Here is a 55,676-nt window from a genome sequence, read left to right as displayed (position 1 = left end):
GCACACAAGGTCACGACACCCCGGAAAGGAACCGACCGATGCGCATACGCCGCCGCGCCGCCACCCACTCCACGGCTCTCGATCACCTCGACTTCTCAGCCGTCGAGCTCGCACAACTCCATGCCTACATCCAGCGGATGACCGTATTCCCACGCCCCGAAGACACCCCGCGCGTCGCCTGACCCAACCCACAAGCCAATACATCGCCGGGACAACGCGTTCGGCAGAAGGAGCTACCCATGACAGGCACCAACACATCCGGGGTAAGTGCCGTCGCGGCGGCCGCACTCGCCATCACCGCCGCGGCCATCACCACCCCCGCCGCAGCGAACGCCGCTGACGTCTACTCGCTCAACCACTCCCGCACCACCGTCGTCTACCTCACCCACGCCGAGACCGTCACCGCCGCCCAGATCGGTGCCGGCAACGTCATCAACGCGGTCCTGGGTGACGATCACTGGTCAGTCACCCTCGAATCGGACTCCCGCTACGCCAACCGCTGGTACTACCGCCCCGACAAGCGCCGCGTCTGGAACAACATCACCGGCCAACAACTCGTCGCCGAAGCAGCCGCCCACCCCGGCGGTCGCGTCGCCCTGGGCTACACACCGAGCACCCCGGGCCATCCGCTGTGGGTCGAGCAGACCTGGTGAGCACCACAGACCAGAACGATGGCGACGAAACCGCGCCGTGGACTCCCCAAGTCGGTGAGGGGGTCGTCGCCTACCCCGGGACCGATCGACACATCAGTGGCCGGATCGTCGACGACTTCGGCGACTTCACTGCCCATGGTGTCGAGGTCAACGACACCACCATCGCCGCCCCCGCGCGCCGCTGGGCCGTCCTGACCGCCGACGACCGCCTGGTGTTCGTCGACACTGACCACCTCACGCCCGCTGCAGCGCAACCCATCGCATCACCAGACACAGCCGAACACGGAGACCGATCATGACGCTCACCCGACCAATGACCGCGGACGCGGCCTTGTTGTGCGCGGTGGCCGCCGGTACCGCCACCGCCCACGCCGCCCCCGCACTGAAGGCGCAGCCGGACACCTTCGCCGACCGCTCGGTCACCCGCACCACTGACGACGGATGGCGGGTTACCGCCACGAAGTCCCGCGAGAACATCCGCTCGGTGCCACCGCTCAACGCCTCCCCGTGGACCCGCGAAGGGTTCCTGTCTCTTCGGTCGGCGGGCACCATCACCGGGGCAGGATCGTCGCCGATCAACTCGGGCACCGTGACTGGCGGTTTCCAAATCGGCTGCAACACCGACGTCACCTCCGGGGCGACCGTCGGCATCGCCGGCGGACCCAACGCCACCCTCAACATCTCCTATCCGCCCGCGCTCGGCGTCGGTGCCAGCATTCAACCCAGCATCTCCTCGACGCTCAAACCCGGCACCATCACCGACATCCCACTCGGATCCAAAAAGCTGGCCGCCGACCGCGGCGCCATCACCGCGACCGGAGTGCACATCAAAATCGACGGCTGCCTCGGACCGGTCACCCTGCGCTCCTATGTCAACGTCGCCATCTCCACCCCCCTCAACGACGACACCGTCAACGTCTACGGCCAACGCCACCACCTCTAGGAATAGAGGATCCCAAGGAGACAACCACCGTGATCGTTCAACGAATTCGAACCACCACCGCCGCAGCGCTCATCGCCGCGGGTCTGGGCACAGCCGCCCTCACAACCGGCGCCGGAACCGCCGCAGCCGCCGACGTGCACTCCACCCCCACCGGCGGGGTCCAGGTGTGGCTCACCCACACCGAAACCGTCGCCGCAGCCCACAGCGGCCTCGCCAATTACCTCCAGGCTTCCGGCATCTCCAACCGGGTCGCGGTCTACTTACGCAACGACTCCCGCTACATCTCCACCCGCCACACCATCCCCGGTCGCCCCGGCCTATTCGTCGACACCCGCTACCAGCAAGTCGTCACCGAAACTGCCAACCACCCCGACGGACGCATCGGAATCAACATCACCCCAGCACGACCCAACCTCCCCGTCGTCATCGCCCAGTACTGGCGCTAAGACCCACCCGCACAACACAGCTCAAGGAAGACCACACCATGGCTTCGACAACACGACGCATCGGCGCAGGACTGGCAGCTACCGCAGCCGCAGCCGCAGCCGCCCTCACCGCGGGAGGCCCGGCCACGGCAAGTCCGGGCCCGCAGATCAGCTGCGCCGGAGCGCGCTGCACCAACACCGGCGACACCGTTGGTATCGGGTTCGGCACCTACACCTGCCCCAACGGCATCGGATACCCGTCGGTCGCAATCGTGTTCCCCCACAGAACCGCACCGGTGTATCCCGCCAACTGCACCCCCACCACATTCCCCGGCTACAACCACTAGCCACTGCCCGCTTGCTTGAGGAGATTTTCATGGTGTCCCGTTTGAAGACCGTCGCCGCTACCACCGCCATCACCGCCTCAATCGCGGTCGGCGGAGCACTCGGTGCTGCTGCCCCGGCATCGGCGGCGCAGTACGTGCCGACCTCGACCGGGGTCAACGTGTGGTTGACCCACGCCGAGACCGTCGCCGCGGCCCGCAGCGGACTGGCGTCTTACCTCGACTCCTCCGGAATCACCCAACACATCGGGGTCTACGTCCGCCCCGACTCCCGCTACAACTCCACCCCACACCGCATCCCCGGCCGGGCCGGCGTCTACGTCAACGTGCGCGTACAAAAACTCGTGGCAGAAACCGCCGCGCACCCCACCGGGCGCATCGGGCTGTTCATCGACCCGACCGACCCCAACGCCGTACTCCGCGTAGTCGAGTACTGGAAAAACTGACCCCTCCCCCAGCCCACTTAGGACACGTCGATGACCACACCCACCGCCTCCTCACCACGACGAACCCCCCTCGACGACACCCCGACCGAGCAGTTCGCCACCACCGACCTCCCCCGAGCCGACGCCGCGCGCAGTGGTGACAGTGCTGGTGGAGTGTCGTGGCCCGTGGTGTGGCGGTGGGTCAGCTTCATCATCGGGACCATCGTGCTGGTGGTGTGCGCATGGGCTTTGGGATCGAAAGTCCCGCAATGGACCCGCGACCACGGCACCACCATCGTGTTCCTGTGCTTCTTCCTCGTCATGTCGATCGCCGGACGCTGGTTCTGGATGGGGATCGACGCCGCCCTCAACCGCGTCATCGGCGGGCGCTGATGACCCACCCGGCCACACCCGAAAAACCCCACCCGCGAACCGGCCATCGCCCTGCCTCGGGCGTGCGGTACACGGTGCGTGTCATGGCCGCGGTCCTCGCGACCATCACCACCCTCGCACTGGCGTGGTTCATCATTGCCGCCACAGCCGCACCCGCACACGCCGACGCGTTGTGTGACGCGATGCGAGCGCGGTTCGGCCCCGGCTACCCCTGTATCTCAGTACCCACCAACACCTTCACCCATACCGCACCAGCCGCACCCACCACCACCAACCCTGGCCAGCAGTCCTCGGGTGGCCCGCAAGTCGGTATTGACGTCGGCCCCGGACCCGGCATAGGCAATGGAACCCCCATCGTCCCGGTACCCGGCGCACCCACGGCCGCGCCCGGCACCACCCGAGCACCGGCGGCCACACCCACCACACCCCAGGTACCTGCACGCCCAACACAACCAGGGCAACAGACCGCACAACCCGCGCCGCAGGCCACCCAGCCGCCGCCCTCCACTTCCTCCCGGCCGACTGCACCGACCACCACCCCGGCACCAGCACCGGCAGGAACTAGCGCGCCCACCCAGAAAGCGTCAATCCCGACCACCGACGACAACACCTCGGACCAGACCACCCAGATGTTGTGGCTCCTGGGCGGTGCCGCTGCGATCGTCGCCGGCGCCACCAGCACCCGCTCCGGTGGGATCGGCCGCTACCGTGCCACCGCCACCGCCAACGGCTACCCCACCGTGGGCTCCGCGTTGCGGTCCTGGTTACCCGGCGGCGGATCCGAACGCGCCCGGATCGGCAACTCGCAATACGTGTTGATCAACGACCCCACCAGCCCCCGCAGCTACGTTTTCCACGAAAACGTTCCACCCGGCGGACACATGTCGGTCAACCCCGACGGCACCGCCACCATCTACAACAAAGATGGCCAACCCGTCGGCACCATCGCCGAACCCTGGGCATACGACAGCCTTGGACACCCGCAAAAAACCTGGTACACCGTCGACAACAACGGCAACCTCGTCCAACACATCGACCCAGAACCCAACGCCCTCTACCCGATTTTGGCCGACCCACCCGACCCCAGCGCCAGGCTGAAACAAGCCCAGCAGCAACAAGCTGCTGCCGCCCAAGGCCATCCCGCCCACCAACCCGGCACCGGCACACCACTCAACAAATCCCCCAAAGCCAACCCACCACCGCCACCGCCTGCGACCCCGCCGCCAGCGAACAAGCCCGACTACAGCGGCGACCCCCACAGCCAAGCCGGAACACACTCCGGGCTACCCGCCCAAGACACCGCCAGCGGACCCGACGTCGCCCAGCAGACACCTGAGCCATCCACGACGCCCAGGGACAACACTGGATTGCGGAACGCACTCACTGCGCCAATTCGTGACCAACCCCAAGAACCCTCGTCACGTTCCTCATTGCAGGGCGCTACCCCAGAGCCCAACCAGCGATTCACCTACGACGACTGGCTGAAAAACAACTACCTGGGTCAGAGTGTGTCCGACGGTCCGGATCAATTCAGCGACGATTCGGGTGCGACGTGGCGACGAGATGGGGAAACCGGTCTCGGTGGCGGCCAAGTCTGGCGCAACATCGACGCACCCAACACAACTATCACCGTCATCAGAAATTCAGATGGATCAACGACGTATATTTCGAACGCTGGGGATATCACCCGAGTCGGACGGGACGGTGGGATTACGCAAAACGTCCATCTGGACGACGGGAAGGCTATCGCGGGCAGCGACGTCAGTGACGCCGTTCTCACTCTTGTGCCTGGGGTCGGGTTGGTAAGGAGCGGACGTCTAATTCTTTCGCTAGTCCGTTCGGGGATGCCGTCGCGTGGCGGCCGGGGGACGGCGAACGACGGAGACACTTCTCCGGTATTCATCAGCAGAGAGGCCGACAACGGCAAGGGAGTTATCTACCAGCTAGAGAAAGACGTCGGCAACGGTAATGGAAATACAGGTTCGGTAAGAATTATGCAGCCAACAAAACGGTATCCAAACGGGTATGCCCGCTTCTATAATGATCAGGGACAGCCAATGAACGAACTCGGCAAGCCCGGCTCAAAGCCTGATTCACACTTTCGAATCGAACCGGATGGAACCTTTAAACTTCCTCAAGGATGGTAATGACAACTGCAATTGCGATTATAGGCAGCGTAGTGACTGATGTATCTGACGGGTTCAGCGTCAGAATATCGACAAGCGATGGCCATACCGTAACCATAGAGAACAACTTCGAGGTGAAGGGTGGCACCAATCCGTTTTCAGTGGCTGCTTCCGCGTCAGGCGAGTTTTCGCTGGAGTCTTCGATTTTCAAAGGCGCAAAGATCACCGACGCGCAGTATGACGAGAGCGGCTCACTGTCGATCTCGCTCGACAACGGAAGTGAAATATCGGTGGCGCCAGATGAGGTATACGAATCGTGGCAAGTCGCGGGTCCGAGTGGATCTTTGATCGTTTGTATGCCGAGCGGCGATATCGCGATATGGAGTTGATTTTACGGTCCTTCTTCGGCACATGAGCTCTTAACCGGTCGGCGAAGGTCGGTGGCAATTTTCCTACCGCCAGCTCAGTTGGCGAGCGTCGATCTTTCCCCCCGCCTGACGCGGTCGTCAAGGTGACAAATAGCCGCGAGGGGTTGCTGTGACTCTCTGCAACGCACTTACGAGACCTTGCATGCCCCGGCAGCAATCTGCACGCAGGCTGCATGCAGATTTGCACGCACGTCCAGGCTATAACCGCTGTGCGCCCGGACGCCAGATACACCGGTTGACCGGCATGCTCGATTCGCCACTTACTGCCCGGTGCATGGGAGAAGCGGAACTGCACCCTGTCCGATTGCGGCTCAGTAACCTCCAGCGATCCGGTGATCGACACAGCTTCGGCGGCGGCATTGCGACCAGCAAGTTCCACCCACGTCGGCGTCGTCATGGAGACATCGTAGAAGGGGGAGGAAGCGCCACAGGGTTTATCGCGGGCTGGCCCCGCCAGCGGATGTGAGTCTTCTAGGTCGGTCCGCCGGCCTTGCTGTCCGCTACTCCATACTCGGTAGGTCTTTTACACACTCTTTGCTATCGAGCACCGGCGTGGACATCTGGAGTGACGATGCGCAGATCTGAGAAGAACCGAAGATGGATAGCCCGGCACAGGTCCTCACTGAAGCTGGTGACCGTAGCGCTGGCTTTGGTGATCGGTGCTGTTTCCGTGACACAGTGCTCCACCGGATCCCCCTCGGCCCTACCCGGTTCCGTCAAGAAAGTGTCCAAACACTCCCCGCTCACCAAGGAGCAGGCCTCCTCTGTTCGTGAAGCCGGCCGGGCGCTGGCACTGGACTTCGTCCGCCTCCTCCCCGCATCGGAAAAGAAACATCGACGAGGAGCAATCCACGGAACGATGGAGCGACTGCACTGCCCGGCAGAAGGGATTCTCTTTCCATCCCACGCTCAACGGCATCCAGTACTCCGCGAGGATGTGGCTCAACGGTCGGTCGATGCCCACCGAACTGGCGCAGGCCAGGGTCAAGAGCACAGACACGGAGTGGGACTCCGAGGATGGACAGACGGGCAAGAGCGGAGTGTTCATTGTGGACTTCAAGACCGAGAAAGCTCCAGTCCTGATCAAGGCCACCAGCCCCTGCTACTACTTCGCCGATGTGGACGGCGTGCCTCCCGATGACAAGAAGGCCCTCACCGGATTCGTCTCCCGCTTCTGGAACGAAGACGATGACTGAAACAGCCTCCAGCGCGGCAACTCCGACACACGGCGAACTCGATGTTTCACGCGGTGTAGGGGCGTGTGCACTGAAGCACAATCTTGAACAGGGCACGGATCAGACCGTTGCCGGCGGAACGCATCACGCCCACGAATCGAGCCGGTCATGCGCCTTTCTCATAAGACATGGCGTGACAGTAGCCCGACTCGACACACCGGTGGTGAAAATTCTATCTTCGATCGGTGGAACGATCGAAAGCGTGAACAAACGCGCTGGCCCCGGGTCGACGACAGCTCGCTCTCGCACCGTTCGCACTCAGTTGATGGTGACCACGGTCTTCATGATCGTGTCAACCAGTTGCAGTTTGGTTTCAGATGGGACCGAGTCGTACCGGCCCCCGGCTGCAGACATTGTCCCATTGGCGGACTGCACCCTGCCAGACATCGTTCATCTACTGCAGTACGGCGAGAACAACTCCGGGGACAACATCCCAAAGGAGGGTTCCCTACCGTCCGGCTTCACGCCGTCGAGCGTCGTGCTGTGTGAGCTGACGCAGGGAGACGGTACATCGGGGACAGTCGACGCGGTATCGCTCGGCGGCGATGTCGGGGCATTCGCCGACGCAGTCAACCGCCCGTCGCAACGGGCGGACGAGAACACCAGCTACAGCTGCGCGTACCGAGTGGAAGCGCCTGCGGCGGTGTATCTCGTCTCCCCCTCCGGCGCGGTGCGCATGACGTGGCCCGGCGTCATCTGCGGATATCGCGACGATCCACTCGGTCCGCTCGAGGCGCTTGTCGAAACGGGCCGCACCCGCGCAGAGGACCTCGGCTACTTGGTTCCGAATCAGTGCACGCAATCATTCAATGTCTCACTCTCGTCCGACCCGGGACCCGACACCGCGTCACCTCCGGTGAAGCGCCCTACTCTGCGGTTGCCCGATCGGGAGGTTATGGGCCTCACCGCCTGCACGTACCGCGTAGCGAAGTCGTCAGCCGGCGACGCCGATACCGCCCTGACCAGACGCACCAGATTGTCCGGCGACGCGAGCACGCGGCTGATGCGCGAGGTGATCGCGGCACCGGCAGCGCGCCCCTGCGATGTCGACGCCTCCGAGATCGTCAGCCTCGACCTATACAGGCCTGATGGATCAGGTGGCGGCGAGCTGCAGGTCGAGACCGACGGTTGTCGTCGCCTAGTGGTCCGAGACCTGATCGGCTACCGCCAGGCGTCCGATGACATCATCGCCTTGGTCCGCTCAGGGGTTGGCCTCGAATAGCGCGACCTACCCGGGCATTCTGCTGAAGCGCATCTCGCTTCACCGCTGACCACAGGTTCGCGGTTGGGGCGATGCCACGCGCGTTACGAACCGTTCTAGCCGATCACGTTCAGTATACGGTATAGCGTTGTGCAGCAACAAGATATAGCAGCTCCAGCTTGCAACTAGGACCTCCGATCGTAACCTAGAAGCAGAACGTACCGGGCGACCGAAACATGTTGACGACGATGACAACCCCCACCACGATGGTGATCAGGGATGCGATCACCGAGGCCACCGACGTGCGCCGGACGGCAACAGCAAGGAACGGTGCGGCCCAGACGCAGACGGTTGCGATGACCAGCCAGCCGCCGTCCATGTCGACTCGAGGTGGCTGACCGTTGCACCGGCTGTCCGCAGCGGTGAACAACGCCACGGCGAGAACAACGCTCGCACCCCACGTCCACAGTGCCGCAACGCATGACACCAGTACACCGGTCATCACCCTGGCCTTGCCGACGCGCGAAACACTCATCTGTCCACCATGGACCGCACCGGCACGAGCCGAATCGGTAGTTCTACTCACCGGTTGGCCGTACCCACGAGTTCCGCTGGGCGACCGGCGAACGCATCGAGGTCTCGAGCGGGGTGTTGCTGTGAACCAAGAACTCCCCACTACAGCCGACAGATCGCTGAAGGAGCGTCACTCATCGGTCGTCGAGGCGAAAGACCGCACAGCGACCGGCCAAGGCCGCGAAGGCATCCGGGCTGATCTCGTCGACGACGCCTGCGTTCATCATTATCTTCGGACCATCCGTTCCGGACTTGTCGGGCCACGCGCGCAACACCGGCACGGCCGACTCGGCGTCGAGTTCGGTGAGTTGCACTGGCTGCGTGACTCGTCCGGTCACGAGGTCGGCCGATCCGCCTGCTGCCCGCACGTTTCGCGCCCAGTCCGCGCCGGGAAACCCCTCGAGTAGATACCGGTGACCGTCGAGGGTCACAACGGTCAACGGTGTCCGGCGCGTTTTACCGCTACGCCGTCCCGCCACGAGCAGCACCGGCAACTCCTGCAGCCCGCCGACGGCACGGATGGCGAGCAGAAGCCGGTTGAGGGATTTGATCCATCGAGGTGGTCTGACGGACGAAGTCGGTGTGGGTGCCATGTCCGGGCTCCTGGTTCGTTGGCGGTGGTCGACGATTGCGACGTTTCAAACCCCGACAGCTGTACGGTGTACGGAGTAGTAAAGACTGTACGCCATACGGAGTTGAAAACGGCTCCAGAACCGAGAGAGGCGCACACATGTCAGCCGACGACGAAGCGAGGGCTGTCGTTCGACTGCTGTGGCGCGCACACGTAGCCGCGGAGACCCGGCGCGGACCGCGCCAACGACTCAGCGTCGACGACGTGGTGGCAGTCGCGGTCGCGATGGCTGATCGCGATGGGTTGGCCGGCCTCTCGGTACGAACGGTCAGTGCGTCCCTCGGCGTGAAGCCGATGAGCTTCTACACCTACGTGCCGAGCAAGGACGCCCTCGTCGCGCTGATGGTCGACGCGGTTGCGGCCGAGGATGAGCCATTTGACAGCGGTGAACCATTTCGGGCACGTCTGACGTGGATAGCCGAGTCGGTTCGTGACGAACTCATGCGCCACCCCTGGCTACTCGAGGCGTCCAGTTGGAGACAGGTCACCGGTCCGAACCGACTTCGACGCTACGAACGACAGCTCGAGCAACTCGTCGACACGGGACTGTCCGACATCGGCAGCGACCGCGTCATCTCCACACTCACCGCCTTCGCGGTGGGCAACGCGCGCGAGACCCTCGACGCCCGGCGGACACCGACCGAATCAACGCTCAGCGACTCGCAGTGGTGGGACATCGTCGGACCAGCTCTGTCGGATGTCATGCCGCAGGACGACTTTCCCCTTGCGGGGCGCGTCGGGGCCCATGTCGGCGAACTGTTCCAAGCACCTGGCGATCCGATTGGGACATTCGCTTTCGGCCTTGAACGGCTTCTCGACGGTATCGAAGCGCACGCTACTCGGTAGTCGAGCACCGACCAGGCGAAAAGCGTCAGTTCGTGCCGGCTCGCATCAACGCGCGGGTACGCAACAGGCTGATCGCGTCGGCGTCCGCCGTACCTGCCTGTGCGTGGTACACGATCAATTGTTGTCCCGGGGCGGAACGCACGTCGAACCCGAGCATCGTCAGCGTCAACGGCCCGACCTCGGGATGGATCAGGCGTTTGGTCTCGATCCGCTTGCCCGCGGCCCGATTCTGCGCGTAGATCTCGACAAAGTCACTGCTGCGGGCGTGCAGCCCTTCACGTACCTCGCGAATTCGGGGATGGTCGGGGGCCTGGGCCTCGAGGAGTCGGAACCCGGCGACGGTGTTCTCTGCTGCGGTCTGCCAGTCCGCGTAGAAGGACCGAGCGGCGGGGTCCAGGAACACCAATTCCGCCAGATTCCGCGTCACGGGGAAGTGCGAGAACAGTTCTTCACCGAGGTGATTGCCCGCCAGGACGTCGTAGGCACAGCCCAGAACGATGGCCGGATTGTCCGGCCACGCGTCGAGCAGACGCCGCAGCTCCGGGTCGACCCGCTCCGACCCGGCCGCCGACGGCCGTGGCCCCAGTCCGGCGAGGCGGTGGAGGTGTTCGCGCCCATCGTGGTCGAGGTGCAGCGCCCGGGACAGCGCGTCGATCATCTGCGGCGAGGGACTGCGCTCACGGCCCTGTTCGAGGCGCGTGTAGTAATCGACACTCATGTCGGCGAGCATCGCCACCTCCTCGCGACGCAGTCCCGGAACTCGGCGTCCGCCGGAGTCGCGCAGCCCGACATCGGTGGGCGATGTCGCGGCGCGACGTGCCCGGAGGTACTCGGCCAAGGGGTGCGAGGTCACCCGCCGATCGTAAGACGATCCCGGCCCGCACGCCTGGGTGCGGTGCACCCAGGCGGATCGCGGCCTGTTGCGTGGGCACATCGGCTCTGACACTCGAATCATGACAACTTCTGAGAAAATCATCCTCGTCTCCGGAGCGAGTAGCGGCATCGGTGCGGCCGTCGCCTCCCGGCTCGCCCGCGACGGGCACCACGTCGTTCTCGCCGCGCGCCGTGCTGACCGTCTCACTGCGCTCGTGACCGACCTGGCGGCCACGGGCGGATCGGCCGAGGCCCGCGACCTCGACGTCACCGACCGAGACACCTTCGCGCGGTTGCTCGACGAGATCGTCGCAGCACACGGCAGGATCGACGTGATCATCAACAACGCGGGAGTGATGCCGCTGTCCCGCCTGGACGCGCTGCTCGTCGACGAATGGGACGCGATGATCGACGTCAACATCAAAGGTCTGCTCCACGGCATAGCTGCCGCACTCCCCCACTTCCTGCGCCAGGACGGCGGGCATTTCATCACCACCGCATCGGTCGGCGCCCACGAGGTGGTGCCGACCAGCGCCGTCTACTTCGGAACCAAATTCGCGGCATGGGCGATCACCGAGGGGTTACGACGCGAACTCGATCCGTCCATTCGGGTCACCACCGTCTCCCCCGGTGTCGTCGACAGTGAACTGGCCGATCACATCACCGATCCCGTTGCGCGCGAGGCGATGCAGAGCTATCGGAGTTCCGCCCTGCCGGCCGAGGCAATCGCCTCCACGGTCGCGTGGGTGATCGACCAGCCGGCGGACGTCGACGTGAACGAGATCATTCGGCCCGCGGGGCAACGCGCCTGAACCGAAAGCCACGTCACCGTCGCTGTGCTCCGGTTCGATGCCGGGGCTTGGCGGGCCGAGCCGATGCCCACAGGTCACTCGATCCGGAACGTCCCGACCGCCCGATAGTTCGAGTCCACCAGATCGTGAGACACGCTCTGATCCAATGGCAGTTGCGCGGCGGCACCGGCCCAGTAGCGCAGGATCCTGCCCACCTCCGTGGCCGGATCACCGTCGAGGGCATCGAGATCCACGTCGAGAATCAGTCGCATACCGCGCAGCCTAGTCAGGTCGCGCAACACCAGGCGTACTGAGCAATCACTCGCCTCGCACGGCCGCGTCGATCATCGCGCCGACCGCCGCAGCACCTACTGGCGTCATGACCGTCCCGGCATGATCCAGGCCCGCCATCGGGCTGATGGCTGTCAGGTCGAGCGCTTCGACGTCCTGCGCCGAGTACATCGGCTCGGAATTCGCCCCAACACTCCACTGTGCGTGGAGAAATCGAACCGGCATCGTCAGTTCCCGGAACCGCGAGTCGCCGAAGAACACGTCCGTGGCGTCCGCGACAACCGCCTCGGACGACAGCCGGGGCGATCCGTCAGCCAAGTCATGCTCGGCGTACTTCCGCAGCAGCGGGTCGGTCCGGTCGAGTAGCGGCATCGACGTCAACACCAGGAACTCGACGTAGTCGTCCACGTCGTTCCACCGCCGCTGTGATTGCGCAACCTTGTCGGCGAACACAGCCGCCACGTTGTCGCGGGTGAGGCCGTCGGGCGGTCCTACCGGCACGCCCCCGTCGACGAGGACGAGGCTCTTCACCCTCGACGGATACCGGGCCGCGAACTCCACCGACACGAATGCACCCATCGACATTCCGCACACATGCACGGCGTCGAGCCCCAGCGCATCGAGAACGGCGTCGAGATCCTGCGCGTGCTGGGTCAGCGATGAGGGGCCCGTGACGTCCACACTGTCACCCCGCCCGCGTAGATCCGGCGCGACAAGGGTCAAGTGTGGCGCCTGCGCGTGCAGCCATCCCCACAGCTTGCGCTGGCTGGAGACCCCGTGAACCACGAGAATGGGCTCGGACGTCCCGGTGTTGGTCTCGACGGCGATGCTTCCGCCTGGTACCGGAATTCGATCGATTGTCATGTTCGCCAATGGTATTCGAAGCCTCGTCCGAGAGGAATGGATGTGCTGCCCACTACGCGACCCGAGTCACGGACTGCATCCACACCGAGGTGAGCACTCAGCCGCGACGGCCGACCACCGGGTTGAGGTCGGAGGCCGCCAGGCCGCCGGGCTCGACGCCGGGGAGGAATTCGCGCCAGGTGCCGCTGATGAGTGTCGGCGACTCCACCACCCGCGCCCCGTCGGCGAAGTAGGTGGTGGCCAACGCCCGACGCGGCTGCGTGGTCAGGTTGGGACCCGCGGTGTGGAAGCACAGCGCCGAGTGGAACGACACGTCGCCCACCGCGAACGGCCCTGACTCCACCGCGACGTCACGCTCGACGAATCGCTTGGTGACGGCCTCGTCGTAGGACGTCCCGATCTTGTCGAACTCCAGGTCCGACACCTCCCCCAGCACCTCGCGGCCACGGGCGAACGAGAGCGGCCCCATCCGTCCGGGGATCGCCGACATCGGCATCCACGCCGTGACCGCCTGAACGGTCTGCAGCGGGAAGTGCTCGGCGTCGTGGTGCCAGGGCGTGCGGCCGCAGCCGGGTTCCTTCGACAGCGCGTTGTCGTGATAGAGCCGAACACCGGGCTCGTCGAGCAGAGCCGCCGCCAGACCACCGATCCTGGGCGACAACGCGACCGAGCGCATCAGGTCGTCGTGCAACCACATCTGCTCCAGCGCGGTGAAACGCCCGGCGACATCGTCGCCGTGTTCGGCCCTCAGCAGCTCTTCGAGACGTTCGGCGAGGCGTCGTACGACGGCCGGCGACAGCACGGCGGGAAGTCGGACGAACGCCTCGCGCGCGAAGGCCTCGATCGCGGCCGGGTCGAGATCGTAGGGCTCGGCCAGTTCGCGTTCGACCTGCTCATCGGAGGCCGCGTCGACCTCGGGCAACCCCGGGCCGTCGACCAGTTCGGTCGGCACGTTCTCGTTCGCCGCGAGGGTGACGTACCAGTCCCACCAGTCCTGGTCGTTGCCCGCCCAGTCCTGCTCGATACCGCCGTCCCGGTTCTGTTCCGGCAGAAAGTCGTTGGTCGTCGCGTTGCTCAGAGCCACAGTAGGGCCGCCTCGTGGGAGAAGGTGTAGGAACCGGACGCGTCGCGGCACGAGGCCAGGTAGTCGCCCAGCACGGGCGCTGCCTCCATCTCGTCCAGCGACACGGAGTCGTCGAAGGCGCATCGCTGCAGGAAGCCTTCGGCGACACCGCGATCGGACGTGCCGGTGGTGTAGGTGACGCGCTGATCACGGACGTCGGCGCCGGCCCGCGTCAGCGCATCGCGCACCTGCTCGGCCGTCGTGTACGGCGTTGCCTCGCGCACGCCGGCACGGAAGGCGTCGTAGAAGGCGAGGTAGTGCGAGGCCGCGGTCGCCTGTGCGACGAGGCCCAGGCCACCGGGTGCCAGTGCGGCGACGAACCGCTCGGCCGCAGCGTCGAGCTCGTCGGGCGGTAGGGCGTAGAGCGCGTGGGTGGCCCAGACGATGTCGTAGCCGGTGTGGTCGGCGGGGAGGTCCTGCAGCGTCATCACCAGGTCGTGCCGGGCCGCGAACGGCGCACCCAGCGCACCGCGGGCCTCGGCCACGGAGAACGCCGACGGGTCGAGCAGGTCGTAGGCCAGCTCGGGCACCGCGGAGAGGTCGGTGTGACGGCGCAGCGCGGTGGGGAACTTTCCGCTGCCACAGGCCACGTCGAGCAACGACCAGCCGTCGTGTGCACGGTCGGCCAGAAGAGCCGGCCAGTCGGCGGCCAGCGCGAGTTGGCGGTAGTCCTCGGTGGCCAGGGCGTAGAACGCCTCCATGCCCGTACGACCGGCCTCGCTCCAGTGCTCGAGACTCCGCTCGGCTGTGTCTTTGCTGCTCACGCCACTCCCCGTCTGCTCTTTCGAACAACCGCGGTAACCGGAAGGAACCGTCGTGGTTGACTCGATCTAATGACGAGCCTAGTCCCGACCCCGACGAGCACCGCCGCCGCTGATCTTCTCGACGATCTGCGCGCCCTACGGCAGGATGTTGCCGCTCTACCCGCTCTGGAGCCGGACTCGTACGCCCGAGACCACGCCGCGTTCGAGCTGCTCTCCGACCAACGCGGCCTGATCGCCGACCACCTCGCCGGCCGGATGACCGCTCTGGGGGACGGACCGGTCTCGGTGCTCTCGGTGGGATGCGGCGATGGTTCGCTCGACGTCCGGCTCGCCGAGGGACTCGTGCGGGCGGTGCCAGGTCGGCCCGTGCGCTACGTCGGCATTGAACCCTGGTCCGGGAGTGCGGCGCTCTTCACCGCCGAGATGGCCGCCCTGGAGGCCCGGGAACTCACCGTCGAGGTGCACGTCGCGTCGTTCGCCGACGCCCCGGTGGACGAGATCTTCGACGTCGTGGTTTTCGTGCACTCGATGTATTACGTCGCCGATGTGGGCGACACGCTGCGTGCCGCTCTCGATTTCCTGCGACCCGGCGGCGAACTGTGGGTCCTCAACGCTCCGCGAGCCGCCCTCAACGAGCTCGTCGACGTGCTCGCCCCGTCCCTGGAGGATCACCGACAGTGGTTCAGCGCCGACGTCGAGGACGCCTTCGTCGATGCCGGGATCACGACCGACGTCGTCGTCACGCTCGACGCGCTCGTCGACCTCGCCTCGTCGAGCGACGAGGTGCTCGACTTCGCGGTGCAGGCCCGTCTCACCCCCGAGCTACGCGGTCCGGTGCGGGCCTACCTCGCGGCGGTCTCGGTACCCGGCAGAGACGGCGCCCCCCGGGTACCGCACCCGGTCAACGTGTTCAGCACGACCCGCGTCTGACCCACCCGGGTCTGCAGCGCAGGGCTACTTGGCGCCCAGGATGAGGTCGGCGGCCTTCTCGCCGATGACCACGCTCGGCGCGTGGGTGTGCCCGCGGATGATCGTCGGCATGATCGACGCGTCGGCGACGCGCAACCTGTCCACGCCGCGCACCCGCAACTGCGGGTCGACGACACTGGTTGCGTCGCTGCCCATCCGGCATGTGCTGACCGGGTGGTACAGCGTGTGGGCGTTGCGTTCGAGGGCTTCGGTGAGGAGGTCCTCGGTGGAGATGTCGGCGTCGACCTTCGGCCGGACGATGTCACCGAGGAACTCCTTGAGCGCCGGCTGCGTCGCGATGTTCATGCACGCGCGCAGGCCCTCGATCATGGCGCGACGATCCACGCCACCGGCGTCGGACAGGTAGCGCGGATCGACGATGGGTTTGGCCGTCGGGTCGGCCGATCGCAGCGTGACCTCTCCCCGACTCTCGGGCTTGAGCAGCACCGCACCGATCACCGCGGCGTGCGCGTCAGGCGCGATGAGACCTTCGTCGAAGAAGGGTGCGGGGGCGTAGATGAGTTCCACATCGGGGAACGGGACCTCGTCACGGGTCTTGATGAAGCCGTAGGCCTCGGCGACGTTCGAGGTCAGCATGCCGCGACGACGGGTCAGATAGTTCACCAGCTCAGGGATCTTCTCGGCGTGGAACAGGGAATCCGACTCGGTCTGCCAGCCGATCAGGGAGCACAGGTGATCCATCAGGTTCTTGCCGACCTCGGGGGCGTGATGCTGCACCGCGATCCCGTGCTCGGCCAGTTCGGTCTGGTCGCCGATGCCCGAGAGCATCAGCAGCTGTGGCGAATTGACCGCTCCACCGGCGAGGATCACCTCGGTGCCTGCGCGCACGGTGTGCAGCGTGCCGTCTTTCAGATACTCGACGCCGACGGCCACCGAGCCCTCGAAGACGACCCGGGTCGCGTGGGCCTCGGTGACGATCGTGAGGTTGGAACGCTTGCGCACGGGCTTGAGGTAGGCATCGGCCGTACTCCACCGCGCACCACGCTTCTGGTTGACCATGGTCTGCGAGAAGCCTTTCGGCTCAGCCAGGTTCGCCTGCTCCACTGGATAGCCGGCCTCGCGAACGGCCTCGAGGAACGACGCGGTGAGCCGGCGTGGGCTGCGCTGGTTCGAGACCACCAGGGGCCCCTCGGTCCCGGCGTCGAGCGCGGTGGTCTCCTCGATGCTCTCGATCTTCTGGAAGTACGGGACCACGTTGGCGAACGACCAGGTCGAGTCCGACAGCGATGCCCACTCGTCGTAGTCGGCCGCGAACCCGCGGACCCACATCATCGCGTTCATCGACGACGAGCCGCCGAGCATCTTCCCGCGCGGCCAGAAGATGGTGCGGTCGCGCAACTCGGGCTGTGCCTCGGTGTCGTAGTTCCAGTCGACGTCGCTGCGGAACAGCTTGGAGAACGCCGCCGGAATGTGGGCGAATTTGTTCTTGTCCTCCGGGCCTGCCTCGAGCACGACGACGGAGTTGGTGGGATCCGCACTGAGCCGGTTGGCGAGAACGGCGCCCGAGGAGCCGGCGCCGACGACGACGTAATCAGCGGACAGGGTGTTCGGCATGGGTTTCCTTGTCTATCCGCGCAGGGCGGAGGCGAAGATGGCGGGCAGCTTGGTCCAGGACGGCCTGGCGGCGAACGCCGTGAGCAGCCGCCCGGTGGTGGCTGCGGTCCGATTGGTGACGAACCACGGCGGCTTGGGCGAGATGGCCCATTCACGGTTGATGATCGACCGCGGCGACGGGCGGAACGGGCCGCGGACCACGGTGCGCTCGGCGTCGTCGATGAGCAACGCGTTGTGCACGATGCCCATCCCGCTCTGGATGTCGTCGATGGTGTGGCCGGGGAACGCGCCCCAGGTGGCGCCCGCGGTCAGGAATCCAACGCCGGTCCACGCGTTGACGGCGACCGTTCCGTAGTTCAACTCGGCCACCAACTCGTCGAACCTCGAACCCAACCCGCGGATGGTCTTCGGGTGGGCCACGATGTTGATGCCGAGGGTTCCCACGAAGTCCGAGTTGACTGTCCGCACGGCCTCTGCAGCGAACTGGTCTGCGCCGTAGGGCAACTCGATGACACCCAACACGGGCGCGAAGTACTCCGTCTGCAGCAGGTCGATCTCCTTGCCCGGGTCGATGTCGTGGATCAGCACCCGCCCGCCCGTCAGTACATCGGCGGCGGGGTAGCTCGCCACGGCCGACCCGACGCGGTTGTCGCTGCCCGGGTAGTACGGGGCGCGGCCGGGGGCTGTGTCGAGGGCGGTCCGCAGGGCGGCGAGGAATTGGTCGCGTTGCTTCCACTCCGACGACAGCACCACGACCTGCGACGCGACACAGTTGTAACCACCGTTGTGAAGTCGTTGTGTGGCAACGTGTTCGGCCTGGTACTTGATGTCCGCGGCGCTCCACTCCCCCGGGAAGACGATCGTGGGCGAGACGCCACCGAGCTCGCTCGTCATGGGCTTGTCCAGCAGCGGTTCGTTCGCGGCGCGCCGGGCCGCCCCCTTCTCGCCGGGTCCGAAGACGATGGTGTCGTGGGTGATCGAGCTGCCGGTCATGTGCACATGGTCGACCGACTGGTGATTGACGAGGTAGGTCCCCAGTTCTGCGCCGCCGGTCAGCAGTCGCACGGCACCGACATCGATGAGCGGTGCCAGGACCTTGGCCAGTACCGGGAGCATGGGGTCGGTGATCGGGTTCAGCTTGAGGGCGACGACACGGTTGTGGGCGAAGAGTTCGTAGAGCGTGTCCAGCGGGGCGATCGACATGATGTTGCCCGCGCCCAGGACCACACCGATGCCGTGGGTGTGGGCGGGATCGAGTTGGGCGAGTCCGGCGGCCTGCTTGGCGTGTGCGGCGTCGACGCCCGGCTGCAGCCACACGTCGGCGCTGAACCCGTTGAGGAGCAAGGCATCGAAGATGCCGAGCGGGAGGACGCGGACCGTGGTGCGACCGCCCGGCGCGGATCCGAAGGTGGCACCGGCGATGGGGCTGTCACCGGCGCCGAGTGCTGCCAGGCTGTGCACCAGCGTGGCTGCCCCACCTGCGAATGCGTAGGGACCCGAGATCCACTCTTCGCCGACGAGCGGCGACGTGGGATCGAGCTTCTTGATCTCGACCGCCGCGGCGACCCACTCCTCGGCGTGACGTGCGGTGAGGTCACGGACCTTCTCGAGTAGGGCGCGCCGGTCGGAAAGGGTCAGCGATCCCCAGGTCTTCTCACCGACGCTCAGGTCCTCGAGGGCCCGGTCGACGGCGTCGTGACCGGTGGAGTCGGGGCTGTTCGCGACGCGCACGTCGGAACCGGTTGTCTCTGACACTGCGATCACTCGTCTCTGACTCGATGATGGGACTCTGTGGATCTGTACGCCACTGTATCTGTGATGGTCGTCACCGATGGCATCGACGCCTATCCTGCAGGAATGGCAGTATCCAGCAACGACATCACGCATCTGCGCCGTTGCGTCGAGTTGGCACGCGAGGCTCTGACGGCGGGCGACGAGCCCTTCGGCTCGGTGCTCGTGGACAGGTCGGGTCGCCCGATCTTCGAGGACCGCAACCGGATCAGCAGCGGTGACCACACCCGACATCCGGAGCTGACGATCGTGGAGTGGGCTGTCGCGCACCTGTCCCCCACCGAACGCGCCGCGGCGTCGGTCTACACCTCGGGGGAGCACTGCCCGATGTGCGCGGCCGCGCACGCCTGGGTGGGGCTGGGACGCATCGTCTATGCCGTGTCGTCGGCCCAACTCGGCGCGTGGCGCGAGGAATGGAACGCGCCGGAGTCGCCGGTGGCGGGGCTGCCGATCAACGACGTCGCTCCCGCCCTTCGGGTGGAGGGCCCGGTCGACATCTTCGCCGACGAGATGAAGACGATGCACCGGTCGAGCGTCGACGCGACCTAGCCCCACGGATCACCCCACGCAGTCAGGCGTCGTCACCGTTGCGACGCCAGCGCGGCCTTCACGTCGGCTTGCGTGCTCACCAGGAACTTCTGGAACTCGTCACCGGTGGAGAACGTCGTGGTGAACTGGCTGCGCTGGGCGATGGTGGTCCACGCGGGTGCGCGCACCATGTCGCCGAGCGCTTTCTGCCAGTAGGCAACTGCGGTGGCGGGCATGTCCGGCGGACCGTACAGGCCTCGCCAGTTGGCCAGCGTGACGTCGAGACCCTGCTCTCGCGCGGTGGGGGCGTCGAGCCCCGGCAACCGGTTCTCCGCCAGCACGCCCAACGCGCGCAGGGTGCCCTCGCGGACGGCGCCGGTGAATTCGCTGACGCCACCGATCGCCACGTCGACGGTGCCGCCGCGCAACGCAGCGGTCTGGTCGGCGCCGCCCTCGACGTCGACGTAGCGAACCTCTGACGGGTCGCCACCGGCAGCGGTCACGAGCAGATCGAACGGTGCCTGATCATCGGCCGCAGCGCCGACGCGAATGCTCGACGGATCGGCTTTGATCGCGGTCATCACGTCGCCAAGATTTTCCGATGGCGATGCCGAGCCGGTGACGACGACGAAGTATTCGGTCATCAGACGAGCGATCATGGTCACGTCGGCGTAGCCGTACGGCGATCTGCCCTCGAGTTGGTTGAGCATCATCGACAGTGACGTCACCGCGATCTGGTCGTCGGCACCACGGTGGTCGCGCACCATGCTCGCGAGCAGTTCAGCGCCGGCCCCGCCGGGCTTGTTCAGCACGGGCAGCGGCACGGTCACGATCTTGTCGGTGCGCAGCGCATCGACCACCGCACGGATCGTCAGGTCGAACCCGCTGCCAAGACCGGCGCCCGCCGACATCGTCACCGGGCCGGTCGGATACGCGCTGGCCGAGTCGGACGCCCCGGAGTCGGCACACCCCGCCGTCATCAGCACCGCCGCCATCAGTGCGGCCAGGACAGTCGTGATCCTCATCGGGTGCCTCTCCTCGTCGGGTGTACGTGTTCATCAAATAGGACCGTGGTCGACGAACACGTCGAAACCCGAAATGGACGGACGGGTGGAATCAGGACTCCGAACGTCCGCAATACGCGGGATGCTCGTGGTGTGACGGAGTTACCGGCTCCGACGGTAAGGGAGAAACCATGGCCGAAGTCGCAATTTTCCATTCAGCGCTGGGCATCCGGCGCGGGATCGACGATGCCGCGCAACATTTCCGAGACGCCGGCCACGACGTGACCGTGGTCGACCAGTACGACGGTCGGTCCTTCGACGATTACGACACCGCCGGCGCCTTCGTCGCGGACATCGGTTTCCCGGAGCTGATGCGGCGTGCGCTCGACGGTGTGCAGCGACTGTCCGACGGTTTCGTGGTGCTGGGGTTCTCGAACGGAGGCGGCATGGCCACCCACGTCGCACTACACCGTCGGGTCAGCCGGGCGATCCTCTGCTCGGGGGCACTTCCGCTGGAGATACTGGGCGCAGATCGTTGGCCGGACGGGATGCCGGTGCAGATCCACTACACGGGCGACGATCCGTTCAAGACCGACGGTTCCGTCGAATCGGTGATGCGATCGGTCGCCGATGCGGGCGCCTCTGCCGAGTACTTCCAATACCCGGGCCGCGGCCACCTGTTCACCGACGTCGATCAGGTGGACGAGTTCGATCCGGTTGCCACCGAACAGTTGTGGCAGCACGTCGACAGATTCACCAGTTGATCGCCGGAGTCCGCGGCCACCGCAGATTGACCTCCACTGCACTTGAGGTTGCACGATCACCAGATGCAGATAACCGTCGGAGTCCCAGGTCATGTTGCCGGTTTCGATCCCGCCATGCTCCCTCGGTGGGCGCGCACGGTCGAGGAGTTGGGCTTCGACGCCCTGTCGGTCAGTGACCGACCTTCATGGACCACCCCGGAGCCGCTGACATCGTTGGCGGCTGCAGCCGCGGTCACCGAGCGCATCGGGTTGCTCACCAGCGTCGTGGTCGCACCACTGCATGCGAACGCAGGCCTGTTCGCGACCGCCGTTGCAACCATCGACCGTGTGGCCGGGGCAGGAAGGCTTCGTCTCGGTCTCGCACCCGGGGGCAGACCGCGCGACTACGACGGCGCACCCGTCGACTTCGCCCATCGAGGACGCGCCTTCGACACGTGGTTGGAACGCGTGCGAGCAGCATGGGCCGGCGTCGACGACCTTGGTCCCCGACCGGCGACCCCAGGTGGTCCCGCGTTGCTGTTCGGTGGGGCATCGACTCCGACCGTGCGTCGCATCACCGCCCATGGTTCCGGGTGGATCGCCGGTGGTCTCACACCCGCAGAAGTCGCCGACTTCGCCAACCGCCTCACGCGATCGTTCGAGACTGCCGGGCGAACGGACCGACCTCATGTGGCGGTGACGATGATGACGAGCATCGGCCATCACGGCTCGGGATCTGGTCTCGATGCCGTGCGCGCCTACTACGCGGATCTCGGAGGCGACGTGCGTGACAAGGCTGTGGCAGCCACCGTGACGACGATGGAATCGCTGCGCGATGCGGTCACCGGCTACGAGTCGGTCGGAGTGGATGAACTGATCGTCACGCCCAATGACCCCGACCCCGACACTCTGCTGCCCCTGCACAGCCATCTCATGGTCACGGTGTGACGTTCCCGAGGATGGTGGTGCCGGGTTCGGCGCGAGCGCCCGATCGTGTTCACGCCCGCGCTCCGACCACGGCCATGATCGCTGCCGCGAACGGGGTCGGGTCGAGGTCACCCCGGACGGTGAGTTGCTCGCTGTAGCCACCGCAGATCGCCACGAACGCCTCGGCCACGTGCATCGGATCATCGGGGTGATCGTCCGGGACGAGATCGGCGACGGCAGTACGGAGCGCAAATAGTTGTCCGCGAACGACTTCGGCCAGCGTCGGCGACAAGGCCGCCTCCGCGTATATCTGCGCCACCAGGCGGGCGTGCCCCGTTTCCCTGGACAGAGTTCGTAGGTGCTCGAGAAACGCGGTGACCGCGTCCGCGGTGAGGGCATCGGGCAGGGCGCCACTCGCCTGCTCACACACCGCGACGACGATCTCCTCCTTGGCGGCGAAGTAGCGGTAGATGGCGCCGTTGGACAGCCCGGCCTCGTCGACGATGTCGGCCATCGACGTCCGGGCGAACCCCTGCTCGGAGAACCGTACCCTGGCCGCATCGACGATCTGTTGTCGGCGTGCGTCCAGGTGCGCCTGAGTGACCTTCGGCATAAAGAGTGACCCTTCGTTTTATTTGATACGCTGATCGAAGGTTACCCCCACGTCGATCTTTGTTCGGAGCTGACATGCGACACACAACCTTTGGACGGCAGACCGGATTGCGTGTCTCCGCGCTCGCGCTCGGGACCTCGAGCTTCGGATCGGCCGCCACGGACGGAGCCGATACCCCGCGCCGCGTGTTCGACGCGTACGTGGCCGCAGGTGGAACCACATTCGACACCTCGAGCGTGTATCAGGACGGGCGTTCCGAGACCGTGTTGGGTGAGCTGCTCGGCAAGGACCGTGACGACTTCGTCGTGATCACGAAGTACAGCCGGTCGGGCAGCGACAACCCGCGGCCGGCGACCACGGGCAACAGCCGCAAGGTCATGGTCCGGTCGCTCGAGTCCAGCCTGCGTCGACTGCAGACGGACCACGTCGACGTGTTCATGCCCCACTTCCCCGACGGGGTCACACCGATGGCCGAGATTCTCGACGCGCTCGACGACCTGGTGCGCTCCGGCAAGATCCTACATGGCGCGCTGTCGAATTTCCCGGCCTGGCGGACGGCCGGAGCGGTTGCGCGTTCCGAGGCGCGCGATCGCGCACCGATCGCCGGCATCGAAACCGAGTACAGCCTCGCCGAGCGCTCCGCGGAGCGCGAACTGCTCCCGATGGCGCAGGCTCACGGGCTGGGCGTACTCCTCTACTCGCCCCTGGCCGGAGGCCTTCTGACCGGAAAGTACCGCCGCGGGGAGTCGGGGCGACTCGGCGCGGGTGGATCGGCGACCGAGGGACAGCTGCGGGCAGCGGTGCTCGACACGGTGCTCGCGGTCGCCGACGAGATCGGGTCCGATGCCGTCGGCGTGTCCCTGGCGTGGCTTCGCCGACGGTCGACGCTGGCTCAGACGTCGCTGATCCCGATAGTCGGGCCTCGCTCGGTGACCCACCTCGACGCCTACCTCGGTTCCCTGGAGATCGAACTGGACGACGAGCACTACCGTCGTCTCGACGCGGTCAGCGCGGTCGACATGGGCACCCCACACGAGGTCGCCGCCGGCGCGCTGCGGGGCGGGTTCGACGGCGACAGAACGCAATTCGACGCTCCGATGATCCCCGCGGTCTGACGATCAGGCCTACTGCACCTGCGACGCCACGAGTGCCGCGAACTGAACCGGATCGTGGGCGCAGAAGATCTGAGGTCCTCCTGATCGTGCGGCCAGGTCCGCGAGCCGTCGTTGGTTCAGGCGCAACTCCCGTCGATCGTCGGCCAGAACGGTTTCCACGATCGAGATCGACCGACCTGATGATTGACCGGTGATGGCCCGACGGTGATGGAAGGCGTCGCCGGCATGGAGCAACCATCCACGCTGCGGGTCGTCGATCGCGATGGCGCAATGACCGACGGTGTGGCCGGGCATCGGTATGGCACAGATGGAGTCGTGCAGGCGGTGACCGGTGAACCCGAACAATTCGTCGGTGAAGTCGGAGTATCCCGAGGTCCGGTTCTTGACCGCTCGCAGGTGCGGGGCACGGTAGCGGACCTTGGCTGCGGCGTCGGTCCGGGTCGCGGCCGAGGACTGTTCGGCCGCAGATGTGTGCACCGTGGCCGACGTGAAATCCGATGCCCCACCGAGGTGGTCGAGATCCATGTGCGTCAGCACGATGTCGGTGACATCAGCGGCCGAGAACCCCATCGCACCGATCTGCTCGACCGCTGTCTCCACGGTGTCGAGAGCCGGGAGCAGCAGCCGGAACCCGACGCCGAGCCTCGAGTTCGCGTGGGCGACGTCGTCGGCTCCGATCCCGCTGTCGATCAGGGCCAGCCCGTGCTCGAATTCGCACACGACGACGTGACTCACCAGAGCGGGGCCTCCGAGTCGTGCCCGGAAAGTTCCACAGTTGAGGTGACGAACCCGTCGCAACGATCCCAGTGCACGCATCCCGACATCTTCACACCTCGGGCGGCCCCGAGGTCAGGTCCAGCGCGGATTGCGCCCCGTCCGGGCGATGAGGTGATCGAGCCGATCGGCATCCTCGGGCGCCGCGGCGACGGGGCCGAACGGCCCCTCGTCCGGGTTCGTGTCCGAGGAGAACAGTACGAAGAACTGCTCGATCCGATCCAGGGTCGAGTCCTCGACCTTCACGCTCTGGCCGGTGGCGCGCGACAGGTCCCAGGCGTGCACGGTCAGTTCCTCGATCGCGACGATCGCGTTGTCCGCGGCCGACATCTCGATGCCTCCCGCCGAGACCTGCCCGTCCCAGGCGCTCGGTTCACGCCAGCCCGCGGCGAGATCGTCGAGCGTGGCGGGGATCGCAACCCGCCAGTCATCGACGAGACCGTCCGGTGGACGTATGGGGTTCTTGTGCGCGTTGTCGGCGAAAACGCTCGTGAACTGGTGGATGTGGGCGAGCAATTCCCCCACCGTCCAGTCGTCACAGGGGGTCGAACGGTCGAGTTGGCCGTCCTGCACCCCGTCGATCAGTCGAGCCATCTCCGCTGTCGCCGGTCCGAGATCAAACATGAGACACCTGTCCATCCGCTGGGTTGTCACGGGTATGACTCACGCAGAGCCGAGAACTGAGCGGTGACGGATCAATCGATCGAGACCGGGACCAGGACCTCACCCTCGAGTTGGTCCGGGTCGCGGAAGTACAAGCTCAACACCCCACCGAAGTCGTCAACGGTCCGGCCGAACCACGGCATCCGCCTGCGGTACAGGTGCAGGCGGGAACGCGTGTCGACTCCTAGGGGATCCCGATGTCCACGGTCGATTCGGCAGCGCGACGCTCGTCATCGGTCAACGCCGTGACGTCGACCTGTGACGCCCGCTCCCACCGGTGGTGCACAGGGCACCTCTGAAAACGCGCCGACCCGAAGCGGATCGCCTTGAAGGAGACCAGCGGTATCCAGATCGTCGAGTAGAAGGCACCCGAGTCACACCTGACAATCGTCCGTTGCATGTCCACGATCATTCGCCGAGGTAACCACGTTGGCAAGGCGCCACCGCTCACGGACGCGTCAGCGGCCCCGTAGATGATCGGCCACGCCGGAGAGCAACCGGTCGATGTCGCCGTCGTCGTTGTAGGCCGCCAAGCCGACTCGCAGACCGGTGTCGGTGCCGAGGTCCAGCGCGTGGATCGCTTCGTGGGCGTAGAAGCTCCCTGCCGGCGCCAGGACATCCCGCGCCGCGAGGAATCGGTAGACCTCGGCGGCATCGATGCCATCGAACGTGAAGAACAGCGTGGGGGTCCGCTCCCCCGCCACCGAGTGACACCGAACTCGGTCGCCGAAGCCGGCGAAGCCGTCCTCGACGCGCCGTCGTAACCGCACCTCGTGCTCGTCGATGGACCGGTGCGCGGCGATGATCTGTTCGCGCCGCGATCCAACATCCGGTCCGATACCGGCGATGAAGTCCACCGCCGCGGTCGCGCCCGCCATGATCTCGTACGGGAGGGTGCCGAGCTCGAATCGTTCGGGAACGCGGTTCGTCGACGGGATCAACTTGTCCGGGTGCAGAGACTCCAGCAACCCGGGGTCCGCAGCCAGGACACCGCAGTGCGGCCCGAAAAACTTGTAGGGCGAGCAGGTGAAGAAATCTGCGCCCAGCGCCCCGACATCGACCGACGAGTGTGCCGCGTGATGGACACCGTCGACGTAGACGAGGGCACCGACCTCATGAGCCCGCCGGGCGATCCGCGCCACGGGCGGCTTGGTGCCCAGCAGGTTCGACGCCGCTGTGACGGCGACGAGGCGGGTCCGGTCGGTGATGACCTCGTCGAGGCCGGACAGGTCGAGATCCGCGGTGGCCGCGTCGAGCGGGAGCCAGACGACCCTCGCCCCGACCGCCTCGGCCGCCTGCACCCAGGGCCGGACGTTGGAGTCGTGGTCGAGTCGGCTCACGACGATCTCGTCGCCGGGACCCCATGACTTCGCCAGCACGCGGGAGACGTCGTAGGCGATCTGGGTTGCGCTGCGTCCGATGACGATCCCGCCCGGCGACACCCCGAGCAGGTCGGCGAACGCGAGACGGAACCCCTCGACGACTCCCTCGGCGTTGCGCTCGCTGGCCACCAGCGGACCCCGGTTCGACAGCGGCGAGAGCAGGGTGTGCGTGATGGCGTCGGCCACCGCCGACGGTGTCTGCGTCCCGCCGGGACCGTCGAAGTGAGCGATACCTGACTTCAGGGCGGGGAACTGCGCGCGCACGGCGGCGACGTCGAAGGCCATGATCCATGGTCACACGCGCCGCGACCGCCTCGAATCCGGCGGGGTGCTCGCCGGGCCAACCGGGACGACGACGGCACCTAGGATCGAGGCATGGTTATGGCTGATCGTCCCGAGGTGGAGACCGCATCCGCGCCCCTGACGGCGCTGGCAATGGTCGGACTCGCCGAGAGCATGCTCAACGGTCTGGCGCGGGTGCCGTTCCGTCGTCCGTGGCAGGGCCCGAGCGGCCTCCTCGACAACATCGGACAATCGGTCACCCGTCAGGCCATCCGGTCGTTCATGGGTTACTCGATGGGGTTGCCGATCGAGGAGTTCCGGTCGATGGAGCGGATCCTCGACGACATCTGCCGGGTGGTCATGCCGCCGTTCATCGGTCTCGTCGACGGTGTGGAACTCACGAAGGACACCATCGGCGGCGTCGAGGGTCTCTGGTGCCGAGCCAAGGCCAGCTCAGATGAGTTCGTCGACGACCCGGACGAGAAGGAGACGATCGCGGCCACGGTGCTCTACCTGCACGGCGGCGGGTACATCGGGACCTCGCCGATCATGTACACCGCGTTCGCGGCGTCGCTGGTGCGGATCACGGGTTACGAGATCTTCATCGCCGACTACCGGATGGCCCCGGAGTTCCCGTTCCCGGCCGGCGTGCACGACGCCGCTGACGTCTACGAGGGACTCCTCGAGCGCGGAATCGATTCCGACCACCTCGTCGTGGCCGGCGATTCCGGCGGCGGCGGATTGGCCACCTCGCTGGTGTCCTACCTCCACGACCACGACATGCCCCGACCGGCCGCGGTGATGCTGTTCTCGCCCGAGGTCGACCTCGACCTGAACCACCCGTCGATCACCACCAACGCGCAGCACGACATCCTGCCGTGGAACGTGCCGGTCAGCCCCTATCTCCAGGGCGTGCAACCCAACGACGAGCGCGTCTCGGCCATCTACGCCAAGCCGCAACCGGAGTGGTTCCCACCGACCTTCGTGTGCTGGGGCAAGGACGAGATGTTCCGTGACGGCATCCGCAAGTTCGTCGAGGGCCTGAAGATGGCCGGGGTGACGGTGTACGCGATGGAGGAACGGGGGATGTTCCACGTCTTCCCGATCCTCATGCCGTGGGCGGAGTCGTCCAAACGGGTGTTCCGCGCACTGCGTGAACTCTCCCGCCGACACGTCAGCTCCGACCCCGAGGCCGCCGCCACGCACTGACGGTTCCGACGCACTGACGGCTCAGCCCGACGCGCCGATCAGGCTGACCACCGCGAATGCGGCTGCGAGCACCACGATCGCGGCGATCACCACCCACACGGCACCGCCGCCGGGCATGTCACTACCCGTACGCAACGCGGTGGTCGTCCGACGCCATCGCCACCCACCCAGCACCGCGGTGAGCGCACCCACGGCGATCAACGTGACGCCGAGCGCCTGACGGGTCCCCGGTTCGCCGAACCGGTCGATCACGTGCAACACCGCGACACCCGCTGCGATGAGGCCCAGTGACGTGCGGATCCAGGCCAACACGGTGCGCTCGGCGGCGAGGGTGAACCGTGCGTCGACCGATCCGAGTGGGCGGTCGTCGTGATCGGGTGCGTCGTGTGCGGTCACCCGGCCATCATCCCGCGCGGTCGCGCTCGCGACGAACGACGGACCATACCGAGACTCGACCGACCGAAGAGATCTGTCGCCGATCAGGTCTGACGCGGGAGGAGTTCGTCGACGAATCGGTCCACGAACGACGTCATGCCGCCGGCGGCGGGGATGATGACGAACTTGCTCAGACCGGCCTCGACGTAGTCGTCGATCATCCGATGCAGCGCAGACCACCCGGTCGCGACCAGGTCCCGCGCGTCGACCTCGGGTCGCCGACTGCCGGCCCGAGCCGTCAGCTCGTCGGGATCGGCGCCGTCGGCCAGCAGGAGGGTGATCCCGAAGTGGTCGTCGTCGATGTGTCGTCCCGCGGCGGCGGCCTCGGCGTTGATCGTCGCCACCCCGGCTGCGGCCTCGGCGGGCGTCACGAAGCTGCCGAGCCATCCGTCGCCGAGGGCTCCGATCCGTCGATAGGCCGCGGGCACCCGGCCGCCGAGCCACACGTCGACCGACCCGGTGTGGCCCTGGCGGACCGCGGCGCCGGTGACGTCGAAATGGTCACCGGCGAAATCGATGTCGTCGCCGGCGAGCACGGCGCGCAGCAGCCGCAGGGATTCGTCGAAGACGTCGCCGCGCCGCCCGGTGACGGGGAACAGTTCGCGTTCCCTGGGGTTGCCCGCCTGCAGACCGAACACCGGGAGCACCCGTTTCGGGGCGAGCGCCGCCAGCGAGAGCAACTGCTTTGCGACCAGCACCGGGTGACGGCCGGGCAGGATCGCGACCGAGGTGCCCACCTTCAGCTTCTCGGTGCGCGATGCCGCGTAGGACATGCCGACGAACGGGTCGACCGCCCGCGAGTAGACGAGTTCGGAGAACCACAGCGAGTCGACGCCGTCGGACTCGAGACGATCCACGAGAGCGGGGAGGTGCGCGGGGTCGAGGTCTGCGCCGGTCCCGATTCCGAATCGAATGCTCATCGCTTCTTCCTACACTTGCCAACGACACCCGACACATCGACGATTCATCGAACGGACGAGGAGCTGGACATGCCGGTGCTGGGAGTGGGCGGGATCTTCTTTCGGGCGCAGGACCCGGATGCGTTGACCGCCTGGTATCGCGATCTATTGGGGGTCGGTGCCGGCTGCGCCGCCGAGGGCGAGGGCCCGTCCGACGAGTGGTCGTGGCGGGTGGCCGGCGGTCCGCTGGTGTTCGCGCCGTTCGGGTCGGACACCGACTACTGGGCCGCCGACAAACAGTTCATGCTCAATCTCCGAGTCAGTGACCTCGACGGGTTGCTGACGCGTCTCTCCGACGCCGGTGTCGAGACCGCCGTCGATCCCGGGTGGGACTCCCCCGAGACCGGCCGGTTCGCGCGAACCCACGATCCCGAGGGCAACGCGATCGAACTCTGGGAACCTCCCGCGAACTGAGCCGGCTCAGCTACCGAAACGCACCGGCGTCTGATCGACCGGGTACGCCGCGACCCGCATCTCCACGTAGCCGTTGCACGGCCCGCCGTCGATGTCGGTGCGCCACAGGCCCGTGTAGGTCCCGTCGGCCTGCTTCGTGTAGGTCGCCACCGACCTCGCGGGCGCCCAGACCTTCGCCTTGTCCGGCCCCTGGTAGCAATCCCACTGCCAGTCGTAGACGTGAACCCAGCTGGTGCCGTCGAACACGTAGCGGGCCGGCTGGGGCAAGGTCGGGTTCTTCGGGGCCGGGCCACCGCTGACCGTCGACACACACGGCACTCCGGACCGGCATTCGGTGGTGAAGGTGTAGACGTCGGAGAAGTCGGGCTCACCCTGCCGGGCCGCCAGACTCGTGCCGTACTTCGAGGCCGCGAACCGCTTCAACGAGTACTGGCCGTCCCACGACGGCTGCGCAGCGCTCGCAGGCACCGCCCCGGAGACCAGCCACGCCGCGACCAGGACCACCACCACAAGCGCTTTTCGCATGCCGGAAGTCAACCATGCCCAACGCACGATTGGCGATGATCAGCTTCCGACATAAGCCGCCAGGTGCTCGCCGGTGAGAGTCGATCGGGCCTGCACCAGCTCGGCCGGGGCGCCCTCGAATACCACCTGTCCCCCGTCGTGACCTGCGCCGGGACCGAGGTCGATGATCCAGTCCGCGTGCGCCATCACCGCCTGATGGTGCTCGATGACGATGACCGACTTCCCCGAGTCGACCAGCCGGTCGAGCAGCCCGAGGAGGTTCTCCACGTCGGCGAGGTGCAGTCCGGTCGTCGGCTCGTCGAGCACGTACACATCGCCCTTGCCCGCCATCTGGGTGGCCAGCTTGATGCGTTGTCGTTCGCCACCGGACAACGCCGTGAGAGGCTGCCCCAGCTTGATGTAGCCCAAGCCGACGTCGACTAGGCGCTCGAGGATCTTGTGCGCCGCCGGCAGTGGCGCCGGGCCGTCGCCGAAGAACGCCTCGGCCTCGGCGGCCGACATGCCGAGGACCTCGCTGATGTTGCTACCGCCCAGCCGGTACTCCAGCACCGAGGCCTGAAAACGCCTGCCCTCGCACTCCTCGCACGGGGTGGCGACACCTGCCATCATCGCCAGATCGGAGTAGATGACGCCGTTGCCGTTGCAGGTCGGGCAGGCCCCCTCCGAATTCGCGCTGAAGAGAGCCGGTTTGACGCCGTTCTCCTTGGCGAACGCCTTGCGGATGGGTTCGAGCAGCCCGGTGTAGGTCGCCGGGTTGCTGCGTCGGGACCCCTTGATCGGGGTCTGGTCGACCGCGATCACGCCGTCGAGTCCGGTCACCGACCCGCGGATCAGCGAACTCTTGCCCGAGCCCGCCACACCGGTCAGGACCACCAGGACGCCCAGTGGGATGTCGACGTCGACGTCACGCAGGTTGTGGGAGTCGGCGCCGCGCACCTCGAGCACCGACGACGCCGTACGCAGCGCCGGTTTCAGGGTCGCGCGGTCGTCGAGGTGCACTCCGGTCAGCGTGCCGCTGGCCCGGAGGCCCTCGACGCTGCCCTCGAACATGACCTGGCCGCCATCGGATCCGGCACGCGGCCCCAGGTCGACGACGTGGTCGGCGATGGCGATCGCCTCCGGCTTGTGTTCGACGACGAGAACGGTGTTGCCCTTGTCGCGCAGGCGCAGGAGCAGGTCGTTCATGCGCGCGATGTCGTGCGGGTGCAAGCCGATCGTGGGTTCGTCGAATACGTAGGTGACGTCGGTCAGCGATGATCCGAGGTGTCGGATCATCTTGGTGCGCTGCGCTTCTCCTCCCGACAACGTGCCCGATGGTCGGTCCAGGGACAGATAGCCGAGACCGATCTCGACGAACGAGTCCAGGGTGCGCTGAAGGGTCGTCAGCAACGGCGTCACCGACGGATCGTCGAGTCCGCGCACCCAGTCGGCGAGCTCGTTGATCTGCATGGCACACGCCTCGGCGATGTTGATGCCCGTGATCTTCGACGAACGCGCGCCTTCGGTGAGACGCGTCCCGTCGCACTCGGGGCAGATCTGAAACGTGGTCGCGCGTTCGACGAACGCCCGGATGTGCGGTTGGAGCGCCTCGACGTCCTTCGACAGCATCGACTTCTGGATCTTGGGGATCAGCCCTTCGTAGGTCAGATTGATGCCGTCGACCTTGATCTTGGTGGGCTCCTTGTAGAGAAGGTCGTCGAGCTGCCGCTTGGTGAACGTGTTGATCGGCTTGTCCGGGTCGAAGAAGCCGCAACCACTGAAGATCCGTCCGTACCACCCGTCCATCGTGTAGCCCGGGATGGTCAACGCACCATCGTTGAGAGACTTCTCCGCGTCGTAGAGCTGGGTGAGGTCGATGTCGCTGACCGACCCGCGCCCCTCACAGCGTGGACACATGCCACCGGTGATGGTGAAGGTCTTGCGTACCTTGACGTCGCGGCCGCCCTTCGAGACCGTCGCGGCACCTGCGCCACTCGCGGACCCGACGTTGAACGAGAATGCTTGTGCCGAACCGATGTAGGGCCTGCCGACTCGGCTGAACAGGATCCGCAACATCGCGTTGGCGTCGGTGGCGGTGCCGACGGTCGAGCGCGGGTCGCCGCCCATCCGCTGCTGGTCGACGATGATCGCTGTGGTGATGCCGTCCATGAAGTCGACCTCAGGCCGCGCGAGCGTCGGCATGAAACCCTGGAGGAACGCGCTGTAGGTCTCGTTGATCATCCGCTGCGACTCGGCGGCGATCGTGCTGAAGACCAGCGAACTCTTGCCTGATCCGGACACCCCGGTGAACACGGTGAGACGCCGCTTGGGGATCTCGACGCTGATGTCCTTGAGGTTGTTCACCCGGGCACCGTGCACGCGGATCAGGTCGTGGGTGTCGGCGACGTGGGGATCGGGCGTGGTCTTCGCCGTTCGCGTGGCCATGGTCTGAGGTTCTCCGTCTCGTCGGTACAGATCGTGTGATGCGGTGGTCGGTTCAGCGCAGTTCTTGGATCCGGATGAGGTTGCCCGCCGGGTCGCGGACGGCGCAGTCGCGGACGCCGTAGGGCTGTTCGGTCGGTTCCTGGACGATCTCGGCGCGGGCGACGACGACTCGCTCGAACGTCGAGTCGAGGTCGGGGGTGGCGAGCAACACCCGGCCGAAGGTGCCCTTCGCCATCATCTCACCGATGACCCGGGCCTCCTCCTCGGTGATGCCGGGGTCCGCGGTCGGCGGCTGCAGCACGATGTTGGTGTCGGGCTGATCGACGGGACCGATGGTGATCCACCGCATCTCGTTGTGGCCGACGTCGTTGCGGACCTCGAACCCGAGGACGTCCCGATAGAAGGCCAGGGACGCCTCGGCGTCGGTGTGTGGCAGGAAGCTGGAATGGATGCTGATGGTCATGGCGATCACGCTAGGCGCGGCTCGGCCACCCGCGCTTCTCGATTCCTGACCGGTCTGGTGGCCTGCTTCGCGACGCAGGCGGGTATCCCCGAGGTGGTCGTCGACGCCGCTGCCGCCTGACGCCGGAAGACGCTGGGCGGCACACCGACCAGTTCACGGAACCGGGTGCTGAAGGTGCCCAGGGACGAACACCCCACCGCAAAACAGATCTCGGTGACCGAGAGGTCGCCACGGCGCAACAACGACATCGCGCGCTCGATGCGACGCGTCATCAGGTACGAGTACGGCGACTCTCCGTAGGCCCGTCGGAACTCTCGACTGAGGTGGCCGGCCGACATGTGCGCCCCGCGCGCCAGGGCCTCGACGTCCAACGGCTGCGCGTACTCCCGGTCGATGCGGTCACGCACCCGACGCAGCACCGCGAGATCGCGGAGCCGTTGCTCGTCGGTCGAGGTGCCGGTCATCAGCGAGATCGTGTCACGCGACACCGTCACGCGCCTGCGATTCGGACATCGCATGTGGTCTGTACACCGCTCACGGTGTGACGTGCTGTGCCACGATCGACGCCATGACCGACAACGACGGCATCGACGAACACATCGCCCCGAGCGGAACCGGGTGTCTGGACTGCGAGACCGACGGCAGCTGGTGGTTTCATCTCCGGCGGTGCGCGCTCTGCGGCCACATCGGTTGCTGCGACGACTCACTCAACGGTCACGCCACCGCGCATGCGACGAGCACGGGGCATCCGATCGTGCAGAGCTTCGAACCCGGGGAGAGTTGGTTCTTCGACTACCGGACCGACGACATGTTCACCGGTCCGGTGCTCGCCCCACCGCACGAACACCCGGACGCGCAGGCGACGCCGGGACCGGGTGATCGCGTACCGGGCAACTGGCAGCAGATCCTCCTCGACCACCGATCCCGGTAGGGCGACGGTCGCGTCGGCTGCGCGTCGACGCCACCGACAGTCGATAATGACCCGATGGGCGTCATCAACAGTCGGTTCCGGGGCAAACGCCGTGACGGACCGACCCTCCCTCCGGGGCAGTACCTCACCGCCGATTTCCCGGTGCTCGCCACCGGCGCCACCCCGCGGGTGGTCACCGACCGGTGGTCGTTCTCCATCACCACACCCGACGGACAGGGACACCGGTGGACATGGCCGGAGTTCATGGCGCTGCCCCAGCAGAAGATCGTGGTGGACATCCACTGCGTCACCCGGTGGTCGAAGCTCGGTACGGCGTGGACGGGTGTCTCGATCGACACCCTGCTCGACGCGGCGGGCGCGGATGTCGGGTCCGTCAGCCACGTGATGGCGCACGCGTACGGGGGCTACACCACGAACGTCCCGCTGGCCGACCTCGTCGACGGCAAGGCGATGATCGCCCACACCTTCGACGGTAAGCCGTTGCATCCCGAACACGGTGGTCCCGCACGACTTCTCGTGCCGCACCTGTATTTCTGGAAGAGCGCCAAGTGGGTCAACGAGCTGCACCTGCTGACCCAGGACGAGCCCGGGTTCTGGGAAGCGAACGGGTATCACATGTACGGCGACCCCTGGCAGGAGCAGCGCTATGCGTGAGGTGTCCGGTCGGTGACAACGTGGCAGGTGGCCACGGTGACCGGCGCGACGATGGAGACGCCGACCGCACGCTCCATCTGGTTGTCGGTCCCGGGCTTCCCGGGGGCGTCGGCGGGTCAGCACATCGACATCAGACTGACCGCGCCCGACGGCTATTCGGCGTCGCGGTCGTACTCGCTGTCCGACGTCCGTGAGGGCGACACCGTCGCGGTCAGTGTCGAGGAACTCGACGACGGTGAGGTGTCGCCGTTCCTGGTGCGCGACCTCGAGATCGGCGAACAGGTCGAGATCGCCGGGCCGATCGGCGGACATTTCGTGTGGTCTCCTACATCGCCCGGTACCGCACGGCCGATCCAGTTGGTGGCGGGCGGTTCCGGGATCGCCCCGTTGATGGCGATGGTGCGGCTACGGGAGACCGCGGCACCCGACGCGACGTTCCGACTGCTGTACTCGGCCCGGTCGCCCGAACACGTCTACTACCGCGACGAGTTCGCCGCCCTGGCCGCACACCGACGCCTACCGGTCGACTGGTTCTACACCCGGTCGGCTCCACCGGACTCGACACGTCCGCCTGGTCGGATCACGCACGAGGAGTTCCTGGCCTCGGTGATCCCGGTGGAGAATCACCCCCTGATCTACCTGTGCGGCGCAAACGAATTCGTCGAGATGCTCGGCGAATGGCTCGTCGACGCCGGCTACCCGACCACCTCGATCAGGATCGAGCGCTACCTCGCCGCGTGACTCACACCTCCGCGGCCAGGGCCCGTCCGGCCTGCCGTCCGCTGAACAGGCACCCGCCGAGGAACGTCCCCTCCAGCGATCGGTAGCCGTGCACCCCGCCGCCACCGAAACCGGCGATCTCGCCGGCGGCCCACAGGCCGGGTACTGCGGACATCTCGGCGTTCTGCACGCGGCCCGCGAGGTCGGTCTGCAGTCCACCGAGCGTCTTGCGGGTGACGATGTTGAGGCGGACCGCGATCAGCGGCCCGGCCTTGGGGTCGAGGATCTTGTGCGGCGTCGCGGTGCGCGCGATCCGCTCCCCACGCGACCGACGCGAGTTGTGGATCGCGGAGATCTGCAGGTCCTTGGTGAACGGGTTGTCGATCTCGCGGTCCCTGGCCACGATCTGACGCCGGAGGTCGTCGTGGACGATGAGGTCGGTCCCGGCGACCCGGTTCATGCCGTCGACGAGCTCGGTCAGCGTGTCGGCGACGACGAAATCCTCTCCGTGTTCCTTGAACGCCTCGACGGGCCCGCTGGCACCAGGCAACACCCGGCTGAGAACCAACTTGAGGTCCTTACCGGTGATGTCGGGGTTCTGCTCCGACCCGGACAACGCGAACTCCTTCTCCACGATCTTCTGCGTGAGGACGAACCACGAATAGTCGAATCCGGTGTCCTGGATGGCTTTCAACGTTCCCAGCGTGTCGAAACCGGGGAAGTTCGGCACCGGGAACCGTCTCCCTCGGGCGTCGAACCACATCGACGACGGCCCCGGGATGATGCGGATGCCGTGGTTCGCCCAGATCGGGTCCCAGTTCTTGATGCCCTCGGTGTAGTGCCACATGCGGTCGCGATTGACGAGCCGTGCGCCGGCGGTGGCGCTGATCCCGAGCATGCGGCCGTCGACGTGTTCGGGCACCCCGGAGATCATCGATACCGGCGGGGTGCCGAGGCGTTCGGGCCAGTTGGCGCGCACCAGTTCGTGATTCGCACCGATACCGCCTGCGGTCACGAGCACGGCCGACGCCGACAGGTCGAACTCGCCGGTGACCACCCGGGAGCTCCCGCTCCCGCGGACGGCGCCACTGGGCTCGAGCACCGCGCCGCGGACACCGGTCACGGCGCCGTCGGACACGACGAGCTCGTCCACGCGGTGACGGAAGGCGACGGTCACGAGCCCCCGATCGGCGGCCTCGCGGACCCGTCGTTCGAACGGGGCGACCACACCGGGCCCGGTCCCCCACGTGAGATGGAAACGCGGAACCGAGTTGCCGTGCCCCTCGGCCAGATATCCACCGCGCTCGGCCCAACCGACGATCGGGACCCATCGCACGCCCTGGGCGTGCAACCACGAGCGTTTCTCGCCGGCCGCGAAGTGCACGTAGGCCTCGGCCCACCGGTGGCCCCAGTAGTCCTCGCCCGACGGGTCGTCGATGCCGCGGTCGAAGGTCGCGCTGCCCAGCCAGTCCTGCCAGGCGAGTTCGGGTGAGTCCTTGATGCCCATGCGCCGCTGCTCGGGGGTGTCGATCATGAACAGCCCGCCGAGGGACCAGAACGCCTGACCGCCCAGGTTCGCGGCCGGCTCCTGATCGAGGAGAAGTACGCGTTTCCCGGCGTCGGCCAGCTCCGCGGTGGCGACCAACCCCGCCAGTCCGGCACCGACCACGATCACATCTGCATCCACGTTCTCTCCTTCTCCGCGACGTCGACCTCTCGTGTGAGAGTGTCGTGGATGACAAGTCGGCGCAATGATCAGCGCCGAATGCGCCATCCGGTTTGTCACCGGATGACAAACCGGAACGGATACGTCGATGAGCAGCGGGCGCGAACGCACCGTCACCCGACTACACGACGAACTGCCCGCCATCGTCACCCGGTCGGTCGAGGCAATCCGTGCGGCGGTTCCCGCCTACCGCGATCTGCGAGGCCCACAGCTCGACGAGGTCGAACACATCGCGGCCCGGTCCCTGCGCCGGTTGCTCGACCTGTGGATCGACGACAGCGACATCGAGCGGGACCGACTCGCGTTCCGGGCGATCGGCACCGCTCGCGCCGCCGACGGTCGTCCGCTGACCGACATCCTCCGTGCCTACCGCGTCGCGTCCGACGTGTTCGTGCGGCACGTCGTCGATCACCATCTCGACGACCTCGAACCGGCCGACGTCGCCGATCTCAGTCTGATGGTGCTGCGCACCCTCGACGCGGTCTCCGAGGCGATCATCGACGCGTACACCGCGTACCGCGATCGTCTGACCTCCGACCGCGGGCAGGCACAGGCCGCGTTCCTCGACGACCTGGTGGCCGGTCGGCAGAACTCGTCCGGCGCGATCGCCGACCGCAGTCGGCAATTGGAACTCGCCCTCGCCGGGCGTCCGCGGCTGCTGATCGTCGACCCCACCGATCCCACGCGTCCGGTGTCCGAACATGACCTCGACACGATCCTGCGAGCCCTCGGGGCGACACCACACACCGACCGGTCCGACCGCACCCCACGAACCCACCTGCGCACCCGGCGCGGCACCCGGGGGATCGTGCTGCTGCCGACGACGGTCGATCGGGTCGCACTCGACACCGTCTGTGCGGCACTGGATCTACACGGATGCCTGATGTCGGGACGACCCATCGCCGACGTCGCCGCCGCCTATCGGCTGGCCTGCGACGGACTCGACACCGCTCCCGGGCACGCCTTCGCCGATCGAACGCTCCTCGACGACGGAGACTGCCAGCTGCTCGTCCTGTTGACGGCGCGTGCGACCGCCGACACCGACGCGGTCGTCTCCTCCGTGCTCGGCCCGCTGCGCGATCCGTCGAACACCCACCTGCTCGACGGTCTGCGTGCGTTCATCTCGACCGGTACGGCCACGGCGGCCGCCGCGGAGCTGCACGTGCACCCGCAGACGCTGCGGTACCGACTACGTCGCGCCCAGGAGCTGACCGGCCGCGATCCGCGACACGCGTGGCATCGCCTCGCCCTGGACACGGCCATCCAGCTGCAGCAGCTGGCCGGTCCGATCAGGACCCGGTGACCAGGCGTTCCAGGTCGGCGATGCGGGTGCGGAGCTCCTCGGTCTCGGCGGAGTGCGCCCGGTTGAGGGCGCGCACGTAGTCGCGGTCGTACTGCGGGACCAGGCTGCGCGAACAGTTCCAGTCGAACGCCTCGATCGTGATCACGATGCTGCGCTCGGCGCGCGCCGCGATCCGGGTGTCGCCGACGGTCACGAGCCGCGCCAGCAGATCGGGGTCGTCCGCGGCGTCGACGACGGTGGCGCGACCGAACAGCTTGAGACGGATCTTGCGGGGGTAGTCGGCCACGAACATCGCGACCCGGCCGTTGTCGTCGATGTTGCCCACCGACACGAACTGGGCGTTGCCGTGGAAGTCGGCGAAGCCGATCGTGTTGTCACCCAGATGGTGCAGGAACCCGCGTGGGCCGCTGCGGTACTGGATGTAGGGGTGCCCACCGGCCGTGACCGTCGCGAGGTGGAACTGGAACACGCTGCCCAGCAGCGCGATCTCCCGTTCGTCGAGATGGTCCGGGCCGTCGTCGTCGCGTTCGGTGGTGGCCCCGTACACCGAATAGCTGCCATCGGCCTGCTGACGTTCGAGCGCGCTGCGCCCGAACATCAGGCGTGCATAGCGATTCGACATCACCACCCGCTTTCCCGTCGATCACCCGCGAACCGACACCTCGCGGAGCACCTGCTCACCGAAAGGTACCCGGTCGACTCCGCCGCGGTGATAGACACATACGTCGGGGTGTTCCCAGCTGCGAGAGGCGGATGACATGGCGATCCAGTCGTGGTCACACATCGGGATCTGCTGTTCCGATCTCGACCGCTCGACGGCGTTCTACGTGAACGTGCTCGGCTTCCGCGAGCTGTTCACCATGGATCTCGGCCCCGAGTTCGCCGCGACGATGGAGATCGACGGCCAGTTCACCTCACGGATGCTCGCGCGTCCCGACATGCGGCTGGAACTGGTGCGGTGGACCGAACCCGCGGGGACCGGGGATCGCGAACGGCGACCGATGAATCAGTTCGGGTTCACGCACCTCGCCTTCCGCGTGGAGGCGATCGACGACCTGTGGGAACTCGCGGAGCAGCACGGCGGAACCGCTCAGCGACACACCGTCTCGAGGATGGAGGGCGCCGGCGGCACGGTCACCGGCGCGGTCTACCTCACCGACCCCGACGGCGTGCGCATCGAGTGCATGGCCGGCGTACCGGACCTGTCCGCCCTCTGACCACACCGCACTCAGCGCCGGCTCGGGCCGACGACCGACGCCACGATCTCGCGGGTCGCGGTCCTGCCCTCGGGGGTCGGCAGAACCGGGTAGACGTGAATGGCGCCCGCGCACTGCGTCAGTCGCGCCCGTCCCCCGCCGTCGAGGATGTCGCGCGTCAGAGCCAGTACATCGGGGAGGAACAGATCCCGGGTGCCGCACCAGATGTCGACCGGCGGTAGCCCCCTCGTCGAACCGCGGATGGGACTGACCCGCGGGTCGTCGAGCGGTAGGTCGCCGGCCCACACGCGTGCCGCCTCCCGCAGCCCGACGGAGCTGAGCCACGGGTCTCGTCTCTCGACCGCGACCACCTCCGGGTTCGACAGCGTCGCGTCGAGCCACGGCGACACGAGCACGACATGTCCCGGCAGGGGCAGACCGAGATCCGGTGATTGCTGTACGAAACCCAGCGCGAGCCCGGCGCCCGCCGAATCGCCCATCACGGTGATCTGGACGGGGTCGGTGTCGGCGAGCAACCGCCGGTACACCGATGCGATGAGGTCGTATGCCTGCACCGCGGTGTGGTGCGGCGCGAGTCCGTAGATCGGGACGTCGACGCGGATCCCGGCATCGACGAGCCTGCTGATGAAGCCGTAGTGCTGGGGTGCGATCTCGGCGATGTAGGCGCCGCCGTGCAGGTACAGCACCGACCTCGTCCATCGGCCGTCCTTCGGGACGACGCGGTGCACGTCGAAGCCCGATTCCCGATACTGCGTGACGGTGTGCCGGCTGCGGATCGCCGCCGTCGGCTCGGCCGAGCCCTTCGGCGCGTGGATGCGTCGCTGCGCGCGGGCGGGTGTCGACATCTGTCGTTTGCGGGTCAGCCGCATGACACCTGCGACCAACCGCATCTGGATGCTCATCTCCTCAACCGGCCAGCGATCGGCTGATGACGAGTCGCTGGATCTGATTGGTCCCCTCGAAGATCTGGGTGACCTTGGCATCGCGCATGTAGCGCTCCACCCGGAAGTCCCTGGTGTACCCGTAGCCACCGAAGACCTGAACGGCGTCGGTGGTCACCTTCATCGCGGCATCGGTCGCGATCAGTTTCGCGACGGACGCGTTCCGCGAGTAGGGCAGGCCGGCGTCCCGCCTGCGGGCGGCGTCGAGGTAGGTCGCGCGTGCGGAGTCGACGGCCGCGGCCATGTCCGCGAGCACGAATCCCAGCCCCTGGTGGTCGATGATCTTGCGGCCGAACGTGGAGCGTTCCTGCGCGTAGGCGACGGCGTCGTCGAGAGCGGCCTGCGCGATCCCGACGGCGACCGCGGCGATCCCGAGACGCCCCGAGTCCAGTGCCGAGAACGCGATCTGCAGCCCCTGTCCCTCGGCGCCGATGAGCCGATCGGCGTCGACGTGCGCGCCGTCGTAGTGCGCGGAGGTGGTGGGGATCGCGTGCAGGCCCATCTTCTCCTCGGGCTTGCCGAACGTCAGGTTCGGTGTGTCCTTGTCGACGAGGAAGCAGGAGATGCCCTTGGACCCCTCGCCGGTGCGCGCGAAGAGGTTGTAGAAGTCGGCGACGCCGCCGTGGGTGATCCAGGCCTTGGCGCCGTCGACGACGTAGTGGTCCCCTTCGGCGACGGCCCGACACGTCAGCGCAGCGGCGTCGGAGCCCGCCTGCGGTTCGGACAGGCTGTAGGCGCCGATGGTGGCGCCGCCGAGCATGTCGGGCAGCCACCGCGACTTCTGCTCGTCAGTGCCGAAGGCACTCACCGGGTAGCAGGCGAGCCCGTGCACGCTCGCCGCGACCGCGACGGCGGCCCACGATGCGGCGAGCTCCTCGAGCACCTGGAGGTACACCTCGTAGGGCTGGCCACCGCCGCCCCACTCCTCGGGATACGGCAGGCTCAGCAGCCCCGCCTCGCCGAGGGTCGCGAACACGCCGTCGGGGTACTGCTCCCGCTTCTCGTGGTCGTCGACGATCGGGTCGAGCGTCTTGGCGGCGATGTCACGGGTCAGCTGGATCAGCTCGCGAGCCTCGTCGGTGGGCAACAATCGGTCAACGGCCACAACCAGCTCCTCGGTGTTCGGCGCCCGGCCCGGCGACCGACGCACGGTCGATGTAACCACGCAGTCCACCCGGTTCCGACCGGCCGCCCCATTACGATCGTCAATGGAGCCGTAGACACGTGCAGACATCGCGAATGCGGCCCGCCCGCCCGCGGAGAGGACTCACCGATGAGCTCGCATGAACCGATGGAACCGCTGTCCCCCAGCTACCTGGCATCCGACCTGTTCGGCTACCAGGCCGCGCTGACCGACGAGGAGAACGAGATCATCCTCCGGGTGCGACGCTTCCTCGCCGAGGAGGTCGCGCCGCGGGCGAACGAGTTCTGGGAGAAGGGCGAGTCGCCGCGGCATCTGCTGCCGCGTCTGGCCGAGCTCGACATCGTCGGACTCGGGTACGAGTTCGACGGACGCAAACCGCACCGCAAGGTGCTCACCGGCTGGCTCGGTCTGGAGTTCGCGCGGGTCGACCCGTCCACCGGGACGATGTTCGGTGTGCACAGTGGCCTCGCGATGAGCAGCATCTCGATCCTCGGTTCGGCCGAGCAGCGCGATCGCTGGCTCCCGGCGATGCGCCGCATGGAACTCGTCGGGGCGTTCGGACTCTCCGAACCCGACGGCGGTTCCGACGTCGCCGGCGGACTGTCGACCACCGCCCGTCGTGACGGCGACGACTGGATCCTCAACGGCAGCAAGCGGTGGATCGGCAACGCCACCTTCGCCGACCTCGTGATCGTCTACGCCAAGGACGAAGAAGACGGCGAGGTCAAGGGTTTCGTCGTGGAGAAGGACTTCGAGGGGTTCCGGGCGGAGAAGATCGAACACAAGTACTCGCTGCGTGCCGTCGAGAACGCCGACCTCTACTTCGAGGACTGCCGTGTGCCCGGCGCCAACAAGCTGGAGAACGCGAACTCGTTCGCCGACACCGGCAAGGTCCTGCGGCTCACCCGCGGCGGGGTGGCGTGGAGCGCCGTCGGCGTGATGATCGGCGCCTACGAGAAGGCGGTGGCCTACGCGCAGGAGCGTGAGCAGTTCGGCAAGCCCATCGCGTCGTTCCAGCTGATCTCCGACCTCATCGCCCGCATGGCCGGCAACGTCACCGCGTGTCTGGGTCTGGCGATGCAGGTCTCACAGCTGCAGGATCAGGGCATCTACCGCGACGAGCACGCAGCGCTGTGCAAGACCTACTGCACGACACGGCTGCGCGAGGTCGTCGGTTGGGCCCGAGAGATCCTGGGCGGCAACGGGATCCTGCTCGATTACGACGTCATCCGGTACTTCGTCGACGCCGAGGCGCTCTACTCCTACGAGGGCACCTCGCAGATGAACAACCTGATCGTGGGGCGCGGCGTCACCGGGTTCAGCGCCTTCGTCTGACCCGCAGCACGTCGTCGGCCGACCCGCGCTCGCGCAGGTCGGTCGCGGTCGCGGTCACATCAGGGGCGGGACGATCGCCTCGATGAGGTGCGGTCCGTCCTCGGCGAAGGCGTTCCTCAGTTCGGTGGCGAGGTCCTCGGCGGTGGTGACCCGCACGGCCGGGACACCGAACCCGGTGGAGATGGCGACGAAGTCCATGTCGGGGTGCGACAGGTCGAGCAGCGAGTTGGCCTTCTCGCCGCCGCTCTGCGCGCCGACGCGTTGCAGTTCCATCCGCAGGATGGCGTAGGCGCTGTTGTTGAGCAGGATGGTGGTCACGTTCAGGTTCTCCCGCGCCATCGTCCACAGCGCCGAGATCGTGTACAGCGCACTGCCGTCGGATTGCAGTGCCAGCACCGGACGGTCCGGTGCCGCGATCGCGGCACCGACCGCGACAGGCAGTCCCTGGCCGATGGCGCCGCCGGTCAACGTGAGCACCTGGTGTCGGGGCGCACCGGCGGTCGCCGTGGGCAACATCAGACCCGACGTGTTCGCCTCGTCGGAGATGATGGTGTTCTCCGGCAGCACGGCACCGACCACCTGGACCCAGTTCGCCAACGTCAGATCACCGGTCGGTGTCTCGACCTCGACGCGGTCCTGCAGGGTGGCGGTCTGCTCGGCGGCGACCCGATCGGCCAGCGCGGTGACCGCGCCGATGACGTCGTCGCGGATGTCGACCAGGGTGTGCACCTGCGCGCCGTCGGGCACGAGGTCGCTCGCCTTGTCGGGATAGGCGAAGAACGACACCGGTGAGCGTGTCCCGATGAGGACGAGGTGTTCGGTCCCGTCGAGTTGGGCCTGGGCCTGCTCGGCGAGGTAACCGAGCCGCTCGAAGCTCGGGATCCCGGCACCCCGGTCGAGTGCGGCGGGGAACGTCTCGACGAGAACGGTTGCGCCGGTGGCGTTCGCGATCCGGCTGACGGCGAGCAGGCCGTCGGCACGGGTGGCCTCGGCGCCGATCAGGATCACCGTCATCGCACCTGAGGTCAGTACGTCGGCAACCGCGGCGATCACCTGCTCGTCGGGGACTGCGCGCGCCACCGCGGGAACGGCGGTACCGACCGTTCCCCCTGCGGTCCAGGAGATGTCGGCGGGGAGGATGACGGTGGCGATCTGCCCGGCCCCGTCGGTGGACGCGGCCACCGCATCGGCGACGTCCTGCCCCACGGTGTCGGTCGACGTCGCGGTCCGCGTCCAGCCCTGCAGCCATGACCCGAGGGTGGCGATGTCGGATTCCAGCGGCGCGTCGTAGCGGTGGTGGTGTGTGGCGTGGTCGCCGACGATGTTGACGATCGGGGTGTGGGCGCGGCGGGCGTTGTGCAGGTTCGCCAGGCCGTTGGCCATCCCGGGTCCGAGATGCAGCAACGTGGCTGCCGGTCGGCCGGTGACCCGGGCGTACCCGTCGGCGGCGCCGGTGACGACCCCCTCGAACAGGCAGAGCACCGCGCGCATCTGCGGGACGGAGTCCAGCGCGGCGACGAAATGCATCTCCGAGGTACCGGGATTGCCGAAGCACACCTGCACGCCGGAATCGACGAGCGAGCTGATCACCGCGTTGGCGCCGTTGGTCATCCTGGTTCCCCTTCGCCGAACAGAACGCCGGGATTGAGTATCCCGGCCGGGTCGAATCCTCGTTTGATCTCGCGCATCACCGCGACCACTTCCGGGTCGGTCAGTTCGGCGAAATGTGCCGACTTCGCGCGCCCCACACCGTGTTCGCCGGAGATGGCGCCGCCCATGCCCATCCCGAGAGCGAAGATGTCGTGCAGCAGTGTTCGGCGGGCCTCGGCGTCGGGACAGAAGATCGCGAGGTGGACGTTGCCGTCGCCGGCGTGACCGCAGCCGATGGCCACTCCGCCTGCGGCCGTCGCCAGTTCCCGTGATCGTGTGAGGAAGACGGGCATCGCGGTGCGGGGCACCACCATGTCGATGATGTCGTCGGCGCCTGCGGCCTTGGCGGTCCAGAACGCCTTCTCGCGCGCGGTGATCAACGCGCGGGCCGATCCGCCGTCGAGTACGAACGAATCGAGCGCACCACGCTCTGCGACCAGCGATCCCAGCAACTCGATGTCCCCGTCGAGACGGTCGCGGTCGCGGTTCTCGAGCGAGACGACCAGATAGGCCTGCGCGGAGTCGCGGAGTGCATCGGGGATCCCGAGTGCCAGATCCTGTGAGTGGGTGATCGACGCCATCGTCATCGCGTCGATGTATTCGAGGACGACCGGTGCGCAGCCGGTGGCGATGACGGACGGGACGATCTCCACGACCTCGTCGACCGTGGCGAACGGAGCGAGGATGGTGGCCGAATACGCCAGTCGCGGATGCAGTTTCACCGTGACCTCGGTGGCGAGCGCGAGGGTTCCCTCCGAGCCGATGATGAGCTGGGTCAGGTCGTAGCCGGTCGAGACCTTGGCGATGGCGCCGCCGGTCCGGATCAGCGCGCCGGTCGCGAGGGCGGCCTGCAGGCCGAGGACGTTGTGGCGGGTGACGCCGTACTTCACCGCCCGCATGCCGCCGGCGTTGGTGCCCACCGTGCCGCCGATGCTGGCGCTGAGCTCACCGGGATAGACCGAGTACATGAGTCCGACGCGCCCGGCGGCCTCGTCGAGGGCGGCGAGCCCGACACCGGGCTGGACCACGGCGACCTGGTTGTCGACGTCGATCTCGAGGATCTCGGCCATGTTCTCGAACGAGATGACCATGCCGTCGGCGAGTGGCCGCGCCGCGCCGGACAGTCCGGTACCGGAACCACGTGCGGTGACCGGGACGGCGTGCTCGCCCGCGTAGCGCAACAACGCCGCGACCTGCTCGGCCGTCGAGGGCCGCACGACGACCATCGGTGTCACCGGTTCGAGGTGCAGGGCCTCGTCGTGGCCGTAGTCCGGTCCGACGTCGTCGGCGTGGAGCACGTCGCGCGCCCCGACGATCTCGGCGAGTTCCGCCGAGATCGTCCGGACGCGCGCGCTGGTGGTCATGCTCAGCTGTTGGGGCCGGAGATCTCCAGAGCGATGTTGTCGGGATCGCGGAACTCGAGGATGGCGATGCCGGCATCGCCGAGATCCTTGACGCCCTCGTGGGCGATGCCGAGCCCGTCCAGGGTCGCGGCCGCATCGTGCAGGTCCGACAGGCCTGCCACCGAGAAGCTCAGGTGGTCGAGTCCGGACCGGTCCTCGGTGAACGAGTCGTCTCCCGGGGCGACCGGGCGCAGTCCGAGCAGTCCGCCACCGAACTGGTAGATGACGCCGCCGAACAAGAAAGCAAGCGCTTCCTTCGTGGCCTCGTCGGCGTCGGCCGGCGGTGCCTCGAACGCGACATCGAAACCGAACACGTCGTCGTAGAACTTGCGGGACGTGGCGATGTCCCGGACGGTCAACCGAACATGGTGGTAGTCGGTCGCTTTAATCGTCACTTCGATGACTCCTCTTCCGCGACCGGGTGGTCGCATAAACATGTGTGCATCTGCCCTGACCGACCCTACGCGGACGGCGGATGCCAGAAGTGACGCTCGGGTGAACGCCGATGCAGGCACACTGGAGTCATGAGGTCTCTGGTCGCCACCACTGCGGTGGCTCTGTCGGTCGTGTTGGTGGCGGGTTGTGGCACGGATTCGGATTCGGGTGACGCCCCCGCATCGTCCTCGTCGTCCACCCCGGTCGCGGCCGAACCCGCGGTGGCCCCGGCGCCGACGGTGACGCCGGCGGGCACGGTGATCGAGGTCGGCAACGAACCCGAGGGCGTGGTCATCGGCACGTCCGGCATCGCCGCGGTCGGGGTGCGTAGGCCCGACGCCATCACCCTGGTCAACGTGCGTACCGGAACGGTGATCCGCAGCATCCCGACCAGTGGCGCACCACGGCATCTCGAGCTCGCCGGACCCGATGGCCCGGTTATCCTCCCGCTCGAGACCTCGAACACCATCACCGAGCTGTCGTTCGACGGGACCTTCGGACCGATCGCAACCGGCGTGGGCGATCTGCCGCACGATGCGGTGCGCACCTCGGACGGGACGCTCGTCGGCACCAACGAGCACGGCGGTGGCGCGTTGTTCATCCGCGACGGCAAGCTCGTCAAGTCGCTGCCCGCCGGTCCGCCGCAGCCGGGTGGTGTCGCCGCAGTGGGTCGCTACGCGGCGATGGCCGACGTCCAGGGCAACGGGGTCTTCATCTACGACGGCACCACGATGACCGAGGTCGCGAGCAAACGCATCGGGACCCGGCTGACCCACGCCCACGCACTCGGCGACGGACTGGTGGCGTTCGCCGACACCGACGGTGGCGCGGTGCTCGTCGAGCGGATCACCCCGCAGGTCGTCGATGTCTCCCGCATCGAGGCGCCCGGCAAGCCCTACGGGCTGAGCTACGACGCACGGACCAAGACGCTACTGGTCACGCTGGGGTCGTCGAACAAGCTCCGGCTGGTCGACATGACCGACCCCGCCAAGCCGCGCATCAAGGGCGACGTCCCCACGGTGCAGCAGGCGAACTCGGTGGCGATGGACCCGGTGACCGGCATCGTCGCCGTCACCGGTAGCGCTCCCGGCGAGGCCAGTTCACTGCAGATCATCCCTGCGGATCAGTTGCCGCGCTAGACAACTCGCTCGACAGAACAAAGAATGCCCCCGACCGGCAGGTCGGGGGCATCCGTCTCGTGAGAGGAGTTCAGATCAGCCGATCGAGAACGGCTTGCCGTAGAACGTGACCTGCTTGTCGACGTTCGACGTGCGCACACGCACGATCGCGACCGAGCGGGCCTGGGCGTAACCGGCGCAGCCGGTCAGCTGCAGCTGCGAACCCGTGTAGCTGAGCTTGAGCTTGGAGCCCTCGTAGTCGACGTTGTTCGTGTACTGCTGGCTGCCGAAGTCGTCGGCCTTCTCCACCGAGTTGATGAAGTACTGGGTTGCCTGGCCGGGCCCGAGGACCAGCGACTGGTTGGCACCGCCGCCGGTGGCGGTGCTCGTCCCGGCGAGGTTCTCGGTGGTGGTCCCGGTGCCACCGGAGGTGGTGGACGAGATGTTGACCTGGCAGCCGACGATGTAACCGGCCTGGATACGAATCTTGGCCTTCTTGCTGGAGGTCACCTGGTAGCGCGCGGACACCTGTGCGGCGCGGTGCAGCGGGGTCCCGCCGAGCGACGGTGCGATGGTCGCGGTCTCACCCGTGCGGGTGATCGACACCTTGGTGCCGTCCTGCAGGGTGGTGTTCTGCGCCTGGTTGGGCAGCTTCACGAAGACGTCGGCGTTGGCCGAGCCCTGCGCAAGAAGTGCTGCAGCGGCGACCAGCGCGGCGCCGGTCCCGGCAAGCCCCGCGGCACGGCGGGTTGCTTTGTACGAGTTGTTCATCGAATCCCTTGTCTGGTGATGTGGTTCGTGGGTGTGAGGGGATCAGCCGATGGAAAACGGCTTGCCGTACAGGGTGACCTTCTGCTGGCTCTCGCCGGTGGTCTCGACCACCGTGAACGCGCGGGCCTGGGCGTACCCACCACATCCCTGGATCTGCAGCTGGGCGCGATCGTAGGAGATGTAGTACGTCCCCTTCTTCTCGATGTTCTTCGAGTTGACGATGACGAAGGAGACCGCACCCGGTGTGAGGGGCAGCGAGAACGACCCGTTGACCGTCGCGGTGGGCAACGCGGCGCCGATGTTGTTGACCGTCGCGCCTCCGCCCAGTGTCAGGTTCCCGACTGCGACCTGGCAGCCCACGATGTACCCGGTCGACAGGGTGGCGGCGGCGCCGTTCGTCTCGGTCGAGTTCGTGCCGAGGGTGCCGGAGGTCGAGTTGCTCTCGCTCTGCGCACCGCGGTTCGGGCCGGCCTTCTTGGACTTGAGGTTCGGCGCGGACAGCTTGATGTCCGCGGACACCCATGCGGTCCGACCCGCGCCGTTGGCCGCCAGCGACGGCGAGAGCTGGGCGCGCTCGTTGGAGCGGGTGAGGGCGATGCCGTCGTCACCGCGGATCGCTCCGTTGGGGAGCTTGACGAAGGTGTCGGCGTTGGCCGCACCCGGGGCGACCAGACCGACTGCGGCAGCGCCGACCATGGTCATCGCTCCGAGCGATGCCGCCCGCCGCAACGCGGTGGAGTTCTTGCTCATTGTTCCTCTTTCGGACAATCGGGACCCGGAGCGCGCTCACGGATCACATTCACGTCAATGGGTGTCGATCGAGCTGAATGGTAGAGAGCTGACTCTCTCGATCGGCAGAAGCCTGATGCAGCGAAAAGAACACGCGGTGAACGGATCCCCGCGTTTCGGTGACAACGACTCCCCCGTGGTGTGAACGCGGGCCGATTCCGATCACAGAACCGGTCAAATCGTAATGCGAAGCGCACCAAACGATTTCGACACACCGATTGTCCATCTGTCGTTCATGTGGACGGGCTGTTTTCGGCGGATACGCGAGATCGCGGCTGCCGCTGTCAGTCCCGGCAACCGGTTCGGATCAGTCGGACTATATGTCGACGCGACCGCCGCGCGAGGCCGCCATGTCGTACGCGGTCTCGGCGTGCTCGGCGTCGTCGATGCCGTCGGCCTCGTCCTGCGGATGGGCACGGACGCCGATGGTCACCTTGAGCACCAGCGCGATGACCGCGGTCACCGCCATCGCGTATCCGCCGACGGCCAGGACGGCCACCACCTGCCGCCAGAGCTGATCGAGACCGCCGCCGTAGAAGAGTCCGTCGACACCCGCAGGCGACGCACTGCTCGCGACGAGGCCGATCATGAGCGTGCCGACGACACCGCCGACGAGGTGCACACCGACGACGTCGAGCGAGTCGTCGTATCCGAGCCTGTATTTCAGCTCGATGGCCAGCGAGCTGACGGCACCGGCGACGATGCCGATGGCCAGCGCGCCGATCGGGGTCACCGAGGCGCAGGCGGGGGTGATCGCGACCAGTCCTGCGACCACGCCCGAGGCTGCGCCGAACGAGGTCGGCTTGCCCTGGCGGATGCGTTCGACGAGCAACCAGCTCATCATCGACACCGCACCGGCACCCAGCGTGTTGGCCAGAGCGAGAGCGGCGGTGCCGTCGGCCGCGAGAGCCGACCCGGCGTTGAAGCCGAACCACCCCAGCCACAGCAGTCCGGCGCCGAGCATGACCGCGGGCAGGTTGTGCGGCCGCATCGGGTCGCGCGGCCACCCACGCCGGGTCCCGACGACCAGTGCGAGAACGAGAGCGGATGCGCCCGAATTGATCTCGACCGCGGTTCCGCCTGCGAAGTCGATCGCCCGCAGGTGGTTGACGATCCAGCCGCCCTTGTCGGCGGCGAGCCCGTCGACCGCGAACACCCAGTGCGCCACCGGGAAGTACACCAACGTCGCCCACAGCGCGGCGAAGAGCAACCACGCGGTGAACTTCATCCGGTCGGCGACCGCACCGGCGATCAACGCCACCGTCACCATCGCGAAGCCGGCCTGGAACATCACGAAGACCATCGCCGGGATGGTGCCGACCAGCGGGATGGCGGCCGACGCCGGTTCACCCGGCGCGTAGTCGCCACCGAAGAGATGCTTCAGCCCGGCGAACTGGGTGGGGTCACCGATCACTCCCCCGATGTCGTCGCCGAACGCCAGCGAGTACCCGAACACCAGCCACAGGACCCACACGACACCGATGGCCGCGAAGCACATCATCATCATGTTCAGGACGCTCTTCGCGCGCACCATGCCTCCGTAGAAGAAGGCGAGCGCGGGCGTCATGACGAGGACGAGAGCCGCACTTGCCATCACCCAGGCGGTGTTCGCCGCGTCGGGCGCACCGATGATCGGGTAGGTCACCACAGCTCCTTTGCTTCTCTGCAGTCAAACGACAGTCAAATTAGCAGTAGGTGATCGCCCCGATCTGTCCGCACGTCAGATGGTGGCGGCCAACCGATCTGCTAGCAACCGGCTGAACCGTGCCGAATCGGACAGCTCACCCCCCTCGGCGATGACGGCCATCCCGTAGATCAGCTCCGCGGTGTCGACCAGCGACGGGTCGTCGGCCTTGGACTCTCGGGCCGACTGCAGCGCGACGATGAGCGGGTGGTCGGGATTGAGCTCGAGGATCCGCTTGGTCGGCGGCAGCATCTGGCCCGACGCACGGTAGAGCTTCTCCATCTGCGGCGAGAAGCTGAACGTGTCGCCGACCAGACAGGCCGGCGAATCGGTGAGGCGCGTCGACAGGCGGGTCTCCTTGACGTGCTCGGAGAGGGCCTCGGACAGCCATCCGGTCAAGTCGGCGAACTTCGCCTCCCGCTCCTCCCGCTCGGTGGCCGCTTCCTTCTTCTCGTCGTCGGACTTGCCCGCGTCGTCGTCGAGGTCCACCTCTCCCTTGGCGATGGACCGCAGGGCCTTGCCGTCGAACTCGGGGACCGAGCCGACCCACATCTCGTCGACCGGGTCGCCGAGCAGCAGCACCTCGATTCCCTTGGCCCGGAAGGCCTCGATGTGCGGCGAGTTCTCCATGGCCTGCCGCGATTCGCCGGTGAGGTAGTAGATCTCGTCCTGGCCGACCTTCATCCGACCGACGTAGTCGGCGAGGGTGGTCAGGGTGTCGGGATCGTGGGTGGACTCGAACGACGAGATGGCGAGCAGGGCGTCCTTGTTGTCCTGGTCGTTGATCAGGCCTTCCTTGATCGCGCGCCCGAACTGAGACCACAGGGTGGTGTAGTCCTCGGGGCGCGAGGACTGGATGTCCTTGATCGTGGAGAGCACCTTCTTGGTGAGGCGCCGCCGGATGGCGCGGATCTGGCGGTCCTGCTGCAGGATCTCGCGGGAGACGTTGAGCGACAGATCAGCCGCGTCCACGACACCCTTGACGAAGCGCAGGTACTCCGGGATCAGTTCCTCGCAGTCATCCATGATGAACACGCGCTTGACGTACAGCGAGATGCCACCGTTGCGCTCACGCATGAACAGGTCGAACGGCGCCTGGGTCGGTATGAACAGCAGCGCCTGGTATTCGAATGTGCCCTCGGCCCGCAGGGCGATGGTCTCGAGCGGGTCGTCCCACGCGTGGCTGACGTGGCGGTAGAACTCCTTGTACTCCTCGGGGTCCACCTCGTCCTTGGACTTCGACCACAGAGCCTTCATCGAGTTCAACTGCTGGGTCTCGACGACCGTCCGGGTGGTGGGCTCGGAGTCGGTTGCCTCGTCGGTGTCGTCGTCGGTCTCCGGCGTGACGGTCTCGGTGCGCTCGACGTCCATGCGGATGGGCCAGGCGATGAAGTCGGAATACTTCTTCACGAGCTCACGGATCTTGGCGTCGTCGGCGTAGTCGTGCAGGGCGTCGTCGGTGTCGGCGGGCTTGAGGGCCAGCGTGACCGAAGTGCCCTGCGGCGCATCCGCAACGGACTCGATGGTGTACGTGCCCGCGCCGGTCGACTCCCACTTGGTGCCCTCGCTCTCGCCCGCCTTGCGGGTGAGCAGCGTGACGGTGTCGGCGACCATGAACGTCGAGTAGAACCCGATGCCGAACTGTCCGATCAGGTCCTGCGAGGCCGCGGAGTCCTTGGCCTCGGCCAGCTTCTTGCGCAGCTCCGCGGTGCCCGAGCGGGCGAGCGTGCCGATCAGACCGACGACGTCGTCGCGGGACATGCCGATGCCGTTGTCCCGGATGGTCAGGATCCGGGCTTCGGGGTCACGCTCGATCGTGATGTTGAGGTCCGACGTGTCGACGTCGAGATCCTTGTTCTGGTAGGCCTCGAGGCGCAGCTTGTCGAGGGCATCGGAGGCATTCGACACCAACTCGCGCAGAAAGCTGTCCTTGTTCGAGTAGACGGAATGAACCATGAGGTCGAGCAATTGACGGGTCTCGGCCTGGAATTCACGTTCTTCGACAGGTGTGCTCACTGTTGATCTCTTCTCCTGTGTCGTGATCGAGTCGGCACTCGATGTTACCGACCGCGCGATCGTCGCACCCCGCCGCCCGCGCTGGTGTATCCCGGAGGTGTCGGTCCCCCACCGGCACCCGCTGCCATCGTTCACCCGAGGAGTCAGTCGTGTCCCCATCGCCCGAGCCCCGTGACGCCGCGTCGAGCCCCAGGAGTATCCCCACCGACACCCACCTGTCGCCCGCCTACACCGGTCGCCTGTCGACCCAGAAGATCCCGGCGCTGCGGATGCCCGCGGAATCGATGGATCCCGACGCCGCCTACCGGTTCATCCACGACGAGATGATGTTCGACGGGGTGTCGCGCCTGAACCTGGCCACCTTTGTCACCACCTGGATGGATCCGCAGGCCGAGAAGCTGATGGCCGAGACCTTCGACAAGAACATGATCGACAAGGACGAGTACCCGGCCACGTCGGCGATCGAGTCCCGGTGCGTGTCGATGGTCGCCGACCTCTTCCACGCCCCCGATCTCGATCCGACCGACCCGTCCAGCGCCATCGGTGTCAGCACGATCGGCTCGAGCGAGGCCGTGATGCTGGCCGGACTGGCGATGAAGTGGCGGTGGCGGGCGCAGCGGCGCGACGCCGGCGCCGACACGCACCGACCCAACCTGGTCCTCGGGTCGAACGTGCAGGTCGTCTGGGAGAAGTTCTGTCGTTACTTCGATGTCGACGCCGTCTACCTGCCGGTGGAGCCGGGCCGCTATGTGATCACCCCGGAGCAGGTCACCGCCGCGATCGACGAGAACACCATCGGTGTCGTGGCCATCCTGGGGACGACGTTCACCGGCGAACTGGAACCGGTCGCGGCGATCGTGGCGGCGCTCGACGAGGTCGCGGCCGGCGGCGGGGTGGATGTGCCGGTCCACGTCGACGCGGCCAGTGGCGGTTTCGTGGTCCCCTTCACCGATCCCGACCTGGAGTGGGACTTCCGGCTGCGCCGCGTCGTGTCCATCAACGCCAGCGGACACAAGTACGGACTCACCTACCCCGGCATCGGGTTCGCGGTGTGGCGCGGAAAGGAGTTCCTGCCCGAGGACCTGGTGTTCCACGTCAACTATCTCGGCGGCGACATGCCGACCTTCACCCTGAACTTCTCCCGCCCGGGCAATCAGGTGATCGGCCAGTACTACAACTTCCTGCGGCTCGGCTTCGAGGGCTACCGGTCGATCATGACCTGTCTGTCGGAGACGGCGCAGTGGCTCGCGCAGCAACTCGCGGAGATGTCGGAGTTCGAGATCATCTCCGACGGGTCGGCGATCCCGGTGGTGACGTTCGCGACGACGGGCGACCCGGGTTTCTCGGTGTTCGACCTCTCCCGCGCCCTGGCCGCGTTCGGGTGGCAGGTCCCGGCGTACACGATGCCCGCCGACGCCACCGACGTCGCGGTGCTGCGCATCGTGGTCCGCGAGGGCTTCTCCGCCGACATGGCACGCGTCCTGTGCGAGAACATCTCCACCGCCATCGCCGGTCTGCGCCAGGTGCGCACCTCCGGTGAGCTCCCCCATCGCAACCACTTCAAGCACTGACCCGCCGGGACCTCCGATGGCAGGGCACTAGTCTGAGATGACCGCGCCACCCGTTGCACGTGACGGTGTCGCGACGACCGAGGTGACAACCGGGAGGATCAGTCGTGGGGGCTCCGAGCGTTCTGTTCGTCCACGCACACCCCGACGACGAGTCGCTGTGGACCGGCGGCACCATCGCACGGGTCGTCGAGGCGGGATCGGTGACCTCGGTCCTCACCTGTACCTGGGCGTCCGGCACACCTCGCCACACCGAGCTCGCGAGCGCACTGCGCATCCTGGGCGTCGAGGGTCCCATCGCACTCGGTTACGCCGACGGGGGCTTCCCCGAGTCCGCTCCGCAGTCGGCCGCGCTGTGCGAGTGCCGGTTCGACGACGCTGTCCGGCAGATCGTCGAACAGATCAGGATGTTGCGGCCCGACATCGTCGTCACCTACGACGCGTACGGCATCTACGGCCATCCCGATCACATCCAGACGCACCGGCTCGCTCTCGCGGCGGTCGAGGCGGCCGCGTGCGGACCGCTCTACCCCGACGCCGGCCCGGC

The 55,676-nt window shown here is 66.9% G+C and carries 61 protein-coding genes (2 of these 61 cut by a window edge); 30 read left to right on the top strand and 31 right to left on the bottom strand.

Going from position 1 to position 55,676, the window contains the following annotated elements:
• The 12 genes from LX13_RS19425 to LX13_RS19370 all read left to right on the top strand — a co-directional run.
• Nucleotides 1–182 carry the 3' portion of a hypothetical protein gene (locus LX13_RS19425; protein ID WP_253662982.1) on the top strand. The gene continues 94 nt to the left of window position 1, outside the view, so the window shows 182 of its 276 coding nt (coding positions 95–276); the start codon falls outside the window, past its left edge; the stop codon is at nucleotides 180–182.
• A 57-nt stretch (nucleotides 183–239) separates the two neighbouring features.
• Nucleotides 240–653: a hypothetical protein gene (locus LX13_RS19420; protein WP_253662981.1), complete on the top strand. Its 414-nt coding sequence runs from the start codon at nucleotides 240–242 to the stop codon at nucleotides 651–653.
• Complete coding sequence (locus LX13_RS19415) at nucleotides 650–952, top strand: hypothetical protein (RefSeq protein ID WP_253662980.1); 303 nt, start codon at nucleotides 650–652, stop codon at nucleotides 950–952. Before LX13_RS19420 ends, LX13_RS19415 begins: the two co-directional genes overlap by 4 nt.
• Complete coding sequence (locus LX13_RS19410; RefSeq protein WP_253662979.1) at nucleotides 949–1,596, top strand: MspA family porin; 648 nt, start codon at nucleotides 949–951, stop codon at nucleotides 1,594–1,596. Before LX13_RS19415 ends, LX13_RS19410 begins: the two co-directional genes overlap by 4 nt.
• Before the next feature lie 29 nt (nucleotides 1,597–1,625).
• Nucleotides 1,626–2,042 (top strand): hypothetical protein, encoded by a 417-nt coding sequence (locus LX13_RS19405; RefSeq protein WP_253662978.1) that lies wholly within the window; start codon nucleotides 1,626–1,628, stop codon nucleotides 2,040–2,042.
• 38 nt (nucleotides 2,043–2,080) lie between these two features.
• Nucleotides 2,081–2,368, top strand: a complete 288-nt coding sequence (locus LX13_RS19400; protein ID WP_253662977.1) for a hypothetical protein — start codon at nucleotides 2,081–2,083, stop codon at nucleotides 2,366–2,368.
• Between the two features lie 29 nt (nucleotides 2,369–2,397).
• The gene (locus LX13_RS19395) at nucleotides 2,398–2,811 is read left to right on the top strand and encodes a hypothetical protein (protein WP_253662976.1); all 414 of its coding nucleotides are present in this window, start codon (nucleotides 2,398–2,400) and stop codon (nucleotides 2,809–2,811) included.
• Between the two features lie 30 nt (nucleotides 2,812–2,841).
• Nucleotides 2,842–3,183, top strand: coding sequence for a hypothetical protein (locus LX13_RS19390; RefSeq protein ID WP_253662975.1), 342 nt, complete (start codon nucleotides 2,842–2,844; stop codon nucleotides 3,181–3,183).
• 83 nt (nucleotides 3,184–3,266) lie between these two features.
• Complete coding sequence (locus LX13_RS19385) at nucleotides 3,267–5,330, top strand: hypothetical protein (protein ID WP_253662974.1); 2,064 nt, start codon at nucleotides 3,267–3,269, stop codon at nucleotides 5,328–5,330.
• The gene (locus LX13_RS19380; RefSeq protein WP_253662973.1) at nucleotides 5,330–5,698 is read left to right on the top strand and encodes a DUF6188 family protein; all 369 of its coding nucleotides are present in this window, start codon (nucleotides 5,330–5,332) and stop codon (nucleotides 5,696–5,698) included. The genes LX13_RS19385 and LX13_RS19380 overlap by 1 nt, the downstream gene beginning before the upstream one ends.
• 995 nt (nucleotides 5,699–6,693) lie before the next feature.
• Nucleotides 6,694–6,933 (top strand): hypothetical protein, encoded by a 240-nt coding sequence (locus tag LX13_RS19375; RefSeq protein WP_253662972.1) that lies wholly within the window; start codon nucleotides 6,694–6,696, stop codon nucleotides 6,931–6,933.
• 307 nt (nucleotides 6,934–7,240) lie between these two features.
• The gene (locus tag LX13_RS19370) at nucleotides 7,241–8,194 is read left to right on the top strand and encodes a hypothetical protein (protein WP_253662971.1); all 954 of its coding nucleotides are present in this window, start codon (nucleotides 7,241–7,243) and stop codon (nucleotides 8,192–8,194) included.
• A 184-nt stretch (nucleotides 8,195–8,378) separates the two neighbouring features.
• Here LX13_RS19370 and LX13_RS19365 read toward each other — a convergent pair whose 3' ends face one another.
• On the bottom strand, nucleotides 8,379–8,708 hold the full coding sequence (locus LX13_RS19365; protein WP_253662970.1) for a hypothetical protein: 330 nt from the start codon (nucleotides 8,706–8,708) through the stop codon (nucleotides 8,379–8,381).
• Between the two features lie 172 nt (nucleotides 8,709–8,880).
• Complete coding sequence (locus LX13_RS19360) at nucleotides 8,881–9,339, bottom strand: PNPOx family protein (protein ID WP_253662969.1); 459 nt, start codon at nucleotides 9,337–9,339, stop codon at nucleotides 8,881–8,883.
• Between the two features lie 242 nt (nucleotides 9,340–9,581).
• Here LX13_RS19360 and LX13_RS19355 point away from each other — a divergent pair, with 242 nt between their 5' ends.
• Nucleotides 9,582–10,223, top strand: a complete 642-nt coding sequence (locus LX13_RS19355) for a TetR/AcrR family transcriptional regulator C-terminal domain-containing protein (protein ID WP_308214768.1) — start codon at nucleotides 9,582–9,584, stop codon at nucleotides 10,221–10,223.
• Nucleotides 10,224–10,248: 25 nt separating this feature from the next.
• Here the strand turns inward: LX13_RS19355 and LX13_RS19350 are convergent, their stop codons facing one another.
• The gene (locus tag LX13_RS19350) at nucleotides 10,249–11,076 is read right to left on the bottom strand and encodes a helix-turn-helix transcriptional regulator (RefSeq protein WP_253662968.1); all 828 of its coding nucleotides are present in this window, start codon (nucleotides 11,074–11,076) and stop codon (nucleotides 10,249–10,251) included.
• Between the two features lie 100 nt (nucleotides 11,077–11,176).
• Between LX13_RS19350 and LX13_RS19345 the strand changes: the two genes are divergently transcribed.
• Complete coding sequence (locus LX13_RS19345) at nucleotides 11,177–11,908, top strand: SDR family oxidoreductase (protein ID WP_253662967.1); 732 nt, start codon at nucleotides 11,177–11,179, stop codon at nucleotides 11,906–11,908.
• Between the two features lie 74 nt (nucleotides 11,909–11,982).
• Here the strand turns inward: LX13_RS19345 and LX13_RS19340 are convergent, their stop codons facing one another.
• From LX13_RS19340 to LX13_RS19325, 4 genes are all read right to left on the bottom strand, one after another.
• Complete coding sequence (locus LX13_RS19340) at nucleotides 11,983–12,159, bottom strand: hypothetical protein (RefSeq protein ID WP_253662966.1); 177 nt, start codon at nucleotides 12,157–12,159, stop codon at nucleotides 11,983–11,985.
• Between the two features lie 46 nt (nucleotides 12,160–12,205).
• A complete protein-coding gene (locus LX13_RS19335; RefSeq protein ID WP_253662965.1) occupies nucleotides 12,206–13,042 on the bottom strand; it encodes an alpha/beta fold hydrolase in 837 nt (278 codons plus the stop codon).
• Between the two features lie 97 nt (nucleotides 13,043–13,139).
• Complete coding sequence (locus LX13_RS19330; RefSeq protein ID WP_253662964.1) at nucleotides 13,140–14,126, bottom strand: phytanoyl-CoA dioxygenase family protein; 987 nt, start codon at nucleotides 14,124–14,126, stop codon at nucleotides 13,140–13,142.
• Nucleotides 14,117–14,929, bottom strand: coding sequence for a class I SAM-dependent methyltransferase (locus LX13_RS19325; protein ID WP_253662963.1), 813 nt, complete (start codon nucleotides 14,927–14,929; stop codon nucleotides 14,117–14,119). Before LX13_RS19325 ends, LX13_RS19330 begins: the two co-directional genes overlap by 10 nt.
• Nucleotides 14,930–14,998: 69 nt before the next feature.
• Between LX13_RS19325 and LX13_RS19320 the strand changes: the two genes are divergently transcribed.
• Nucleotides 14,999–15,859, top strand: coding sequence for a class I SAM-dependent methyltransferase (locus LX13_RS19320; protein ID WP_253662962.1), 861 nt, complete (start codon nucleotides 14,999–15,001; stop codon nucleotides 15,857–15,859).
• Nucleotides 15,860–15,883: 24 nt separating this feature from the next.
• Here LX13_RS19320 and LX13_RS19315 read toward each other — a convergent pair whose 3' ends face one another.
• Together LX13_RS19315 and LX13_RS19310 are read right to left on the bottom strand one after the other, a co-directional pair.
• Entirely contained in the window at nucleotides 15,884–17,473 is a 1,590-nt protein-coding gene (locus tag LX13_RS19315; protein ID WP_253662961.1) for a GMC family oxidoreductase, read from the bottom strand.
• Between the two features lie 12 nt (nucleotides 17,474–17,485).
• Complete coding sequence (locus LX13_RS19310) at nucleotides 17,486–19,204, bottom strand: aldehyde dehydrogenase family protein (RefSeq protein ID WP_253663606.1); 1,719 nt, start codon at nucleotides 19,202–19,204, stop codon at nucleotides 17,486–17,488.
• Between the two features lie 126 nt (nucleotides 19,205–19,330).
• Here LX13_RS19310 and LX13_RS19305 point away from each other — a divergent pair, with 126 nt between their 5' ends.
• Nucleotides 19,331–19,813: a nucleoside deaminase gene (locus LX13_RS19305; protein ID WP_253662960.1), complete on the top strand. Its 483-nt coding sequence runs from the start codon at nucleotides 19,331–19,333 to the stop codon at nucleotides 19,811–19,813.
• 32 nt (nucleotides 19,814–19,845) lie between these two features.
• Here LX13_RS19305 and LX13_RS19300 read toward each other — a convergent pair whose 3' ends face one another.
• Complete coding sequence (locus tag LX13_RS19300) at nucleotides 19,846–20,817, bottom strand: tripartite tricarboxylate transporter substrate binding protein (protein WP_253662959.1); 972 nt, start codon at nucleotides 20,815–20,817, stop codon at nucleotides 19,846–19,848.
• Nucleotides 20,818–20,987: 170 nt separating this feature from the next.
• Between LX13_RS19300 and LX13_RS19295 the strand changes: the two genes are divergently transcribed.
• Together LX13_RS19295 and LX13_RS19290 are read left to right on the top strand one after the other, a co-directional pair.
• Nucleotides 20,988–21,560 (top strand): dienelactone hydrolase family protein, encoded by a 573-nt coding sequence (locus tag LX13_RS19295; protein ID WP_253662958.1) that lies wholly within the window; start codon nucleotides 20,988–20,990, stop codon nucleotides 21,558–21,560.
• A gap of 63 nt (nucleotides 21,561–21,623) precedes the next feature.
• A complete protein-coding gene (locus tag LX13_RS19290) occupies nucleotides 21,624–22,487 on the top strand; it encodes an LLM class flavin-dependent oxidoreductase (protein WP_301301517.1) in 864 nt (287 codons plus the stop codon).
• A gap of 49 nt (nucleotides 22,488–22,536) precedes the next feature.
• Here the strand turns inward: LX13_RS19290 and LX13_RS19285 are convergent, their stop codons facing one another.
• Entirely contained in the window at nucleotides 22,537–23,079 is a 543-nt protein-coding gene (locus tag LX13_RS19285; protein WP_253662956.1) for a TetR/AcrR family transcriptional regulator, read from the bottom strand.
• Nucleotides 23,080–23,153: 74 nt separating this feature from the next.
• Here LX13_RS19285 and LX13_RS19280 point away from each other — a divergent pair, with 74 nt between their 5' ends.
• Nucleotides 23,154–24,194 (top strand): aldo/keto reductase, encoded by a 1,041-nt coding sequence (locus LX13_RS19280; protein WP_253662955.1) that lies wholly within the window; start codon nucleotides 23,154–23,156, stop codon nucleotides 24,192–24,194.
• Nucleotides 24,195–24,203: 9 nt separating this feature from the next.
• Here the strand turns inward: LX13_RS19280 and LX13_RS19275 are convergent, their stop codons facing one another.
• From LX13_RS19275 to LX13_RS19265, 3 genes are all read right to left on the bottom strand, one after another.
• The gene (locus tag LX13_RS19275) at nucleotides 24,204–24,929 is read right to left on the bottom strand and encodes an MBL fold metallo-hydrolase (protein WP_253662954.1); all 726 of its coding nucleotides are present in this window, start codon (nucleotides 24,927–24,929) and stop codon (nucleotides 24,204–24,206) included.
• A gap of 114 nt (nucleotides 24,930–25,043) precedes the next feature.
• Entirely contained in the window at nucleotides 25,044–25,592 is a 549-nt protein-coding gene (locus tag LX13_RS19270; RefSeq protein ID WP_253662953.1) for a TIGR03086 family metal-binding protein, read from the bottom strand.
• A gap of 497 nt (nucleotides 25,593–26,089) precedes the next feature.
• Entirely contained in the window at nucleotides 26,090–27,298 is a 1,209-nt protein-coding gene (locus LX13_RS19265) for a cysteine desulfurase-like protein (RefSeq protein WP_253662952.1), read from the bottom strand.
• Between the two features lie 90 nt (nucleotides 27,299–27,388).
• Between LX13_RS19265 and LX13_RS19260 the strand changes: the two genes are divergently transcribed.
• Nucleotides 27,389–28,504 carry an alpha/beta hydrolase gene (locus LX13_RS19260; RefSeq protein WP_253662951.1) on the top strand — a complete coding sequence of 372 codons (1,116 nt, stop codon included), beginning with the start codon at nucleotides 27,389–27,391 and terminating at the stop codon, nucleotides 28,502–28,504.
• Nucleotides 28,505–28,525: 21 nt separating this feature from the next.
• On the opposite strand, the gene LX13_RS19255 is transcribed toward LX13_RS19260, so the two are convergent.
• Together LX13_RS19255 and LX13_RS19250 are read right to left on the bottom strand one after the other, a co-directional pair.
• Nucleotides 28,526–28,900 (bottom strand): YidH family protein, encoded by a 375-nt coding sequence (locus tag LX13_RS19255; RefSeq protein ID WP_253662950.1) that lies wholly within the window; start codon nucleotides 28,898–28,900, stop codon nucleotides 28,526–28,528.
• Between the two features lie 83 nt (nucleotides 28,901–28,983).
• Nucleotides 28,984–29,859 carry a TIGR03854 family LLM class F420-dependent oxidoreductase gene (locus LX13_RS19250; protein ID WP_253662949.1) on the bottom strand — a complete coding sequence of 292 codons (876 nt, stop codon included), beginning with the start codon at nucleotides 29,857–29,859 and terminating at the stop codon, nucleotides 28,984–28,986.
• A 69-nt stretch (nucleotides 29,860–29,928) separates the two neighbouring features.
• Between LX13_RS19250 and LX13_RS19245 the strand changes: the two genes are divergently transcribed.
• Entirely contained in the window at nucleotides 29,929–30,312 is a 384-nt protein-coding gene (locus tag LX13_RS19245) for a VOC family protein (RefSeq protein ID WP_253662948.1), read from the top strand.
• A 6-nt stretch (nucleotides 30,313–30,318) separates the two neighbouring features.
• On the opposite strand, the gene LX13_RS19240 is transcribed toward LX13_RS19245, so the two are convergent.
• The 4 genes from LX13_RS19240 to LX13_RS19225 are packed head-to-tail and all read right to left on the bottom strand — an operon-like array spanning nucleotide 30,319 to nucleotide 34,188.
• On the bottom strand, nucleotides 30,319–30,837 hold the full coding sequence (locus LX13_RS19240) for an Rv2253 family sensor-like surface protein (RefSeq protein WP_253662947.1): 519 nt from the start codon (nucleotides 30,835–30,837) through the stop codon (nucleotides 30,319–30,321).
• 39 nt (nucleotides 30,838–30,876) lie between these two features.
• A complete protein-coding gene (locus LX13_RS19235) occupies nucleotides 30,877–33,261 on the bottom strand; it encodes an ATP-binding cassette domain-containing protein (RefSeq protein ID WP_253662946.1) in 2,385 nt (794 codons plus the stop codon).
• Between the two features lie 52 nt (nucleotides 33,262–33,313).
• The gene (locus LX13_RS19230) at nucleotides 33,314–33,724 is read right to left on the bottom strand and encodes a VOC family protein (protein ID WP_253662945.1); all 411 of its coding nucleotides are present in this window, start codon (nucleotides 33,722–33,724) and stop codon (nucleotides 33,314–33,316) included.
• A 5-nt stretch (nucleotides 33,725–33,729) separates the two neighbouring features.
• Complete coding sequence (locus LX13_RS19225) at nucleotides 33,730–34,188, bottom strand: helix-turn-helix transcriptional regulator (RefSeq protein WP_253662944.1); 459 nt, start codon at nucleotides 34,186–34,188, stop codon at nucleotides 33,730–33,732.
• A 104-nt stretch (nucleotides 34,189–34,292) separates the two neighbouring features.
• Between LX13_RS19225 and LX13_RS19220 the strand changes: the two genes are divergently transcribed.
• From LX13_RS19220 to LX13_RS19210, 3 genes are read left to right on the top strand one after another with little or no spacing between them, the layout of a single operon-like run.
• Nucleotides 34,293–34,655 carry a UBP-type zinc finger domain-containing protein gene (locus tag LX13_RS19220; protein WP_253662943.1) on the top strand — a complete coding sequence of 121 codons (363 nt, stop codon included), beginning with the start codon at nucleotides 34,293–34,295 and terminating at the stop codon, nucleotides 34,653–34,655.
• Between the two features lie 54 nt (nucleotides 34,656–34,709).
• Nucleotides 34,710–35,309 (top strand): sulfite oxidase-like oxidoreductase, encoded by a 600-nt coding sequence (locus LX13_RS19215; protein ID WP_253662942.1) that lies wholly within the window; start codon nucleotides 34,710–34,712, stop codon nucleotides 35,307–35,309.
• Nucleotides 35,310–35,321: 12 nt separating this feature from the next.
• Nucleotides 35,322–36,050, top strand: a complete 729-nt coding sequence (locus tag LX13_RS19210) for an FAD-binding oxidoreductase (protein WP_253662941.1) — start codon at nucleotides 35,322–35,324, stop codon at nucleotides 36,048–36,050.
• A 1-nt stretch (nucleotide 36,051) separates the two neighbouring features.
• On the opposite strand, the gene LX13_RS19205 is transcribed toward LX13_RS19210, so the two are convergent.
• Entirely contained in the window at nucleotides 36,052–37,716 is a 1,665-nt protein-coding gene (locus LX13_RS19205) for an FAD-binding dehydrogenase (protein WP_253662940.1), read from the bottom strand.
• Nucleotides 37,717–37,843: 127 nt separating this feature from the next.
• Between LX13_RS19205 and LX13_RS19200 the strand changes: the two genes are divergently transcribed.
• Complete coding sequence (locus tag LX13_RS19200; protein WP_253662939.1) at nucleotides 37,844–39,058, top strand: PucR family transcriptional regulator; 1,215 nt, start codon at nucleotides 37,844–37,846, stop codon at nucleotides 39,056–39,058.
• On the opposite strand, the gene LX13_RS19195 is transcribed toward LX13_RS19200, so the two are convergent.
• Entirely contained in the window at nucleotides 39,045–39,680 is a 636-nt protein-coding gene (locus tag LX13_RS19195) for a pyridoxamine 5'-phosphate oxidase family protein (protein ID WP_253662938.1), read from the bottom strand. The two genes, LX13_RS19200 and LX13_RS19195, sit on opposite strands and share 14 nt — an antisense overlap.
• A 136-nt stretch (nucleotides 39,681–39,816) precedes the next feature.
• Between LX13_RS19195 and LX13_RS19190 the strand changes: the two genes are divergently transcribed.
• Nucleotides 39,817–40,275, top strand: a complete 459-nt coding sequence (locus LX13_RS19190) for a VOC family protein (protein WP_253662937.1) — start codon at nucleotides 39,817–39,819, stop codon at nucleotides 40,273–40,275.
• Between the two features lie 11 nt (nucleotides 40,276–40,286).
• Here the strand turns inward: LX13_RS19190 and LX13_RS19185 are convergent, their stop codons facing one another.
• Both LX13_RS19185 and LX13_RS19180 read right to left on the bottom strand, forming a co-directional pair.
• Nucleotides 40,287–41,177 carry an alpha/beta hydrolase fold domain-containing protein gene (locus tag LX13_RS19185; RefSeq protein WP_253662936.1) on the bottom strand — a complete coding sequence of 297 codons (891 nt, stop codon included), beginning with the start codon at nucleotides 41,175–41,177 and terminating at the stop codon, nucleotides 40,287–40,289.
• Nucleotides 41,178–41,181: 4 nt separating this feature from the next.
• A complete protein-coding gene (locus LX13_RS19180) occupies nucleotides 41,182–42,321 on the bottom strand; it encodes an acyl-CoA dehydrogenase family protein (protein WP_253662935.1) in 1,140 nt (379 codons plus the stop codon).
• A gap of 168 nt (nucleotides 42,322–42,489) precedes the next feature.
• On the opposite strand from LX13_RS19180, the gene LX13_RS19175 reads away from it, so the two are divergent.
• Complete coding sequence (locus tag LX13_RS19175) at nucleotides 42,490–43,695, top strand: acyl-CoA dehydrogenase family protein (protein WP_253662934.1); 1,206 nt, start codon at nucleotides 42,490–42,492, stop codon at nucleotides 43,693–43,695.
• Between the two features lie 54 nt (nucleotides 43,696–43,749).
• On the opposite strand, the gene LX13_RS19170 is transcribed toward LX13_RS19175, so the two are convergent.
• From LX13_RS19170 to LX13_RS19160, 3 genes are read right to left on the bottom strand one after another with little or no spacing between them, the layout of a single operon-like run.
• A complete protein-coding gene (locus LX13_RS19170; RefSeq protein ID WP_253662933.1) occupies nucleotides 43,750–45,306 on the bottom strand; it encodes an acetolactate synthase large subunit in 1,557 nt (518 codons plus the stop codon).
• A complete protein-coding gene (locus LX13_RS19165) occupies nucleotides 45,303–46,709 on the bottom strand; it encodes an FAD-binding oxidoreductase (RefSeq protein ID WP_253662932.1) in 1,407 nt (468 codons plus the stop codon). Before LX13_RS19165 ends, LX13_RS19170 begins: the two co-directional genes overlap by 4 nt.
• Nucleotides 46,710–46,711: 2 nt before the next feature.
• On the bottom strand, nucleotides 46,712–47,143 hold the full coding sequence (locus LX13_RS19160; RefSeq protein ID WP_253662931.1) for a VOC family protein: 432 nt from the start codon (nucleotides 47,141–47,143) through the stop codon (nucleotides 46,712–46,714).
• 129 nt (nucleotides 47,144–47,272) lie between these two features.
• Here LX13_RS19160 and LX13_RS19155 point away from each other — a divergent pair, with 129 nt between their 5' ends.
• Entirely contained in the window at nucleotides 47,273–48,322 is a 1,050-nt protein-coding gene (locus LX13_RS19155; RefSeq protein WP_253662930.1) for a YncE family protein, read from the top strand.
• A 75-nt stretch (nucleotides 48,323–48,397) separates the two neighbouring features.
• Here LX13_RS19155 and LX13_RS19150 read toward each other — a convergent pair whose 3' ends face one another.
• From LX13_RS19150 to htpG, 4 genes are all read right to left on the bottom strand, one after another.
• On the bottom strand, nucleotides 48,398–49,072 hold the full coding sequence (locus LX13_RS19150; protein ID WP_253662929.1) for an MspA family porin: 675 nt from the start codon (nucleotides 49,070–49,072) through the stop codon (nucleotides 48,398–48,400).
• 42 nt (nucleotides 49,073–49,114) lie between these two features.
• On the bottom strand, nucleotides 49,115–49,822 hold the full coding sequence (locus tag LX13_RS19145; RefSeq protein ID WP_253662928.1) for an MspA family porin: 708 nt from the start codon (nucleotides 49,820–49,822) through the stop codon (nucleotides 49,115–49,117).
• 355 nt (nucleotides 49,823–50,177) lie between these two features.
• Nucleotides 50,178–51,506 carry an ammonium transporter gene (locus LX13_RS19140; RefSeq protein WP_372499963.1) on the bottom strand — a complete coding sequence of 443 codons (1,329 nt, stop codon included), beginning with the start codon at nucleotides 51,504–51,506 and terminating at the stop codon, nucleotides 50,178–50,180.
• Nucleotides 51,507–51,581: 75 nt separating this feature from the next.
• A complete protein-coding gene (gene htpG, locus LX13_RS19135; protein WP_253662927.1) occupies nucleotides 51,582–53,561 on the bottom strand; it encodes a molecular chaperone HtpG in 1,980 nt (659 codons plus the stop codon).
• A gap of 197 nt (nucleotides 53,562–53,758) precedes the next feature.
• Here htpG and gad point away from each other — a divergent pair, with 197 nt between their 5' ends.
• Nucleotides 53,759–55,132 carry a glutamate decarboxylase gene (gene gad, locus LX13_RS19130; protein ID WP_372500014.1) on the top strand — a complete coding sequence of 458 codons (1,374 nt, stop codon included), beginning with the start codon at nucleotides 53,759–53,761 and terminating at the stop codon, nucleotides 55,130–55,132.
• 104 nt (nucleotides 55,133–55,236) lie between these two features.
• Nucleotides 55,237–55,676: the 5' portion of a PIG-L family deacetylase gene (locus LX13_RS19125; protein WP_253662925.1), read on the top strand. Its footprint extends 319 nt past the window's final position; the window shows 440 of its 759 coding nt (coding positions 1–440); it begins with the start codon at nucleotides 55,237–55,239; the stop codon falls past the right edge of the window.

Source organism: Williamsia maris, from assembly GCF_024171815.1.
Lineage (GTDB): Bacteria > Actinomycetota > Actinomycetes > Mycobacteriales > Mycobacteriaceae > Williamsia_A > Williamsia_A maris.
This window is presented reverse-complemented; position numbering and strand designations above follow the sequence as displayed.

Excerpts from the sequence above, each read along its gene's own strand:
- LX13_RS19165 (WP_253662932.1), bottom strand. The coding sequence starts at position 46,709 with ATGACCACCAGCGCGCGCGTCCGGACGATCTCGGCGGAACTCGCCGAG.
- LX13_RS19270 (WP_253662953.1), bottom strand. The coding sequence starts at position 25,592 with ATGTTTGATCTCGGACCGGCGACAGCGGAGATGGCTCGACTGATCGAC.
- LX13_RS19400 (WP_253662977.1), top strand. The coding sequence starts at position 2,081 with ATGGCTTCGACAACACGACGCATCGGCGCAGGACTGGCAGCTACCGCA.
- LX13_RS19280 (WP_253662955.1), top strand. The coding sequence starts at position 23,154 with ATGCGACACACAACCTTTGGACGGCAGACCGGATTGCGTGTCTCCGCG.
- LX13_RS19235 (WP_253662946.1), bottom strand. The coding sequence starts at position 33,261 with ATGGCCACGCGAACGGCGAAGACCACGCCCGATCCCCACGTCGCCGAC.
- LX13_RS19150 (WP_253662929.1), bottom strand. The coding sequence starts at position 49,072 with ATGAACAACTCGTACAAAGCAACCCGCCGTGCCGCGGGGCTTGCCGGG.
- LX13_RS19290 (WP_301301517.1), top strand. The coding sequence starts at position 21,624 with ATGCAGATAACCGTCGGAGTCCCAGGTCATGTTGCCGGTTTCGATCCC.
- LX13_RS19380 (WP_253662973.1), top strand. The coding sequence starts at position 5,330 with ATGACAACTGCAATTGCGATTATAGGCAGCGTAGTGACTGATGTATCT.
- LX13_RS19230 (WP_253662945.1), bottom strand. The coding sequence starts at position 33,724 with ATGACCATCAGCATCCATTCCAGCTTCCTGCCACACACCGACGCCGAG.
- LX13_RS19215 (WP_253662942.1), top strand. The coding sequence starts at position 34,710 with ATGGGCGTCATCAACAGTCGGTTCCGGGGCAAACGCCGTGACGGACCG.
- LX13_RS19200 (WP_253662939.1), top strand. The coding sequence starts at position 37,844 with ATGAGCAGCGGGCGCGAACGCACCGTCACCCGACTACACGACGAACTG.
- LX13_RS19345 (WP_253662967.1), top strand. The coding sequence starts at position 11,177 with ATGACAACTTCTGAGAAAATCATCCTCGTCTCCGGAGCGAGTAGCGGC.
- LX13_RS19225 (WP_253662944.1), bottom strand. The coding sequence starts at position 34,188 with ATGACCGGCACCTCGACCGACGAGCAACGGCTCCGCGATCTCGCGGTG.
- LX13_RS19245 (WP_253662948.1), top strand. The coding sequence starts at position 29,929 with ATGCCGGTGCTGGGAGTGGGCGGGATCTTCTTTCGGGCGCAGGACCCG.
- LX13_RS19175 (WP_253662934.1), top strand. The coding sequence starts at position 42,490 with ATGAGCTCGCATGAACCGATGGAACCGCTGTCCCCCAGCTACCTGGCA.
- LX13_RS19395 (WP_253662976.1), top strand. The coding sequence starts at position 2,398 with ATGGTGTCCCGTTTGAAGACCGTCGCCGCTACCACCGCCATCACCGCC.
- LX13_RS19410 (WP_253662979.1), top strand. The coding sequence starts at position 949 with ATGACGCTCACCCGACCAATGACCGCGGACGCGGCCTTGTTGTGCGCG.
- LX13_RS19360 (WP_253662969.1), bottom strand. The coding sequence starts at position 9,339 with ATGGCACCCACACCGACTTCGTCCGTCAGACCACCTCGATGGATCAAA.
- LX13_RS19315 (WP_253662961.1), bottom strand. The coding sequence starts at position 17,473 with ATGCCGAACACCCTGTCCGCTGATTACGTCGTCGTCGGCGCCGGCTCC.
- LX13_RS19375 (WP_253662972.1), top strand. The coding sequence starts at position 6,694 with ATGCCCACCGAACTGGCGCAGGCCAGGGTCAAGAGCACAGACACGGAG.
- LX13_RS19385 (WP_253662974.1), top strand. The coding sequence starts at position 3,267 with ATGGCCGCGGTCCTCGCGACCATCACCACCCTCGCACTGGCGTGGTTC.
- LX13_RS19305 (WP_253662960.1), top strand. The coding sequence starts at position 19,331 with ATGGCAGTATCCAGCAACGACATCACGCATCTGCGCCGTTGCGTCGAG.
- LX13_RS19420 (WP_253662981.1), top strand. The coding sequence starts at position 240 with ATGACAGGCACCAACACATCCGGGGTAAGTGCCGTCGCGGCGGCCGCA.
- LX13_RS19240 (WP_253662947.1), bottom strand. The coding sequence starts at position 30,837 with ATGCGAAAAGCGCTTGTGGTGGTGGTCCTGGTCGCGGCGTGGCTGGTC.
- LX13_RS19300 (WP_253662959.1), bottom strand. The coding sequence starts at position 20,817 with ATGAGGATCACGACTGTCCTGGCCGCACTGATGGCGGCGGTGCTGATG.
- LX13_RS19260 (WP_253662951.1), top strand. The coding sequence starts at position 27,389 with ATGGTTATGGCTGATCGTCCCGAGGTGGAGACCGCATCCGCGCCCCTG.
- LX13_RS19170 (WP_253662933.1), bottom strand. The coding sequence starts at position 45,306 with ATGACCAACGGCGCCAACGCGGTGATCAGCTCGCTCGTCGATTCCGGC.
- LX13_RS19295 (WP_253662958.1), top strand. The coding sequence starts at position 20,988 with ATGGCCGAAGTCGCAATTTTCCATTCAGCGCTGGGCATCCGGCGCGGG.
- LX13_RS19190 (WP_253662937.1), top strand. The coding sequence starts at position 39,817 with ATGGCGATCCAGTCGTGGTCACACATCGGGATCTGCTGTTCCGATCTC.
- LX13_RS19185 (WP_253662936.1), bottom strand. The coding sequence starts at position 41,177 with ATGAGCATCCAGATGCGGTTGGTCGCAGGTGTCATGCGGCTGACCCGC.
- LX13_RS19195 (WP_253662938.1), bottom strand. The coding sequence starts at position 39,680 with ATGTCGAATCGCTATGCACGCCTGATGTTCGGGCGCAGCGCGCTCGAA.
- LX13_RS19365 (WP_253662970.1), bottom strand. The coding sequence starts at position 8,708 with ATGAGTGTTTCGCGCGTCGGCAAGGCCAGGGTGATGACCGGTGTACTG.
- LX13_RS19265 (WP_253662952.1), bottom strand. The coding sequence starts at position 27,298 with ATGGCCTTCGACGTCGCCGCCGTGCGCGCGCAGTTCCCCGCCCTGAAG.
- LX13_RS19335 (WP_253662965.1), bottom strand. The coding sequence starts at position 13,042 with ATGACAATCGATCGAATTCCGGTACCAGGCGGAAGCATCGCCGTCGAG.
- LX13_RS19250 (WP_253662949.1), bottom strand. The coding sequence starts at position 29,859 with ATGAGCATTCGATTCGGAATCGGGACCGGCGCAGACCTCGACCCCGCG.
- LX13_RS19390 (WP_253662975.1), top strand. The coding sequence starts at position 2,842 with ATGACCACACCCACCGCCTCCTCACCACGACGAACCCCCCTCGACGAC.
- LX13_RS19145 (WP_253662928.1), bottom strand. The coding sequence starts at position 49,822 with ATGAGCAAGAACTCCACCGCGTTGCGGCGGGCGGCATCGCTCGGAGCG.
- LX13_RS19320 (WP_253662962.1), top strand. The coding sequence starts at position 14,999 with ATGACGAGCCTAGTCCCGACCCCGACGAGCACCGCCGCCGCTGATCTT.
- LX13_RS19155 (WP_253662930.1), top strand. The coding sequence starts at position 47,273 with ATGAGGTCTCTGGTCGCCACCACTGCGGTGGCTCTGTCGGTCGTGTTG.
- LX13_RS19220 (WP_253662943.1), top strand. The coding sequence starts at position 34,293 with ATGACCGACAACGACGGCATCGACGAACACATCGCCCCGAGCGGAACC.
- LX13_RS19285 (WP_253662956.1), bottom strand. The coding sequence starts at position 23,079 with ATGCCGAAGGTCACTCAGGCGCACCTGGACGCACGCCGACAACAGATC.
- LX13_RS19340 (WP_253662966.1), bottom strand. The coding sequence starts at position 12,159 with ATGCGACTGATTCTCGACGTGGATCTCGATGCCCTCGACGGTGATCCG.